Source organism: Paractinoplanes pyxinae (assembly GCF_026626335.1).
Taxonomy (GTDB): Bacteria; Actinomycetota; Actinomycetes; order Mycobacteriales; family Micromonosporaceae; genus Actinoplanes; species Actinoplanes pyxinae.
The window spans coordinates 341,373-396,881 of the sequence record NZ_JAPNTZ010000007.1; the positions used below are offsets into that span (position 1 = coordinate 341,373).

The following is a 55,509-nucleotide window of genomic DNA, read 5'->3' on the forward strand; positions in this document are numbered from 1 at the left end:
CGCCGCGGTGCAGTGGCCCAAGGCCTTCCTGACCGTCACGGACGGCGGCCACGTCGCCTCCGGCCGCTCCCTCGACGTGATCGCCCGGACCAGTGCCGACTTCTGGCGCTGGACCCTCTACGGCGACGAGACCGCCCGCGACCGCCTCGAGCCGGACGCCGCCCGGGGCGGCCTGGCCACCCTGCAGGACCGGTTGGGCTGACCGCCGGGTCAGTGCAGGAAGTCGATGGCCACCTTGCCGAAGATCTCCCCCGATTCCAGGCGCGCGAAGGCGTCGGCGATCGCGCTGAAGCCGTAGGTCGAGTCGATCACCGGACGCACGTCCCGCTCGACCAGGAAGTCGAGCAGCGCGGCCAGTTCGGGACCGGTGCCCATCGTGCTGCCGAGCAGTTCGAGCCGCATCGCGAACAGGCGGCGCAGATCCACAGTGGCCAGGTGGCCACCGGTCGCGCCGCACACCACGATGCGGGCGCCCGGGGCGCTGCACTTCATCGAATGGTCGAAGGTGGGCGCCCCGACCGACTCGATGACCACGTCGACCCGTTCCGGCAGGCGGGCGCCCGGCTCGACGGCCGTCGCCCCCAGCTCGGCGATGCGCTCCCGCTTACCCGGGTCGCGACTGGTGACGTACACCCGCTTGCCCATCGCGACCGCGAGCACCACCGCGGCCGTGGACACCCCGCCGCCGGCACCCTGCACCAGCACGGCCGACGCGTACTCGACCCGGCCGCGCGTGGTCAGCATGTGGAAGGCGGTCAGCCAGGCCGTCGGCAGGCAGGCCGCGTCGAGGAACGACACCCCGGCCGGCTTGGGGATCAGATTCTCCGGCGGCACCGACACGCGCTCGGCCAGCGTGCCGGGGAACCGCTCGGAAAGCAGCGACAGGCCCCGCGGATCGGACTCGTCGGCCACCACCGGATAGACGACGACCTCGTTGCCGTCCTGGTCGACGCCGGCCGCGTCGCAGCCGAGGATCATCGGCAGCCGGTCGGCGCGCAGACCCACGCCGCGCAGCGACCAGATGTCGTGCTGATTGAGCGACCCGGCCCGCACGTCGACCGTCACCCAGCCCTCGGGCGGGGTGCTCTCGGGCAGGTCGGCCACCCGCAGGGCGGAGCGGGGACTGGTCGGGTCTGAGGCTATGGCGTAGGCGGCGCGCATAGCCACAGACCATAGTGGCCACTGCCGATCACTCGCCGGTTTTCCACAACGGCGCGTTATCCACAGGCCCACCACACGATCAAGCGCTTCCCCACGATAATGACCGGCGGGGGCTCCCCCAGGGAGGGTGGGCTCTGCGGGGTGGGCTCTGCGGGGTGGGCTCTGCGGGGTGGGCTCTGCGGGGTGGGCTCTGCGGGGTGGGCTCTAGCTGGGCAGCGTGGCCGACCGTTGAGCCGGCGGAACCGGAGCCGACCGCCTGGCCACTCCATCAGCTTCTGCGGCAGCGGCCACGGCGGCGGCAACAGCGGGCGCCACGCGCGGGTCGAGCGGCGACGGCACGATCGCATCGGCGCTGAGCTCGTCGGTGACCACCTCGGCGATCGCGTCGGCCGCGGCCACCTTCATGCGCTCGGTGATCGTGGTCGCTCGCACGTCCAGCGCACCCCGGAAGATGCCCGGGAACGCCAGCACGTTGTTGATCTGGTTGGGGAAGTCGCTGCGGCCGGTGGCCACGATCGCCGCGTACTTGTGAGCAATCGTGGGGTGCACCTCGGGGGTCGGGTTGGCCATCGCGAAGATGATGCCGCCGGGGGCCATGCCGGCCACCGCGCTCTCCTCGATCTGGCCGCCGGAGACGCCCACCAGCACGTCAGCCCCGATCAGGGCTTCGGTGATGCCACCCGTACGGCCGGAGAAGTTGGTCGTCGCCGCGAGTTCAGCCTTGATCGGCGTCAGGTCGCCCCGGTCGGCGTGGATGATGCCGCGCGAGTCGCAGATGATGACGTTGGCCCCCTGGACGCCGGCCGCGATGAGCATCTGAGTGATCGCGACCCCGGCCGCGCCCGCCCCGCTGATCACCACGCGCAGGTCGCCCAGCTGCCGGCCGAGTAGCTTGGCCGCGTTGCGCAGCGCGGCCAGCGTGACCACCGCGGTGCCGTGCTGGTCGTCGTGGAAGACCGGGATGTCGAGTTCGGCGTCGAGCCGGCGTTCGATCTCGAAGCAGCGCGGGGCGCTGATGTCCTCGAGGTTGATGCCGCCGAACGACGGCGCCATGGCCTTGACCGCGGCGATGATTCCTTCGACGTCCTGGGTGGCCAGGCAGATGGGGATGGAGTCGACGCCGCCGAACTGCTTGAACAGGATCGACTTGCCCTCCATGACCGGCATCGCGGCCTGCGGGCCGATGTTGCCCAGGCCGAGCACGGCCGAGCCGTCGGTGACCACGGCGACCGTGTTGGCCGTCCACGTGTAGTCGGAGTAGAGCGACGGGTCGTCGGCGATGGCCTCGCAGACCCGGGCCACGCCGGGGGTGTACGCCAGCGACAGGTGGTCGCGGCTGGCCAGCGGGACGGTCAGGCTGATCTCCATCTTGCCGCGTTTGTGCAGCTCGAAGACGGGATCGGCGGCCAGGGCAGGGTCGAGCTCAAAGCTGAAGAAAGACACGGGGGCTCCAACGGCATCGGGGCGCGGATCGTCGGGGCGAGGCGGTCACGACGGCGAGTAGGGCGTGCGGACCGGAACGCGATGCGGGGATCACCCGTGAAACAGCAACCGCGAGGCGCGAGTGTGCGCCGCGGTGCTGCGACCCTAACCTAGCCGACCGAGGCGCGGGTAGTAGCGGAATAACACCGGGCCGATGACATCCGCCACCCCGTACGCCCGGCTGTCGTCCTCGATCAGCTGGTTGTCCCCCTGTATCCACCACCCGCCGTCCTGAGGCCTTACCGTGCGCTTCACGACCAGCAGGTCGGGCCGGGTGCGGAACCGGGCGACCACCACTGACCCCGCGCGTACCCGTCCGCCCCGGCGCACCACCAGGGCGTCGCCGTCGCGCAGGGTCGGCACCATGGACGGGCCTCGGACGAGCACCGCGAACAGTGGCAGTTGCCATCTCACGGCATCAGTCCTCCGTCGCGTTACCGGGGCGGTGTAAGGGGTAGTGTCAACCACGGATCATCGCAAACTCTTATGGAGGAGTCCTGATGCGACTTCCGCGTTTCCTCACGCCGCAGACCGTGGTCAGCGCTCACTGCGACCTGCCCTGTGGTGTCTACGACCCGGCCCAGGCCCGGATCGAGGCCGAGTCGGTCAAGGCCATTCAGGAGAAGTACCAGGCGAACACCGACCCCGAGTTCCGCACTCGCGCCATCATCATCAAGGAGCAGCGGGCCGAGCTGGTCAAGCACCACCTGTGGGTGCTCTGGACCGACTACTTCAAGCCCCCGCACTTCGAGAAGTACCCGAACCTGCACCAGCTGTTCAACGAGGCCACCAAGCTGGCCGGCGCCGCGGGCGCCAAGGGCTCGCTCGACCCGGCCGTGGGTGACCAGCTGCTCGGCAAGATCGAGGAGATCTCGAAGATCTTCTGGGAGACCAAGCAGGCCTGAGCGTCGCGAAATACGGCCGGTACGCCCACCCGGGCGTACCGGCCGTGTTCGTTCAGCGACTAAAGTCTGTCTGCGGCAGGAGGAGGAACGGTGACTCAGGTGACGGACAGACATCCGGACCCGGCTATCGGCGACGACGTCGTGCTGCTGACCGTGCCCGCCGACGGCGGCTACCTGGGGGTTCTCCGCACGGCGACGGCCGGCCTGGCCGCGCGGCTGCACTTCGCGCTGGACGAGATCGAAGACCTGCGCATCGCGGTCGACGAGGCGTGCGCGATGCTGCTGGCCATCGCCACCCGCGGGGCCGAGCTCGACTGCCGGTTCGCCGTGACCGAGGACGCGCTGACCGTCGAGGTCACCGTGACGACCGTACGCGGGGCGAAGCTGCCGGCCGAGTCGTCGTTCGCGTGGAAGGTGCTCACCGCGCTCACCACGTCGGCCGCGGCCGAGGCCACCGGTCAGCGGGCCACGATCCGGCTGGTGACCCGGCGCACCGGGGCCTGACCGGGCTCAGTGCAGCACGGCCGCGATGTAGTCCAGATGCTGGGCGGCGGCCCGGGTGGCCGATTCCGCGTCCCGCATGAGCAGGCAGTCCAGGATCAGCCGGTGGTCGGCGTCGATCTGCCGCCAGTAGCCGGGCGGCAGGTTCTCGGTGACGTCCTCACCGAAGCTGGCGTGATAGATCGGGCGGGCCACCAGCTCGAACAGCGGGTTCATCGTCGCCTTGGCGACGGCCGTGTGGAAGGCCGCGTGCGCCGCCAGCATCGTCTCCAGATCGTCGACGGCCGGGTCGAAGAAGGCGCCGCGGATCTCGGCCAGGTGCTCGTCGTCGCGGCGGACCGCGGCCAGGCCGGACGCCGGCACCTCGAGGGCCCGGCGCAGCTCGACCATGTCGGTCAGCCCCACGCCGGCCGAGTTCGAGAGCAGCGTGAAGCCGGTGGTGAGGGCATCCGCGAGCTGTTCGGCGTCGGGGTGGGCGACGAAGCTGCCGCCGGTGACGCCGCGGGTCGTGACGATCAGATGCTGGCTGGCCAGCAGGCGCAAAGCCTCGCGCACGGTGCTGCGACTGACGCCGGTTCGGACGCACAGCTCCGGTTCGGGGGGCAGCCGTTCGCCGGGCTGGAGCCGCCCCGAAGTGATGTCCGCCCGTAGCTCGTCCGCCAGCAGCTGGTACGCGGGTGGGCGCACCGTAGATCCGGTCACACCCTCAGGGTAGGCCCTGGCCCGGCGAATGAGGGCAATTAATCGATGCCGAGCGCTCTCGTGCTCGGCGGCAGCACGATCAACAGGCCCACGAGCAGGCCGAGCGCCATCAGCACCAGGCCCAGCCAGGACGGGCCGACCTGCAGCAGGAATCCACCGGCGGCGATGGTGAACAGCTGCACCACGATGGCCGGGCCGCGGGCGCCGCGCTGCCGCCGGCCGAGGGCGCGGGCGACGAAGAAGACGGCCGCCACGCCGAGGGCAGCGAAGACGGTCAGCGCCACGGCCATCCCGACGTTGACCGACGAGCTCGTCAGATCGAGGACGATGAGGTAGATGGTGAGCCCGGCCAGCGCGGCGCACTCCAGATAGAGCAGCCGCACCGCCCACACCAGCGTCGAGGGCTTGTCAACGACTGACTTCTCACCGGTCACTCGTGCACCATACCGACAGTGTTTCGGGCGGCTCTTGGGTACAGTGCCGCGCATGCGAGCGTTACTGCTGGTCAACCCCAAGGCCACGACGACCAGCGAGCGCAGCCGGGACGTCCTGGTCAGGGCGCTGCGCAGCGCGGTCGAGCTGTCGGTGGAGTACACGACCCGCCGGGGCCACGCCGCGACGCTGGCCCGCGCCGCCGCCGAGAGCGGGGTCGACGTGGTCGTGACGCTGGGCGGCGACGGCACCGTCAACGAGGCGGTGAACGGGCTGATGACCGCCGAGGCCGTGCTCAGCGGGCTGACCGGCACGCGCGCTCAGGTGCTGCCCGCGCTCGCCGTGGTCCCGGGTGGTTCGACCAACGTCTTCGCCCGCGCGCTGGGTCTGCCGCGCGACTGGGTCGAGGGGGTCAGCGTGATTCTCGAGGGCCTGCGCGACGGGCGGCACCGCGTGATCGGCCTGGGCCGCGCGGACGACCGCTATTTCACCTTTGCCGCCGGCATGGGGCTGGACGCCGCCGTCGTACGCCGGGTCGAGCAGGCACGCCTGCGGGGTCGCACCTCCACCCCCGGCCTCTACTTCCGCTCGATCGCCGGTCAGGTGCTCACCGGTGAGGACCGCAAATCACCGCCGCTGTCCATCGAGCGTCCCGGCGAGCCGGCCGAGCTCGACCTGGGCACGGTCATCGTGCAGAACACCGCGCCCTGGACCTACGTCGGCGACCGGGCGATCAACCCGAGCCCGGGCGCCTCGTTCGACCGCGGCCTCGACGTGATGGCCCTGCGCGGGCTCGACGTCGGCAAGACCGCGCGCACGCTGGCCCAGCTGGCCATGCGCAAGGGCGACCCGCACGGCAAGCACGTGCTGCATCTGCACGATCAGGACGAGTTCACGGTCGTGGCCGCCCGGCCCCAGCCGTTCCAGCTGGACGGCGACTATCTGGGCGAGCGGCAGAAGGTGCACTTCGTGTCCGTTTCCGAAGCGCTACGTGTGATCTGCTGATCGCCGGGTAGTCAAGCTCACGATCCGTTACAGAAACACGGTCAAAAGGTCGGCAGAAGGACCGGGACCGTACTACATTGATGGGAGCGTTGGTCAACCGGCTCTGGCGCAAGCCTCAGAACCGGACATAGAGGGCGTGAGCCAGCTCACCCGCCCGGAGAAACTTCGGGCGCTACCCTTGACATCGCACGAGTTCGTGAAAGCATTCACAAGCGATAAGAAGTAACCAGTTGCTGGTTGCGCGCGTTTCCAATCCAGAAGCGCCGAGCAGCATCAGTAACTACAAAAGCTTGCTACGCACGGCGAGCAGACGGGCACTCAGACGTCAGCCGCCATCGCGACGCATAGGTAAACCAGTAACGCGATTCATTACCCCAGCCAGAAACAAGGAGTGTTGCCGCCATGGACTGGCGTCACGATGCGATCTGCCGCGACGAGGACCCGGAGCTGTTCTTCCCGATCGGGACGTCCGGCCCCGCGCTCCTGCAGGTCGAGCAGGCCAAGGCCGTGTGCCGGCGGTGTCCCGTGACTTCCGACTGCCTCACGTGGGCACTCGAGTCCGGTCAGGACGCCGGCGTCTGGGGCGGGATGAGCGAAGACGAGCGGCGCGCAGTGAAGCGTCGCGGCGGCCTGCGGGTCGGCGCTCCTACCGCCTGAACCAATCCCCTCACAGCATTTGCGCCCCGGGCCGTTCGGCACCGGGGCGTCTTGCTGTTTCCGTGCGATTACTGAGCGCGCCGGTTCCTGAGAGCTTCCCGAGAGGTTCGCCGAACGCGTTAATGCGATCACTTTCGGTTTCATCGAGAATCCGCGAAATGATCTCGAAATTGCGCGCCGCGACTTATGGTCCACATTCCCCTCACCATCGGTCAGTCCTCTGCGGAGAGCGCCGAGCGCGCAACTGGTGGTGACGGTGCGTTGCCAAGAACCCCGCATCCGCCCGCTGAGTGGCGCAAAACACGGATCGGGCAGCACCGGATCGGGTGAATCGGCCGGGAAAGAAGCGCGAAACGAGGGGATCAAGCGGCGGCGGGCAGCGATCGGCTGGTCGCGGCCCGGACGCGATCGGCCACCAGCCGTACGAGTTCCGGGGCGTCCCCTAGCGGGTCGGCCACCGCCACCGCACCGGACTCCGACGCCGTACGCGCCGCCAGGTCGTACAAGAAACCCGGCGCAAGGAAATACGAGGCCATGCCGACCCGGGAAGCACCCGCGGCCCGCAGACGGCGTACAGCGGCTCCGGGGTCGGGCGGGGAGGCCGAGGCATACGCCGCCACGCACGGGACGCTCAGACGGGCGCTGAGGGCATCGGCCGCCCACGTGATCGTTTCCCGCGCCGCGGCATCCCGCGTGCCGGCCGCAGCGAGCACGACAGCGTCCAGGTCGGCGGCCGGAAGCCGGCGCATCATGCCATCGATCAAGGCGTCCGACGGCCCCAGGACGTCGGCCAGAGTCACGTCGACCGGAAGCCCGGCTGCCTCCTCGACCACCGCCGGCACGTCGACCTTGCCGTGGTAGGCCGACGTCAGCAGCAACGGCACCAGCACGGCCCGGCGGCCGGGCAGCCCGGCCAGCACGTCGAGCGGCCGCGGCCCGGCGTGATCGAGGTACGACGCGTGGACGTCCCAGGACGGATGAGCCCGCCGGACGGCGCGAGCCAAGGACGAGGTCGCGGCGGCAGCGCGCGGATCCCGGCTGCCGTGCGCGACCAGGACGACGGCTAGACGTGCAGGCCGCATTCGGTCTTCTCGAACATCGCCCAGCGACCCGCCCGCGGGTCCTCCCCGGCCTTCGTGCGCCGGGTGCACGGCCAGCAGCCGATCGAGCCGTACCCCTTCTTGAACAGCTCGTTGACCGGCACGTTCCACCGGCTGATGTAGCGGTTCACGTCGGCCTCGGTCCAGGCCGCGATCGGGTTGACCTTGACCTTGCCCTTCTTGGCGTCGAAGGCGACCATCGGCGTGTTGGCCCGGGTCGGCGACTCGTCGCGGCGCAGGCCGGTGGCCCACGAGTCGTAGTCGCTCAGCGCGCGCTCGAGCGGCTCGACTTTGCGCAGGAAGCAGCACTCGTCGGGGCTGCGGGCGAACAGCCGCGGCCCGTACTCGCCGTCCTGCTGGCCGACCGTCTTGCGGGGACGGATCGACCGTACGTTGACGTCCATGGTGGCAGCGACGATGTCGCGCACCTTGAGCGTCTCCGGGAAGTGCAGGCCGGTGTCGAGGAACACCACGTCGACGCCGGGCGAGACCCGCGAGAACAGGTGGGCCACGACGGCGTCGGCCATCGAGCTGGTGACGCAGAACCGGTCGCCGAAGGTGTCGGTCGCCCACTTGGCGATCACCTCGGCCGGGGCGCCCTCGAGCTCGCGGCCGGCCTCACGGGCCAGCGCCTCGAGCTCGTCGCGGGAGCGCCGGGTCGGGTCCTGGGCAACCGGGGCAGCGCCGCCGAGGTTGACCAGGTTCAGCGATGTTGCGGCCACGACTGTCATCGGTTTACTCCCTTGGAAAGCAGCCCGTTGAACTTGACCGTGAAAACTCGGGCGCAGGAGTGGCACTCCCAGGCGCCGTGCGAAGCCTCGTTGGGGCGCAGGTCTTCCTCGCCGCAGTAGGGGCAGTACAGGGGTGCGGACCGGGCGTCGCTCATTTGAGAAGCTCCTCGTCCGCGCGCACGACCCAGTCGGCGAACGTCTCGTCCTTCGACGCGCGTCCGTCGAGGTAGTGGCGGGCCAGCTTTTCCACGTACGCGGGAAGCTCTTCCGCCGTGGCCTTGAGCCCGCGCAGCTTGCGCCCGAAGCCGGACGTCTGCCCCTGCGCCATGCCGAGCCCGCCGCCGAGGTGCACCTGGTAGCCCTCGACCTGCTGACCGTGCTCGTTCAGCACCAGCTGGCCCTTGAGCCCGATGTCGGCCACCTGGGTGCGCGCGCAGGCGTTGGGGCAGCCGTTGATGTGGATCGAGATGTCGGCGTCGAAGTCCTTCAGCGTCTCTTCGAGGCGGGCCACCAGCTCTTCGCCGCGGGCCTTGGTCTCGACGATGGCCAGCTTGCAGAACTCGATGCCGGTGCAGGCCATCGTGCCCCGCCGCCAGGCCGACGGCCGCGCCTCGAGCCCGATGCCGCGGAGCCCGGTGATCAGCGGTTCGACCTTGTCGTCGGCGATGTCGAGGACCAGAAGCTTCTGGTACGCGGTGAGGCGCACGCGGTCGGAGCCGTGCTCCTCGGCCAGGTCGGCCAGCTGGTTCAGCTGACGACCGGACGTGCGCCCGACCACCGGGGCCGCGCCGACGTAGTTGCGGCCGTCGTTCTGCTTGTGCACTCCGATGTGGTCGATCGGCTTGGCCGGCAGCTCCGGCGGCGGGCCGTCGATCAGCGCACGGCCCAGGTACTCCTTCTCAAGCACCTCGCGGAACTTGGCCACACCCCAGTCGGCGAGCAGGAACTTCAGGCGGGCACGGTGGCGCAGCCGCCGGTAGCCGTAGTCGCGGAAGATCCCGACCACGCCCTCCCAGACGTCCGGGATCTCGTCGAGCGGCACCCACACGCCGAGACGCTCGGCCAGTCGCGGGTTGGTCGACAGTCCACCGCCGACCCACAGGTCGAAGCCCGGGCCGTGCTGCGGGTGGACCACGCCGACGAAGGAAATGTCGTTCGTCTCGTACGGGCCGTCGGCCAGCCACGAGATCTGCGATTTGAACTTGCGCGGCAGGTTCGAGTACTGCGGGTCGCCGATGTAGCGCTTCAGGATCTCGTCGATGGCGGGCGTGCCGTCCAGCACCTCGTCGGCCGTGATGCCGGCGACGGGCGAGCCCAGCACGACGCGCGGGCAGTCGCCGCACGCCTCGGTGGTCTGCAGGCCGACCGACTCGAGCCGCCGCCAGATCTCCGGCATGTCCTCGATGCGGATCCAGTGCAGCTGGATGTTCTGCCGGTCGGTGATGTCGGCCGTGTCGCGACCGAACTCGCTCGAGATGTCGGCGATCACCCGCAGCTGGGCCAGGTTGAGCGCGCCGCCGTCGATGCGGACGCGCAGCATGAAGTACTCGTCCTCGAGCTCGTGCGGCTCGAGCACCGCCGTGCGGCCGCCGTCGATGCCCGCCTTGCGCTGGGTGTAGAGACCCCACCAGCGGAAACGGCCGCGCAGGTCTTGAGGGTCGATCGAGGCGAAGCCGCTGTGGGCGTAGATGTTCTCGATGCGGTCGCGGACGTTGAGCGGGTTGTCGTCCTTCTTGATCCGCTCGTTCGGGTTCAGCGGCTCGCGGTGTCCGAGCGCCCACTGGCCCTCGCCGCGCGCCTTACGGGGGCGGGCGGTCGGCGTAGCTGGGGTGCTGCTGGGCGCCATGTCGGCGGTCCTCCGGAAGTCGTGGGCGCGTTCAGACGCTCACGGCTGGGAAGGCTCGCGACATCAGTGTCAGGAGTGGCCGGCGCGTCTCGCGCGCCCGAAAAATAGATCGGACGGCGTCAGGAAGCCGGACACATCGCGCTGCGGACACGGCCGTAATCAACGTGGCGGCGAGCCACGAAGCGGCGGTCCAGAGCAGCGGTCATGTGCGCAAGCCTCTCACGCCGCGGCCTTCTGGGCCAGGCTGGTCCAGATTCCGGGAGTGTGGTACGTCGCACCTTCGCAATCGCGGTGTAACAAGTCAGCGCTTTCCCAACGGCACCACGAGCACCGCCTCGGTGCCGCCGCCGGCCCGGTTGCGCAGCTCGATGCTGCCCCGCAGCTCCCCCGTGGCCAGCGCCCGCACGATCTGCAGGCCCAGCCGGTGAGTGTCGTCGGCCCGGAAGTCCTCGGGCAGTCCCTGCCCGTTGTCGGCCACCGTGACGTGCAGCTGCTTGCGGAACCGGTGGGCCGAGACGACCACTTCGCCCGATTCCTCGGTAGGGGCCGGAACCAGGTCGTCGTCGTCCTCGGCGGCCGGGAAGCCGTGCTCGACCGCGTTGATCAGCAGCTCGTTCAGCACCATGACCAGCGAGGTGGCGATCTCGGCGGGCAGCACGCCGAACGTGCCCTCGCGCCGCATCTTGACCGGGATGCTGGTCGCCGCGACCTCGGTGGCCGCCGTGGCCACCCGGTCGACGATGCCGTCGAAGTCCACCGCCTCGTCGCTCGACATCGACAGCGTCTCGTGCACCAGCGCGATCGAGGCGACCCGGCGCACCGACTCCTGCAGGGCCAGCTTGGCCTCGGGCGCGTCGACCCGGCGGGCCTGCAGGCGCAGCAGGGCGGCCACGGTCTGCAGGTTGTTCTTCACCCGGTGGTGGATCTCGCGGATCGTCGCGTCCTTGGTCATCAGAGCGCGGTCGCGGCGGCGCACCTCGGTCACGTCGCGCACCAGCACCAGCGCGCCGATCGGCACCCCGGCCGGCAGCAGCGGCAGCGCCCGGATCAGCACAGTCGCGCCGCGAGCTTCCATCTCTTGCCGGGGCGGCGACTCACCGCGCAGCGCCGACAGGATGCGCTCGGAGGCGTCGTTGCCCTCCAGCGGATCGGCAGCGAGCCGGCTGGTCAGCGCGGACAGCTCCTCGCCGACCAGGTGGGCGTTGAAGCCGAGCCGGCGGTACGCGGACTGGGCGTTCGGGCTGGCGTAGGTGACCTTGCCGCCCGCGTCGAGCCGGACCAGGCCGTCGCCGACCCGCGGGGCCGAGGTGGTTTCGCCCGGGTGCCGGGGCGGCGGGAACGTGCCGTCCGAGACCATCTGGGCCAGGTCGTCGGCAGTGGTCAGGTAGTTGAGCTCGAGCTGGCTCGGCGTGCGCGCGGTCGACAGGTTGGTGTCGCGGCCGATCACCGCGATGACCTCGCTGTAGCCCTCTTCGTGGTCGTTGGGGTCGCGCAGGCGTACGGGAATGGCCTCGTGCCGGGCCGGGGTGTCGCCGTACCAGACCGGGTCGCCCTCGCGCCAGATGCGCTCCTGCGCGAAGGCGATGTCGAGGTGGGCCACCTCGGGCCCGCCCACGATCTTGCCGACCTGGTCGTCCTGGTACGCCGTGGGGGCCGTCGTCGGGCGCACCTGGGCCACGCACAGATACTCGCGCGGCTGCCCTTCCTCCCGCTTCACCGGCACCCACATCAGCAGGTCGGCGAAGGAGAGGTCGGACAGCAGCTGCCAGTCGCCGGCCAGCCGGTGCAGGTGGTCGATGTCGGCCGGCCCGAGGCCGGTGTGCTCCTCGGCCAGATCACGCAACGTTGACACGCGCCAAGCGTGCCACGCGAGTGTTACTACAGAGTGCTGGTGACCTTCTTGAGTCCACGAGGTGAGTCAGGATCTTCACCACGCGCGAGCGCCAGGGCGAGCGCGAGCTTCTGCAGCGGCAGGATGTCGAGCAGCGCGCTGTACCGCTCGTCGGTCACCGCCGGCACCGACAGCCGCCCGGCCGCGCCCGGCACGTCGGTGGCGCCGATCGTCACCACGTCGGCCCGCCGCTCGCCGAGCCGGGTCACCACGTCGCGCATCGACTGCCCGCCCGGCCCGTCGCCCACCACGGCCAGCACCGGCACGTCGGGGTCGGTCATGGCCAGCGGCCCGTGCAACAGGTCGGCGCCCGAGAACGAGAGCGCCGGCAGGTACGAGGTCTCCATCAGCTTGAGCGCGGCCTCACGGGCGGTCGGGTAGGCGTACCCGCGCCCGGTCGTCACCATCCGCGAGGCGAACCGGTAGCGCTGCGCCAGGTCGTCGGCCGTCCGGTCGGCCAGCGCGTCCTCGGCCAGCTGGGGCAGCTTGTCAAGGGCGGCCCGCTCGTCGGCCGGCAGCGTGCCGTCGCCGGAGCGGATGCCCTCGATCAGCAGCAGAAGGGCGAGCAGTTCGGCGGTGTACGTCTTGGTCGCCGCGACCGCCCGCTCATGTCCGGCCGCCACGTCGATCGACAGCTCGGCCGCCTGGGCCAGCGGCGATTCCGGGTTGTTGGTGACCGCGAGGGTCAGGCCGCCGGTCTCGCGGGCCACCTTGAGGACGCCGGTCAGGTCGGGTGAGCCGCCGCTCTGGCTGACGCCGATCACCAGCGTGTCGGTGAAGTTCGGCCGGGCGCCGAACAGGGTGATCGCGCTCGGCGAGGCGCTGGCCACGGGCAGGCCGAGCCGGATCTCGGTGAGGTAGGCCCCGTACAGCGCGGCGTGGTCGGAGGTGCCCCGGGCCACGAAGACGACGTTGCGCGGCCGCCGGCGGGCCACCTCGGCGGCCACCCCGGCGATCAGGCCGGTGTGCTCGCCGTCGAGCAGCCGGGCGAATCCACCCGGTTGTTCCGCGATGTCCGCGGCCATCCCCTGGCCTCGCTGTGTCACGGGTTCCTCCCCTGATGAGCATCTGAGCGCGCGATTCGTGCGCAGTCTTGCAAGTTTGAGCTTACAGAGTCAACGTTTCGAGCACTAATGAGCAGAAGATCGCCCTGCTGACATATACCTTTCTTTCCCCTACTGTCTTGCATCGTGGATTTACGCCGCGCCGCCGACCGCGCCCTCGAGCAGGCGAGATCGGCTCTGGCCACAGACGAGCCCGAGAAGGCCGCCGATCACATCGCCGGCGCGCTGGCCCACGCCCCCACCCTGCCCGAAGTGCATGAGGTGCTCGGTCGTCTCGCCGCCCGCCCCGGCGGTGGTCTCGACCTGCTGCGCGCCGGTCCGCACACCTCGCCCGGCAAGCTCGCCGCGCGCGCCCATCTGCTGGCCGCGGCCGGCCGCCCCGAGGACGGTCTGCCGTTGCTCGCCGCGGCCACCGGCCAGGCTCCGGCCGCCGACTGGGCCGGGGTGCCCTGGGTCCTCGAGCCCGCCCTCGGCGTACGGATCGAACCCGGCCTTCTCGCCCAGGTGCTCATGCGGCTCTGCACCCGGGTCGCCGAGCCCGCCCCGCCCACCCTGCGGCCCTACCTGACCGTGGTGCGGCATGCGCTGGCCGCCTACCCGGAGCACGCGATGCTGCTGGGCGCCGGCTCCGCGCTGGCCCGCCGCGTCGGCGAGCACGAGCTGGCCGTCGACTGGGCCTCCCGCGGCGCCCGGGTCCGCCCGTCCAAGCTCGGCGAGATCTGGCTCGGGTACGCGTACCGCAGCTCCGGCCGCCTGCCCGAGGCGCTCGCCGCCCTGCGCCGCGCGGTGGCCCACGACCCCGACGACCTCTCGGTGTACGCCGACATCGCCGGCACCCTGGCCGACAACGGCCGCCTGGAGGACGCGCTGAGCTGGGTCGACCGCGCCCTCGAACGCGACCCCGACTACGACTGCGCCGTGCACACCGGCCACCGGCTGCGCCACCGGGCCGACGGCGACCTCATGCACCTGGTGCGGCTGGCCGACTTCATCCGCGACCACCCCGACGAGTCGCACGAGCACACCGACCTGGCCGACTGCTGCCGCGAAACCGCCTGGCTGAGCGGCGCCCCGGCTGCCGCGCCCCTGCCCCGCGGCGCCGCTCCCGTGTCCGCAGAGCCCTCGGCCGACGCGATCCGGCGCCTGCGCCAGGTCGCCTCGCTCTCGTGGGCGCACCCGCCGGCCGCCTACGACGCGGCCGTTCCGCTGATCCTGGTGTCCCCGGCCGACCTGCTGGCCCTGCTCGCGCACCCACCGGCCGACGTGGCCGCCCCCGAGATCTGGGCCTGCCTCGGGCTGCTGCACCACCGCTCCGAGGAGGCCTGGCCCGACTCGGAACGCCGCCGGATGTTGCTCGACCTGGCCGGCGGTGGCCTCGACCGGGTGACCGAGGCGGCTCTGTTCGCGCTGATCGTGGCGGCCTGGGTCGACCCGTCGGCGCGGGCCGACGTGGCCGGACTGATCACGGCCAAGCTCACCGAGGTGACGGCGCGGCCCGGGGCCCGATCGTTCGCCGAGCTGGCGCTGGCCGCGCCCGGCCTCGACCAGTCGGCCCGGCAGCTGGCCACGGCGATGACCCGCACGCCCGCCGTGCCGCGCCAGCGCGGGCGCAGCCGGTTGTCGCTGCGCTGGCGCCGGGACTGAGAACCGCTCGTCAGGCCTGGATGATGGCGATCAGGTCGCCCTCCTGGACGACGTCGCCCTCGTGCACGGCCACCTCGGCCACCGTGCCGTCGGCCTCGGCCACGACCGGGATCTCCATCTTCATCGACTCGAGGATCACCAGCGTGTCCCCCTCGGCGACGGTGTCGCCGGTCGAGGCGACGACCTTCCACACGTTGGCCACCATCTCGGCCCGGATCTCGTCGGCCATCGATGAATCTCCTTCTGACTACGCTGTCGGTCCGGTCATCAAACCACGGAATCCGCTCGGGTGAGTCCGGCGCGCGCGGAAGCGCCGACTACCATCGGCGCGGGAAACAGCGCACGAACAAGGAGTCACCATGGCGAAGAAGGCCCGTAAGAAGAAGGCTCGTAAGAAGAGCAGCGCGAACCACGGCAAGCGGCCCAACAGCTGAGCTTGCGCTCGAGACACGAAAAGCCCCGCGCCGGACGGCGCGGGGCTTTCGTTTCGGGTCTTACGGGAGGAACTCCCGGGTCTCGACCTGCACCTCGAGCTGGTCGAGCTTGACGCGCAGCCGCTCCCGCAGCTCGCGCGGCGCCTTCTCGTCGCCGCAGCAGCGCGACACCAGCGCCTTCACCTCGTGCTCGATGCCGTACTCGCGCAGGCACCCGTCGCAGTCGTCCAGATGCTTCTGGATCAGCGTGCGGCGGTCCTCGCTGCACTCCAGGTCGAGGTAGAGGTAGACCTCACTGAGGACGATGCCGCAGTCGGTCTCGTCGTGATCCTCACCGTTCAGGCCGCTCATGTCGCTCACGCCTCCTGCGGTTCCGAAGCGGACCGGGTGATACCCCGGTCGGCAGCGTACTGCTCCAGCGTCTTGCGCAGGTTCCGGCGGCCGCGGTGCAGCCGCGACATGACGGTGCCGATGGGCGTGCCCATGATGTCGGCGATCTCCTTGTACGAGAAACCCTCGACATCAGCGAGGTAGACGGCCAGGCGGAAGTCCTCGGGCAGGGCCTGCAGGGCTTCCTTGATGTCGCTGTCGGGCAGCCGGTCGAGCGCCTCCGTCTCGGCCGACCGCAGGCCGGCGGACGTGTGCGACTCGGACGAGGCGAGCTGCCAGTCGGTGATCTCCTCGGTCGGAGCCTGCACCGGCTGACGCTGCTTGCGCCGATACGAGTTGATATATGTGTTCGTGAGAATGCGGTACAGCCACGCCTTGAGGTTGGTGCCCTCCTCGAACTGGTGGAAAGCGGAGAACGCCTTCAAGTACGTCTCCTGCACCAGGTCCTCGGCGTCGGCCGGGTTACGCGTCATCCGCAGGCCAGCCGCGTACAGCTGGTCCACAAAAGGCAACGCGTCCCGCTCGAAGCGCGCCCGGCGCTCCTCGGTCCGTTCTGTCTGGGCCACCCTGAGCTCTCCCCTCGACCGCCCCGCCGAGGATACGGGTAGTGCCCCGTCAGCGGCCTCGAAAACCGCCGGTGTGCTGACACTCACCGATGGCGTGACGGGCTGCTCGGCCGCGGGCCACTCGGGGGAATCCAGAAGGTTCCGCACCCGATCGACCTCCCGGCCGCCGCGCTCCAGGTACTCCGTTGCGGCTCGCACCTGTCAAACCCCTTCCGACGTTCAAGCTCCCGGGGTCTACAACCACGAAGGCGCAACTTGCATTCCTCAGCGGGCCCACCCGTGCGTACGCATCCATTCCACCGCCAGCGCGGCGGTTCCCTTGACGTCTTTGCGCAGGTCATGGGTGGCACCCGGTCGAACGACAACCTCGACCGTCCCGGAACTTTCCGGCACCCCGAACGCGTCCCGGTCCCCGTTCAGAACCAGCGCGGGCACCCCGACCGGCAGCTCACCGGCGCGGCTACGGTCCGGTTTGCCCGGCGGATGCAACGGAAAGGCCAGCGCCAAAACCCCCGACGCCCCCAACTCGGCCGCGGTCCGACAGGCCACCCGCGCGCCGCTCGACCGCCCACCGACAATCAAAGGCTTATTACGTACGCCGAGAGCCCGCACAACAGTGACCCAGGCCTCATCGAGGTGACCGGCCGGCGCCGGAGCCCGCCGCCCAGCCACCCGATAGGGCTGAGTGACCAGCACGACCTGAACACCACCGGCAACCGCCACGTCATGAACAGCGGCGAGATCAGGCGCGTCGACCCCACCGCCGGCGCCGTGCCCCAGAACCAACACGCTAGTCACCGCACCCGAAGGCAGGCTGACGCGAACCCGAGCCAGCCCGCGCGGCGTCTCGATCTCCAGCTCTTCCACACCCACATGAAAGCAGCCCAGCCACCACCACGAGCGCAACCGCCCACACAAGCTCAGCGACCAGCCCTCCACCAGCGCAACGGGCCTCGCCCAGCGCGACCACGACGAGCGGCGCCTGGCCAGCCGCGTACCCACCGACCAGCGCGACAGGCCGCACCCACCTCAACCACGACGTACAGGGCCTGGCCAGCCGCGCAACCACTCACCAGCGCAAACAGGGCGCACTCAGCTCTACCACGACGCACAGAGCCTGGGGAGCCGCGCAACCACCCCACCAGCTCAGCAGGCAGCACTCGGCTCCACCACGACGCACAGGGCCAGCCGCGCAACCACCCGCCACAGCGCAACGGGCGGCTCGCAGCTGGGCCTTTGAAGTCCCGCGACTAAACGGTCAGCGGCTGACCGGCGTGAGGTCGAGCAGGCGACGATCTTCCTCGTCGGTGTCGTCGTCGATCGTCTCGCCGCCCGGGCCGACGCGTTCGCGCCAGGCGACCAGCATCGCCCGGCGTTCGCGGGGCGTGGTGCCGCCCCAGACGCCGTGGCAGTCGCCGACCTGCAACGCCCAGGCCAGGCACGGCCCTTGCACCGTGCACGTGCCGCAGAGCGAAACAGCACCTTCGGACGGTTCGTTCGGCGCCGGGAAGAAAGTCTCCGGATCAACCGTGCGGCATGCGCCGCGAGTCCGCCAAGCCTCGTCCGTGCGGCGCTCAGTTATGGCCTCGAGCAGCCGTGGATCGCGACGCGCGATGGCTACCTCATGTGGACGCGGCATACGAGCCCGTGTCATCAGCCCACCTCCCCCGTGGGACCGGTACTGCGTGTGGCCGACCGGCTCGCACCGTGCGAACCAGCACCACTCCGGCGCAGTTTTGTATCGCAGGGTAGGAGATCAGAACAAGGGTCTTATCTATCTTGAAACAAAGTTGCCAATCAGAAATGCGGACAACTATTGACAAACCCAAATGTTGATCATGCCGCACTCAGCCAATTGACAGCAAACGCCCGCCACTCGCGGACACCCGTCCGCAAGCCCCGCCTCATCGAAGCGGCCCCGGACCGCGCCCCACGCGCACTGTCTACATTCGCCGTTCCGCTCCAAGAGGGCGCGTGGAAACTAGCAAAGCCCCAACCGCCGCGCTGCCCCGCCCAACGCCACTCGCACTCGCATGCGTCGCGCACGCAAGGCTGGACTCAGCGTGCCCCCGGCTCCACCAGTCAGAACGGCGTCGGGGGCGATGGTGGTGCCGCCGAGAGGAGGGCATGCCACAACGATGCCCTTCAGCCAGACGAGGGCGGCGCGACCGGGGCCAGGTCTGCGAGTCCGGCGCGGCCCGAACGGACGACCCGCCACAACGCCCGCCGCTCAAGAGCGGGCAGCGTTCCGAGCCGACCGGCGCTGCTCTGAGGCCGGCGCGGCACAGGGGCGGCGCGGCACAGGGGCGGCGCGGCACAGGGGCGACGCGGCACAGGGGCGACGCGGCACAGGGGCGACGCGGCACAGGGGCGACGCGGCACAGGGGCGACGCGGCACAGGGGCGACGCGGCACAGGGGCGACGCGGCACAGGGGCGGCGCGGCACAGGGGCGGCGCGGCGGTCAGAAGAGGGTGGCGCCAGAGAGTCGGCCGGCGCGGTGCCGGGGCCGGCGGTCACAAGTGGGTTGGGCCCCCGAGAGTCGGCCGGCGTGGCGCAGGGGCCAGCGGTCAGAAGAGGGTGGCGGGTGCGGGAGCCGGCTCGGCGGGCGGGGGTGGTTCCAGCAGGTGGGGGCCGTTGTTACGCACGTTGCCGACGTCGGGGCGCACCGGGCGTACCTCGATGGCCGCCAGCTCGGCCGGGGTGAGGGGACGCAGCAGCTCGTCCGGTTCGCCGCCGCTGGCCAGCCAGTCGCCCCAGCGGTCGCGCGGCAGGATCAGCGGCATGCGGTCGTGCACGCGGGTCAGGCCGCCCAGCGCCGCCGTGGTCAGCACACTGCAGGTCAGCACGCCCTCGGGGCCCCACGATGACCACAGGCCGGCGAAGGCCAGGGGCGAGCCGTCGGCCGGGGTCATGTAGTACGCCTGCTTTTGCTTGCCGTCGCGCACCCACTCGAACCAGCCGTCGGCCGGCACGAGGCAGCGACGGCGGGCGAACGAAGGCGCGAAGGCCGGCGACGTGGCCACCGTCTCGGAGCGCGCGTTGATCATGCGAGCGCCGGCGCGTAGGTCTTTGGCCCAGGGCGGCACCAGACCCCACCGGGCCGAGTCGAGCACCCGCGCGTCGTGCGACTTCGACTCGCGCACCACCGGCACGGGGTCGGTGGGCGCCACGTTCCAGCTCGGACCCATTTGCTCGAGCACGCTGACCGCCTCGAACAGGTCTTCGAGATCAGCCTCGCTCCTAGTCGTCGCGTACCGCCCGCACATGCCCCGAACGCTACACGCGTCCCGGGGCGCGAACGCCGCACGAACCTCCCAGCAAACAAGCGTCCGACGCACCAAGAAGCCGACGCGCGCGAGGACGGGCACGCGTCGCGCTGGGTGGGGCGGGACGCGGAACCGCTCGCGAGTCCCCGAACTGGCGCGCACGGACGCTCAGACCGGGCACGCGCCCCAAATGCGCCAGGTGCCCTTAAGGCGAGGCGAGACCGGCGAGCCCGGGCGGGGCACGCTCGCGGCACGTCGCCGATCCGCCGCCAGCACGGGAGGCGTCTGCAAGAAAGCAGGATCGCGAACGGGGCACGCGTCCCGGGAGGCGGGAACGGTCCGCGGAATTGTCAGTGGGGCCCGGCACAATGGCGGGCGTGACAGCTCAACCCCGCCCCTGGTCCGCCCCGCCCGCGTCCGGTCCCGTCAGCGCGAGTGTGCGGCTGCCGGGCTCCAAGTCGATGACGGCTCGCGCCCTCGTGCTGGCCGCGCTGGCGTCCGGGTCGTCGGTGATCGAGCGGCCGTTGCGGGCCCGCGACACCGAGCTCATGGCGGCCGGCCTGCGCGCGATCGGCGTCGGGGTCGACACGGGCGCCGACGAGCGGTGGGTGATCGAGCCGGGGCCGTTGCGGGGTCCGGCCCGGGTCGACGTGGGGCTGGCCGGCACGATCATGCGGTTCCTGCCGCCGGCGGCTTCGCTGGCCGAGGGCACGGTCGAGTTCGACGGTGACCCGCACGCGCGCAACCGGCCGCTGCGGCCGATCGTCGAGGCTCTGCGGGCGCTCGGCGTGTCGATCGACGCGTCGCCGACGGGCGGGCTGCCGCTCACCGTGCACGGGGCCGGCCTGGTCGAGGGGGGCGAGGCGGTCATCGACGCGTCGGCGTCCAGCCAGTTCGTGTCGGGGCTGCTGCTGTCGGCGCCGCGGTTCAGCAAGGGTCTGGTGCTGCGGCACGAGGGGCCGCCGGTGCCGTCCGCGCCGCATCTGCGCATGACCACCCACATGCTGCGGGCTGCCGGCGCCGTGGTCGACGAGTCGGTGCCTGACGTGTGGGCCGTCGAGCCGGGCGCCACCTCCGGGCGTACGTGGGTGATCGAGCCCGATCTGTCCGGCGCCGCGCCGTTCTTCGCGGCCGCCATGGTCACCGGCGGCGCGGTCACCCTCACCGGCTGGCCGGCCGAGAGCTGGCAGCCCGTCGCCCGCCTCACCGAACTGCTCACCGCGCTGGGGGCCGAGGTCACCCAGTCGGCCGACGGGCTCACCGTGCGCGGCACGGGCCGGCTCACCGGCATCACGGCCGACCTGTCCGAGGTCAGCGAGCTCACGCCAGTGGTCGCCGCCCTGGCCGCGCTGGCCGAGGGGCCGTCCGAGCTGCGCGGGGTCGAGCACATCCGCGGGCACGAGACCGACCGCATCGCCGCCCTGGCCGCCGAGCTGGGCAAGGCGGGCGCCGGGGTCACCGAGTTCCGGGACGGTCTGCGCATCGTGCCCCGGCCGCTGCACGCCGCCGAGTTCGAGACGTACGCGGATCACCGGATGGCGCACGCGGCCGCGGTTATCGGACTCGCCGTGCCGGGCATGACCCTCACCGACGTAGCGTGTACGTCGAAGACGTTGCCCGAGTTCCCCGAACTCTGGGCGGGACTCGTGGCGAGGAGCTAGATCTGCCGGCACGCAAGCGGGAGTACGACGAGGACGACGTCCGGGTGCGGCCGGGCCGTTCGTCGCGCCCGCGCACCCGTACCCGCCCCAGGCACGACGACGCCGTCGACGCGCTGGTGATCACGGTCGACCGGGGGCGGTACGGCTGTGTGCGCGAGGACGCCCCGCCGGACAGCCCGGTGATCACCGCCATGCGCGCTCGCGAGCTGGGCCGCAAATCGGTGGTGGTGGGCGACCGGGTGGCCCTGGTCGGCGACGTCACGGGAGCGCCGGGGGCGCTGGCCCGCATCGTGCGGATCGGCGAGCGTACGTCGGTGCTGCGGCGCACGGCCGACGACGACGACACGACACCTGAGGGCCGGCTCGAACGCGTCGTGGTGGCCAACGCCGACCAGCTGGTGATCGTCAGCGCGCTGGCCGACCCGCCGCCGCGTACCGGGTTCATCGACCGTTGCCTGGTCGCGGCCTACGACGCCGACATCGAGCCGCTGCTGTGCCTGACGAAGGCCGACCTGGCCGGGCCCGAGGCGGTGCTCGACTACTACGCCGAGCTCGATCTGCCGTACGTGCTGGTCCGCCCGGACAGCGACCTGGGCGACCTGCGCAAGCGGCTGGCCGGCAACATCTCGGTGCTGGTCGGGCATTCCGGCGTGGGCAAGTCGACGCTGGTCAACCGCCTGGTGCCGGACGCGTTGCGGGCGGTCGGGGCGGTCAGCGCCATCGGCAAGGGCCGGCACACGTCGACCAGCGCGGTGGCGTTGCGGCTGCCGCCGGTGGGGCGTTCGCGCAAGGATCCCGGGTGGATCATCGACACGCCGGGCATCCGCAGCTTCGGGCTGGCCCATGTGAGCGCCGAGAGCCTGCTGCACGGCTTCCCCGACCTGGTCGAGGGGACGCTGGAGGATCAGCCGAACTGCGGCCACACGGTCAACGACGTGGAGTGCCGGCTGGACGCCTGGGTGGCCGGGGGTAAGGCGGATCCGCGACGGCTGGAGTCCTACCGGCGGCTGCTGGCCTCGCGGGCCGGCGAGACGGATTCCCGCGAGGCCCCGCCGGACGACGAGTTGCCGGGCCCGGCAACCGTCTAGGTGGGGTTGATGGTGACCGTGGCGATGTGCGGGACGGATATCGGCTAGCGTGCGGGCATGGCCGGTTACGCCGATGACCTTTCGCTCGCTCACATGCTCGCCGACACCGCGGACTCGATCTCGATGGGGCGGTTCCGCGCGCTCGATCTCAAGGTCGAGTCGAAGCCCGACCTGACTCCCGTGTCGGACGCCGACACCGCTGTTGAGCAGGCCATCCGCTCGACCTTGGCGCGGGCCCGGCCCCGCGACGGCGTCCTGGGCGAAGAGTTCGGCATGACTTATGCGGCGGCCGGGCCGGGCAGCCGGCGATGGGTGATCGACCCGATCGACGGCACCAAGAACTTCGTGCGCGGGGTGCCCATCTGGGGCACCCTCATCGCGCTGCTCGAAGGGGACACGCCGGTGGCCGGGCTGGTCAGCGCGCCCGCTCTCGGGCGGCGCTGGTGGGCCGCGCGCGGCCATGGCGCGTACGCGGGAAAGCACCAGCACGCCGCCACGCGCATCCAGGTCTCGGGCGTGGGGCGGATCGCCGACGCCAGCCTGAGCTACGCCAGCCTGGACGGGTGGCAGCAGATGGGCCGGCTGCAGAAGATCGTCGACCTGAGCCTGGCCGTGTGGCGCAGCCGGGCCTACGGCGACTTCTACGGCTACATGTTGCTGGCCGAGGGGGCGCTGGACGCGATGGTCGAGCCGGAGCTGTCGCTGTGGGACGTGGCCGCGCTCATCCCGATCGTCCAGGAGGCCGGCGGCACCATCACCGACCTGGCCGGGCGACCCACGGCCGACAAGTCGTCGGTGATCGCCACCAACGGTCTGCTGCACGAGACTGTGCTGACCGCGCTGACCCGCTAACCGGACATACGGCCCGAAACCGATAGCACTGCGTAATCCCGTGCGTACCGCGCGCCGAGAGTGTCCCCCGAAGCGCTGATGCGGAGCCGAGCCTGGTCTATCGTGCGTCAGGTGGTGTCCTCGGGCTGGTGCTTCCTCGCCGCCATGATCGTGGCGTACGGGGTGGCGAACCTGCTGCAGTCAGCGGCTGCGGCGCGCACGACCGTGCACCACACTTTCGACCCGGGGCTGCTCGTGCGCCTGGCCGGGCAGCGGACCTACCTGCTCGGCCTGGGCTGCCAGGTTCTCGGTTTCGTGCTCGCCTTCCTCGCCCGTGAGGAACTGCCGCTCTTCCTGGTGCAGGCCAGCGTGGCGGCCGGCCTCGGCGTCACCGCGGTGCTCGGCGTCGTGTTCCTCAAGTGGACGCTGCCGGCGGCCGAGGTCGTGCTGCTGGTGCTGCTGATGGCCGGCATCGCGGCGCTGGTCAAGTCGGCCCAGCCGGCCCACGCCCGGCCGCTGGGAGCGGCCGCGATCATCGGTCTCACGGTGGCCCTGCTGGTGATCGGCGGCTTGGGTTTCTATGCCGTACGTCTTCAGGGCGCGCTCGGTTCGGTCGTGCTCGGGTCGCTGGCCGGCGTGGGCTTCAGCGCGGCCGCCATCGCCGCCCGCCCCCTGGCCAACGAGCACACCGCGGCCGGTTTCTTCGCCAACCCGCTGCTCTACCTGCTCGTCGCGCACTCGCTGGTCGGCCAGCTGCTGCTGGGCCTGGCCATGCAGCGCGGCTCGACCACGGCCGCGGTGGCCGCCATGGACGCGGCCGGCGCCGTCCCCGCCGCGATCGTCGGCCTGCTGCTGCTCGGTGACCGCATCGAGCCGGGCCAGGAGTGGCTGGCCGCCCTGGGCTTCGTGGTGACCCTGGCCGCGGTGATCGCCCTGACCCGCTACGCCGAGCCTCAGCACCATCACGCCCCGGCCGCGCCGCCGCCGAGCCGCCGGCCCGAACCGGCCCCGCTGCGCACCGCTCCGACCAGCCGCTGAACCGCTCCTAATACCGGAACGGCACTGTTCCCAAAACCTGGCGCGAGCATTTTCACCATCAGGCGGCATGAGTCATCCCCGGCCGGGTACATGCTGACCATGCCTGTCCGGAGGTTATGTCCCGATTGATGCGATGACGCCCCGTTGAAAGGCTCCCCGGACGCGCGGAAATGCGAATGGGTGACACGTTATGCACAATGGAGCGATCATGGCGAGCGAGGCGCGGCACCTGGTGGATCACGGGTCGGAGTACCCGCTGGTCCGGCTGACCGGGGTGTTCGACGCCGCTTCGGCCGGCCCGGCGCGGTCCGCTCTCCTGGCCGTGCTGGCCGAGCAGCCCGAGGCCGTGCTGGTCGACGTCAGCGAAGTCGCCACCCCCTCGGCCGAGGCCACGGCCATGCTGCGGGACCTGCGCCGCGACACCGCCGACTGGCCCGCTGCCCACCTGACGCTGTGCGACCCGCGCGGGGCGGCCGCCTGGCCGGGCGCCGGCTGGCCGGTCTGGCCCGACGCCGCCGCGGCCGTGGCCGAACTCGGTAAGCCCGAGCCCGACCGGCGGCACAGCCTGGACCTCGAGCCCGTCGTCGGCGCCGCCCGCCGCTCGCGGGAGCTGATCACCGAGGCCTGCGGGCGGTGGGACCGGCACGATCTGGCCGGGCCCGCGTGCATCGTGGTCACCGAGCTCGTGAACAACGTGGTCGTACACGTTCGTACGCCCATGACCGTCCTGCTGGCCCTGCACGGCAGCGGCATCAGCGTGGCGGTGCGCGACCGTTCGACGCACATCCCCACCTACACCGGCGGTCCGGTGCCGGCCACCGCGTACGGTGGTCGAGGCATGCTTTTGATCGACTCGGTGTCCGAGAAGTGGGGCAATCTGCCGCTCGACGACGGCAAGGTGGTGTGGGCGCTGCTGGCCGCCGAGGACGGTCCGCCGCCGGCCGGCCGCAGGAACGCCGCCGGGGCGAGCATGACCGACCCCGCACGCGGGTAGATTGCGGTAATGCGAGACAACGACTACCCCGTCGAGGTGTCCGACCCGGAGGCTTCCGGTCTGCCCGACACCGCGGATGACGATTCGACCGCGTACGACCAGGTGGAAACCGGCCGCTGGGCCGACGGACCCGACCCGGCGGCGCTCGCGGGTGTCGGCCCCGGCGGTTCCAACCGCTTCGGCGACACCGCCGAGGAGCAGCGCGAGGGCGAGTCCCTGGACCGTCGCCTGCGCCAGGAGGAGCCCGACTTCGGCGCCGAAGACCCGATTCCCACCCGGCGCGACCCGATCGACGAGACCGTCGACAGCTCCGAGCAGCGCAACTTCGACGCCGACGTGTGGGGTGCGAGCCCGACCTCCGACCCGAAGTCGCAGATCTCGCTCTACGACGACGGCCAGCTCGACGACGACGACCCCGAGACGGTGGGCCGCCTGGTCGCGCCGGACGAGGGCTACGGCTTCGACAACGAGGCCGACAGCGTGGCCTACGACGCCGGCGCGGCCGGCGGCGGCGCCAGCGCCGAGGAGCTCGCGATCCACGAGACCAACGCGCCCAAGTACGAATAGGGGCTCAGTCGAGTCCCTGCTCGCGGATCCCGCCCGTCGGTGTCGAGGGCGTCGAAAATTGCGAGGCGAAGCCGATGTGATTTTCGCCGTCCTCGACACCGACCTCAGGGGGCGGGATCCTCGCCGAGCGGAGCGAGGCCATTCTGCAGGGCATAGCGGGTGAGCTCTACGCGGTTGTGCAGCTGAAGCTTGCCGAGCGTGTTCTGGACGTGGTTCTGCACCGTGCGATGGCTCAGCACGAGTCGTTCGGCGATCTGCCGGTACGACAGGCCCTTCGCCACGAGGCGCAGCACCTCGGTCTCGCGCTCGGTGAGCTTCGGCGTCTCGTCGCGCGCGCCGGCCGCCGGGGCCACCGCCAGCCGGCGGAACTCGCCCAGCACCAGCCCGGCCAGCCCGGGCGTGAACACGGTGTCGCCGGCCGCCGTGCGGCTCACCGCGTCGAGAAATTCCGCCTGGCCGGCCGACTTGAGCAGGTAGCCCGTCGCGCCGGCCTTCATCGCGTCCAGCACGTCCTGCTGCTCGCCGCTGGCCGAGAGCATGAGGATCCGTACGCCGGGAAGCTCAGCCCGCAATCCGTTGATCACCTCGACACCCGAGACGTCCGGCAGCTGCAGGTCGAGCACCACCACATCGGGCCGGGCCGCGGCGGCGATGCGCACCGCCTGCCGGCCCTCGCCGCTGGTGGCGACCACGTCGTAACCGGCCGCCGTCAGGTCGCGGCTGACGCCCTCGCGCCACATCGGGTGGTCGTCGACCACCATCACCCGGATCGCGCTCATGCCGGTCACGATATCGGGGCGCGCGGCACCGTCATCTCGACCTCGGTGCCTTCGCCCGGCGCGGAGACGATCCGCACCCGGCCGCCGAGGTCGGTCACCCGTCCCCGGATCGACTGCACGACCCCCAGCCGGCCCTGCGCCTCGGCCTGGGCCAGCCGGTCGGGTTCGATGCCGCAGCCGTCGTCGCGGACGGTCACGACCACCTCGGCCGGCTCGTCCTCCACGAACAGGTAGACCTTGGTACCGGGGTCGCAGTGCCGGACCACGTTGTCGAGAGCGGCCGCCACGGCGGCGTTGAGTTCCTTCGCCGTACGCGCGGGCAGGCGCACGGCCCCGGCCGGGCCCGACACCGTGACGTCCGCCGACGCGTACGTCTGCAGCAGCGCCATCAGGTCGAGGTCGTCGCCGATCGGATCGGCCGGCTGGCGCCCGGCCACCAGCGTGCGCAGGGCCGCCTCCTGCTCGCCGGCCAGCCGGGCCAGTTCGCCCGCCTCGCCGTCCAGCCCGGCCCCGCGCCGCTTGACCAGCGCCAGCACCTGCAGCACGGAGTCGTGGATGTCGCGGGCCAGCCGTTCCCGTTCCCGGGTGGTCGCCTCGAGCTCGATGGCCCGTTCGAGCCGTTGCTGCGCGACCTCGGCGAACCGCACGAGGTTGCCCACCGCGATCGCGGCCAGCAGCATCAGCACCGCCCCGGTGAAGGCGGCCTGGTCGTAGTGGGCCCGCACGACCAGGTCGGTGGCCCCCATGGCCAGGGCGGCCGCGATGCCCCCGCGCCGCCCGCCGGCCACCGCGCAGCAGATCACCGGGGCCACGTGCCAGGCGACGGCCAGGGTGGGCAGGCCCGCCTCGAGCCCGGAGCGGCCGACGACCCAGATGCTGGCCGTGAGCGCCCCCATGGTGATGAGCTGGTCGGCCACGAGCAGCGGCATCCGGCGGCGGGCCGGATCGGCGTACGCGTAGGTGGTGAAGATCGTCCAGGCGGCCATCACGGCGAGCACCGGCCAGGCCAGCACGGGACGCACGTACTCGCTGACGTTGCTCACGACCAGGAACGCCGCGTAGGCCAGGGCGGCCAGCCGATAGATCGCGATCGCTCGCCACAGCGGGGCCTGAAGACCGCTGTTGCGTGCGTCAGCCATGGGCCGACCCTCCCACATGGCGTCCACCACGGGTGGGCCGCCCTGCGAGAAGATCAGGCGTGGCCTAACGTCGAAGGCATCGGCACCGAAATTTTGCTTTCCGAGACCTTCGACCGGGACGCCATCACGGCGTTGCGGCACTCCGTCGCGGCCTGCGCCGGCGCGGCCGGCCTGACCGGTGACCGGCTCGACGACTTCGTGGTCGCGGTCAACGAGCTGCTGACCAACGCCGTGCGGCACGGCGGCGGCATCGGCCGGGTCGCGGTGTGGGCGGCCGACGGCGATGTGGTGTGCGAGGTGAGCGATTCCGGCGGCGGGCTGGCCTCGGAGCGGCCTGAGCCCGCGGTGCGCCCGGCGGCCGACACGCCCGGCGGGTGGGGGCTGTGGCTGGCCGAGGAGCTGACCGACACGTTCGAGCTCGTCACCGGCGACGACGGCACCACGGTCCGGGTCTCCAGCCGATCTTCCTTAAGCCCGTCTTAAGTCTGTCGGCCGATCTTGCGAGAACGTCTCACCTTCGAGAAGGTCTCGTGCTGTGGCACGTCACAGTTCGGGAACCTCAGGCTGGCTGATCCGGCCGCGCGCCCTGCTCGCCCTCGCGGTGGCGAGCGCCGGGCTGGTGGGCGCCATCGCCGTCACCGGACAGGGTGACGTCGCGGTCGCGTCGGAGCACCGGCCGGTCTTCGACGACGACTTCAACGGCGGGCGCGGCTCCGCTCTCGACCCCTCGAAGTGGCTGCTGGACGGCGAAGCGCGTAACGGCCTGCAGGACGGCGAGGGCCGCCTGGTGGTGAACCGGCTGGTCAGCACCCGCAAGGCGTTCGCCGAGCCGTTCGGGCACGCGGAGGCGCGGATCAAGGTGCGGCGCGCCGGCGGTCCGTGGCGGGCCTTCGGCGTGGTCGACAAGTACGGGCGGGTGCTGCGGGGCGACGTCGATGTTCTCGACAAGAAGGCCGACCCGACGTCGGGCCGCGAGTTCCACACGTACGCGATCGACTGGTCCCCGAATTCGGTGGTGTGGTCGGTCGACGGCAAGCCCGCCCTCAAGCTGACGCCCGCCGAGCCCGGCCTGCCGATCGCGCTGGTGCTCAACCTGGCCACCGACGGACGCCGCCCGGCCCGCATGGTGGTCGACTTCGTGAAGGTGACCGCCGGCGAGAAGCCGATGCCGGCGCCCACGACGCCGGCGCCCACGTCGGCCCAGCCGTCACCGACGCCGACGACCGCGCCGCCCACGACCGTTCCGCCCACAAAAGCCCCGCCCACGAGCAAGCCGCCCGCGAGCAAGCCGCCTGCGACCAAGCCGCCCGCGACCAAGCCGGCGGCGAAAGCGTGGAAGGCGTTCACCGACTACAAGGCGGGCGACCTGGTCACCTACAAGGGCGTGACCTACAAGGTGAAAGAGGCGCACACCGCGCTGCCCGGCTGGGAGCCCTCCAACCTGCCGAACCTCTTCACGAAGGTCTAGTTCGTCAGCCGGTACGTGTCGCCGTAGACCTGCCAGGTCAGCGGCGTGGTGAGGTCGAGGTTGCTGCGGCGCAGGAATAGGCGCTGCGCGGTCTCGACCCGGCTGACGTCCTCGTGAGCCGCCTCGGTGCGCATCTCGGCCACGCGGGCGTTCAGAAAGGCGTTCAGGTACGCCAGTTCGTCGCCGCCTTGGGCCGGGGTTCTCGCCGTACGCACGGCGGCCGCCCGGATGACCCGGAGCCCCGAGACACCGTGCATCACCGCCGCGTCAAAGTAGGCGAACTGGCCCAGCGCCCGCAGCCCGTCGTCCCGGGCCAGCCGCATGGACGGGGTGAAGTAGTACGCGTCCCGCGCGGCCTCCTGCACCTTCTGGAACACCGGATCTTTGGCCGCGGCCCGCCACGCCGGCACGAAGCCCGGGTCGAGGCCGGCGTGCGAGTCCGACCCGTTGACCGCGCGCAGGGCGGGCAGGTATTTCTGCAGCACGTTGCCGGGCTTGCGCTTGGCGTACGCGTTGACGACGGCCAGCATGTCGGCCGTGCCCGAGGTGAAGCCGACGATCCCGCCCGTGTAGCCGCGGCCGTCGCCGATGTCCTCGATGTAGCCGAACTGGCCGCGCCAGCCCAGCGTCGAGTTCTCGGCACTGGAGATCAGCGCCAGCGCGCGCTCCTTCTTGCGGGAGTCCTCCAGGCCCGAGGCCAGCGAGCCGGTGGCGGGCGCGGCGGCCGGCAGCGCCTTCCCGGCCGGGCCGAACGCGCGAACGTCGCTCAGCCCGTAGCCGCCCGTCGCGCGGGCCCGCTGGGTGGCCAGCACCCGCAGGTAGCGGCCGGTGCCGTTGAGCTGCTTGAGGTCGTCGGCGCCGCCGTTGCCGGCCGTGGTCGCGTACACGCTGACCCAGTTCGAGCCGTCGGTCGAGGTCTGCACCCGGTACGTCTTGGCGAAGGTGCCCGACCACTGCAGCCGCACCCGGTCGATCCGCTTGACCGAGCCCAGGTCGATCCGCACCCACTGGGTGCCCGGCCCGGCCACGCTGACCCACCGGGTGACCGAACTGGCGTCGTTGGCCCGCGCGGCGACGTCGGCGCCGGTGACCGAGGAGGCGGCGGCCGGGCGGCCCCGGCTGATCAGCACCGTGTCGCTGCCGGCGGCGGCCACCGAGATGGCCAGCGGGACGCACAGCGTCACGCCCACGCCGGCGGCCAGCGCGACCGTCCGGACGTTGTCAGCACGGATCCGCATGCTTCAACGCTAGGTCGCGCCCGGCCATGATCGCCGGGCTTCGGTGTTATCGGGGGTATCTGGGGTCCTGCGGGTCCTTGGGCTTCCTGCGGTTACGCGCGACCAGCACGATCACGAGAACGATCGCAGCCACCACGAACAGGCAGCACAGGCCGCCGAAGAGGCCGAAGAACCCGAAGCCGCCGCGGCGGCGCCGGGACCGGGCGGCCTCGATCATGACAGTGTCGAGGCCGTTGCTCGCGGCCCAGGCGTGCGCCGGCACGACCACGGCCAGCACCGTCCCGGTCACCACGGCGGCGAGGCGGGACCACAGCTTGATTACCGAAGACATCGTTCCATCCTGACCGACTGTCGCAAGAGGTATCCCGCGACTACCCCCTCATCGGGCAGGGTATGAGCAGTGGCAGCGACGAAAGGGGACGGGATGGACGCCGATCTGGCGGCTCTGGCGACGGCACACGGGGTGGCCACCTGGTACGAGGACTGGCACCGCGAGCGCAAGGACGTCGCCGCCGAGTCGGTGGTGGGAGTCCTGAAGCTGCTGGGCGTCGACGCGAGCACGCCCGAGGCCATCGCCGGCGAGCTCGAGGCGGTCCGGGAGCGCGAGCGCCTGGGCCGGATGCCGGGCACCGTGGTCGTGCGGGCCGGTGAGTCCCGCGAGCTGCCCGCCACCGCCACGATCGTGCTGGAGGACGGCACCGAGCGCGAGGGCGACGAGATCCCGGCCGATCTGCCGCTGGGCTGGCACAAGCTGCACACGGCCGATCAAGAGATCACCCTGATCGTGGTGCCGGCCGAGCTGCCCGAGCCGCCGCAGACGTGGGGCTGGATGCTGCAGCTCTACGCGCTGCACTCGGAGCGCTCGTGGGGCATGGGCGACCTGGGCGACCTGCGCGAGTTCATCGGCGCCTCGGGCGGGCCGGGGCTGGTGCTGCTCAACCCGCTGCACGCGATCACCCCGACGCTGCCGGTGCCGGCGTCGCCCTACTCGCCCTCCAGCCGCCGCTTCGCCAACCCGCTCTACCTGCGCATCAGCGACACCGACGAGTACCGCCGGGCCGACCCGCCGCTGCGGGCCACGGTCGACGCGCTCAAGCCGCCGCCGACGGCCGACGGGCTGATCGACTACTCCGCGGTGTGGCAGGCCAAGCGGGCCGCGCTCGAGCTGCTGTGGCCGCTGGCGGGCGAGGTCGACCTCGAGAGCGACCCCGGCCTGACCGACTACGCCCGGTTCTGCGCGCTGGCCGAGCGGCACGGCGCGAACTGGCAGGAGTGGCCGGCGGAGCTGCGCCGGCCCGACTCGCCGGCGGTCCGCGAGTTCACCAGCGACCGGGTCGCCTTCCACGCCTGGCTCCAGCGCCTGATGAACGCCCAGCTGGAGGAGGCCAACGAGGCCGCCCGGGCGGGCGGGATGCCGGTCGGCGTGGTGCACGACCTGGCCGTGGGCATCGACCCGGCCGGGGCCGACGGCTGGCTGCTGCAGGACGTGCTGGCCGCGGGCGTGCACGCGGGCGCCCCACCGGACGCGTTCAACCAGCTCGGGCAGGACTGGGGGCTGGCCGCCTGGCGGCCCGACCAGCTCATCGCGACCGGCTACGCGGCCTACCGGGACATGCTGCGACGGATCTTCCGGCACGCCGGCGGGCTGCGGGTCGACCACGTGGCCGGGCTGTGGCGGCTGTGGTGGGTGCCGCCGGGCATGGGCCCGGCCGAGGGCACGTACGTGCACTACGACCCGGACGCGATGCTCGGCATCCTGGCCCTCGAGGCGCAGCGGGCGGGCGCCGTCGTGATCGGCGAAGACCTCGGCACCGTGCTGCCCGAGATGACCGAGGGCCTGGAGCAGCGCAACATGCTGGGCTCGGCGGTGCTCTACTTCACCCGCGACTGGGACGACCCGGACGACGTCTTCTATCCGCCCGCCGAGTACAAGCGGAACGCGCTGGCCTCGATCTCGACGCATGACCTGCCCACGGCCCGGGGCTTCCTCACCGGCGAACAGGTGCGCGTACGGGCCGAGCTCGGTCAGCTGGCCGGCCCGGTCGAGCAGGAGCAGCGCAACGCCGAGCGGGATCGGGAGGCCCTGCTGACCGCGCTGCGGGCGGAAGGCCTGATCACGAAGGAGAGCACGGACGACGAGATCATCGTGGCGATGCACGAGTTTCTCGCCCGTACGCCGTGCCGTTTCGTGACAGCCTCGCTGTATGACGTGCTGGGGGAGCTTGCTCAGCCCAACCTTCCCGGCACTATGAACGAGTACCCGAACTGGCGGATGCCGTTGTCCGCCAACCTCGAGGACATCGCGAAGGATCCGCGGATGCACGCGGTCGCCGCGATCCTCGGCGCACGAACTCAGCGAAAGGCACACCGATGAGCTTCTTAGACAAGGCCAAGGACTTCCTGGACAAGCACGACGACAAGGTCGACCAGGCGCTCGACAAGATCGGCGACGAGGTCGACAAGCGCACCGGTCACAAGCACACGGCGAACATCGACAAGGCGGTGGACGAGGCCCAGAAGCGTACGGGCCAGGGCGACACCACCCGGCACTGACGTTTTCTTCGGCCCCGGCCGGGAACCCCAGTCTCGTACCCCTGGCAAGCGAAGGAGCATGAGATGGGTTTCATGGACAAGGCCAAGGACTTCGCCGACAAGCACGACGAGCAGGTCGACCAGGGCATCGAGAAGGCGGGCGACCAGGTCGACAAGCGCACCGGCGACAAGTACGAGTCGCAGGTCGACAAGGCTCAGGACGCCGCCCAGCAGCGCACCGGCTCGGGCGACAGCCAGCAGCAGTAGCAGTGCCGGCAGCCGCCGCCCTCCCCGCTCAGAGCGGCGGGGGCGGCGGGTCGTCGTCGACCGCGAACAGCATGGGGTGCGGCGGCATGTAGGCGTCGCGCTGCTTGCACAGCATCGGCGGCAGCAGCGAGGAGCGGTGCTCCGGGTGCTCGGCGCAGTGCCGGGTGGCCCGGTTGATCGCGTCGGAGTGGTGCCGGCCACCGCCGTACTCGCCGCAGTTCGCACAGTCCCAGCGCCAGAAGGCCGGCCCGTCCTCGGACAGGAACCGCCGGATCTTCAGCGGCGGACCGGCCTCTTCCTGGGCCGCCGCCAGGATCGCCGGCATCTCCCCCGCGGGCGGGGGCACTGGTGGACGCTTCTGGTCGCCGATGAGGTGCGCCAATACGTTGCTCGTGGACACCCGACCAGTGTCGAGCGACAACGGCCGCTGAATGTGACGCTTTTACCGAAATAGCCCCAACGAGGACGGACGCACACCGGGGAAGACCGACCCGAGGTCGTTCACCCCGCAGCGCGTACGCAGGACCTCGCCGATGACCGCGCGGTAGTCCGTGGTGACGGCGAGATCGCCGCCCACCAGCTTGCCCGCGTCCAGCCCGGGCCAGCGCCCGTGCACCCGGCCGCCGTTGACGTGACCGCCGAGCACGAACATCGCGTTGCCGTAGCCGTGGTCGAGCCCGCCCGAGCCGTTCTCGGCCACCCGCCGCCCGAACTCGCTGATCGTTACCAGCGTGACCCGGCCCAGGCCGTCCGGCCCGAGGTCGGTGGCGAACGCGGCCAGCGCCGCCGCGAAGTCGGCCAGTTGCTGAGGCATCTTGCGGTTCAGGTTCTCGTGCATGTCCCAGTCGCCGACGTCGACAGTGGCCGTGGCCAGCCCGACGTCCGCCTTGATCAGCCGGGCCACGTCGAGCAGCGCCTGACCCAGCTCGGTGTCCGGATAGGCCGCGCCGTTGGCGGGCGTGTAGCCGGTCGCCTGCACGGTCTTGGCGGTGTCGAGCGCGCCGAGCAGCTGCGTCGCCGGGCCGCCGAGTCCGGCCGGCGCGTCCGCCCACAGGGCCGCCATCGTGGCCGCGATCGGCTTGGTGTCGGCCTCGCCGTTGAGCACGAACGAGTCGACCGAGCGCAGGCCGACGTTGGGCGCCGGGCCGTCGAGCACCCGGGCCGGGCGGGCCTGGCCGACCGAGACCGCGCCGAACGGGTCGGTGACGCCGAGCCCGCCGGTCATGCGGTCGAGCCAGCCCGTACGCGTGGACGTGCCGGGCGCGGCCCGCTCGAGCTCCTCCATGGCGGCGAAGTGCGAGCGGTTGGGCGCCGGCATGCCCACCGCGTGCACGGCGCCGAGCTTTCCCGACTTCCAGAACGGCAGCAGCGGGGCGAGGGCCGGGTGCAGCCCGAAGTGCCGGTCGCCGCCGATCAGCTTGGCCCTGGGCACGGCGATGCCGGGTCGCGCCCGGTAGTACGCGGCGTCGCCGGCCGGCACCACGGCCGAGAGCCCGTCGAAGCCGCCGCGCAGCGAGAGCAGCACGAACACGTCGCCGCCGGGCCGGTTGCCGGCGGCGAAGGCGAGCTTGGTCGAGAGCATGGCGCCGGTCAGGCCGGCCACCGCGCCGCCGAGCAGCGTCCGTCGCTTGCATTCGCAGTTCAGCATCGTGTCAGTCACCTCAGGGCGAAGGACGGCGAGTTGAGCAGCATCGCCATCAGGTACGGGAACTTCCAGCCCACGGCCGGGTCGGTGGCCTTGAGCGGCGAGGCCGCCGTCTTGTCGAAGAAGCGGGCCAGCGCCTCGACCGACGACCGCGGCAGCGTGCCGCCGATCAGCCGGGTCGAGACCGCATCGATCAGCGCGCCGTGCGTGGCCGGCAGCGGACCGGCGTACTCCCGCAGTTCCGATTCCGGCCGGACGAGCGCGGTCGGCCACCAGCCCGCGGCCAGGCTCAGGTTCAGGTTCCAGCGCACCAGCAGCCCGGACGACGAGGCCCAGGCGCTCGCCACGTCCGGGTAGCCGTTGGGCGGGGCCCAGCCCAGGGGCGCCTGCCCGGCGTTGCGGCACATCGAGTAGAGACTCGCGATCGCCTCGGTGCCGGTCGGCTCCGGTCGCAGGTTCAGGGTGCGCACCGTCGCCACCACGTCCTCGAACGGCGTACGGGTCTTGGCCCCGATCGACGCCGCGAACTCGGGCGAGGCGAACAGCGCCCGCAGCACCGGCACGACGGCCGAGCGGTTGTCCAGGTAGACCTTGACCAGGCGGGTGATCAGGCTCGCGGGCGGCTGGTCGGCCACGAACCGGACGCAGAGCTTGGTCACGATCCGGCGGGCGGTCGCGGTGTGCATCGCCAGGTAGTCGAGCAGCGCCAGCGCCGCCTTCTCGCCGCCGGCGGCGGTCGCGTTGGCGTGGCGGAAGCCGAGCACCTTGATCGCGCCGACGGCGTGCTTCTTTCCGTCGTACGCGTAGTAATTGGTCTCGTTGTTGACGGTCATCCCGGTGAACAGGCGCGCGGCGTTCTTGACGTCGGCCTCGGTGTAGGCGAGCCCGACCGTGTGCAGTTCCAGCAGCTCACGACCGTAGTTCTCGTTCGGCGCGGCCTTGGTCGACCAGCGGTTGTCCAGGTACGTCAGCATCGCCGGGTGCTTGGCCGAGGCCTTGAGCAGGTCGGCGAAGCGGCCCAGGGCGTGCCGGCGGATCACGTTGTGGTCGTAGTCGGTGCGCGTCGGCCACACGTCGCCGGTCGGGCAGGTGACGTTGAGGTGGTTCGACCAGAAGTCGGCCATCACCTCGAACAGCTGCCGCTCGCTCCAGACGGCCCGGGCCACGGCGGCGTGACTGAGCTGCCACATCGGCCGCCAGTCGTACTTCTTCAGCTGGCCGGCGGCGATCTTCTGCCGTACGCCGGAGATGGACAGCTGGGCGAAGGGGAACCGCCGCATCAGGCCGTCGCCGACCGGGTCGGGGATCGTGGACGGCTTGAGCTGACGGTCGAGCCAGGCCGACGCGCCCAGCCGCCGGATCTCGGCCACCGAGGCCGGCGTGGGCCCGAAGGTCGCCCGGCGCAGCAGGTGCAGCAGCGGGTCGGCGGGCAAAAGGTCAGACGCGTTCACACCGTACGAGGTCGGCCGGGCCGCCGGACTCCGTCGCGGATCGGCGCCGATGCTCCCCGATCGCACCCGGGGATACTGGACGGGTGGCACAGCGCAAAAGGTCGGAACGACAGGTGGAGACGGTTGCCTCGGGGGTCGCCGAGCTGCTGCCCGACCCCGACCGGGACACGGCGTACACCCTGTTGCTCGACGGCGCCCCGCAGTCCCACGTCGACCTGGCCGACCCCACGCACCTGCAGTTCGAGTACGTGCGCCGGATGGCCGCGGCGATCGACCTGCTGGCCCCGCCCGGGCAGCCCCTGCGCGCGCTGCACCTCGGCGGGGGCGCGCTGACCATTCCCCGCTACATCGCCACCACCCGGCCCGGCTCGGCCCAGCGGGTGGTCGAGATCGACGGGCCCCTGGTCGAGTTCGTGCGCCGGGCGCTGCCCCTTCCGGCCAAGGCCAACATCCGCGTACGGGTCGGCGACGCGCGGGCCGAGGTCGAGGGCATGCGCGACGCCGGGTACGACCTGATCGTGCTGGACGTCTTCGCCGGCGCCCGCACCCCGGCCCACCTCACCTCGGTCGAGTTCGCCCGCGAGCTGGCCCGCGTGCTCGGCCCCGGTGGTCACCTGGTCGTCAACATCACCGACGGGCCCCCGCTGCGGCACGCCCGGGCCCAGGTCGCCACCCTGCGGGCCGCACTGCCCGAGGCCTGTCTGATCGCCGACGCCTCGGTGCTGCGCGGCCGCCGGTTCGGCAACCTCGTGGTGATCGCCGGTCACACTCCGCCACCGGTGGCCGGGCTGGCCCGACGGGCGGCCGGCGACTGGTTCCCCGGCCGCCTCGAGACCGACCTCGAGCGTTTCGCCGGTGGGGCGGCGCCCGTCACCGACAGTGTCGCCGTAGCCTCGCCGACTCCGCCCGCGACCCTGTTCGGTAACCGCGTGTAACGCACCCTCCCCCAAAGAGGCAAGGATTTCCGGCCTGTCGTGTTGCCGTCAGGAAATCTCGTGTGATTCGCGCTTGCCGACTTGTTTGCGCTCCCATGCGCAGTTGTAATCGGTAGGCCGCGTGTGCCCTGGGGCGCGGCGCGTACTGGGGGGAAGCGCGCATGTCCGAGCATTACTACGTGGGCGACGCGGCCTTAGCCGCGCCGCAGATCGTGCTGGGCGCCGGCGAACGAGTGCTCTGGAGCGGCCACTGCGCCGTGGCCGAGTACGCCTTCGACGAACCCGCCTCGCTGCCACGCTGGACCCTGCCCGAAGAGACCGAGGTCGTCATCACCGACCAGCGCGCCCTCTATCTGGGCCCGGGCTCGGCCGACACCGGCGAGCTGCGCTGGCCGTGGCCGCAGCACCTGCGCGTGCAGCCGGGCAGCCGCGATTCCGGACGGCAGGCCACCGTCACCCAGATCCAGCTGGTCTGCGGCGGCCCGAACGGCAGCTTCCCCGCGCTCGTCTTCGCCGGGGGCGACCTGGCCACCGTGCGCGACGCCGACCGGGTGGCCAACCTGCTGCGGCAGGCGATCGCGCGCTACCGGGTCGAGAACGCAGGCGAGCTGGGCATCGCGGCGCCGCAGGTCCGCATGCTGTCCCGGCTGGTCATCGGGCCCGAGTTCAACAACTTCCAGGGTGGCGAGGGGCAGACCGTCTCGCTGATCGGCGCCGTGTCGGTCGAGACGCAGGCGGCGCCGGCCCCCGGCTACGCGCCGGTCGCGCCGGTCGTCGCCTGGGACGACTCGGCGCCGACGGCTCCTCTGGCCCGCGACGGCTCACCCATCCCCACGGCCTGGAACGGCTCGGGGCGTTCGCCGGCCTGGAGCAGTTCGTCGCCGGCCGCGCCCTCCTCGCCCTCCTCCTCCTGGGAGTCGCCGGCTGCGCCCTCTTCCTGGGATGAGCCGGCGGCTGAGACCGGTCGGTCGTACGAGCGCACGGCTCGCATCCCGGTGGTGCCACAGAGCGAGTCCGTGACACAGCGCGAGGCCTGGTCGGCGCGCCCGGCCGAGGAATCCGCTCTGCGCGGCCATCCCGACCTCGACGCCCGCGCCGCCGACCTGGCCGCCCGGGTGGCCGATCTCGTCTCCGGTGGCGAGGCGCCGCTCGGCGGCAGCCGGCGAGTCGACCCCGAGAATCAGACCAATCTCTCCGCCTACCTCGGCGTCCAGCCGTCCGGTGCTCCCCGGCCGCGCGGCGCCACCGACGACAACAGCGACGAGATCAGCGACCGGGCCGAATCGGTCCGCCGCACCGCCGCCCGGTTCGCCGGCAACGCGGCCCGCGGGCGCGGCAGCGCTCCGCGCCAGGACGGTGAGGTGGGCAGCAGCGGGCGGGGCAGCCACCGCCAGGGCTGAAGGAGACCGGGCCGTCTCGGGGCGGCCCGGTCTTCCGCTGTTCCGGCCGCCCTTACTGCTCCGCGCTCTTCAGCGGTGACTTGGTGGCCAGCGGGCCGCCGGCCGGGACGAAGCAGGTGCCGTTGGCGACCCGCTCGTCGTGCAGGACGTGAGCCCGGCCCAGCAACGCCATCAGCTCGTCCTCGGCCCGGATGCGGGCCCGGTATTTCTCGGGCAGGCTCTTGAGCCGCGCCTCTTCGACCAGCAGACGGTGGAAGATCTCGTCGCAGTAGGCCGGGTCGGTCTCGATGTCGAGGAACTCGTTGGCGTGGCGGCGGGCCGCGGCCACGTACGTCTGGGCCCGGCCCTTTGGACTGAGCAGCGACGCCACCACGGTGATGATGAGGATGCCGATGATCAGGGAGAGCGACAGCGCCGTGGAGATCTCGACCACGTGGATCGGCTCGCCGTCGTTGATGAACGGCACGTTGTTCTCGTGCATGGCGTGCAGGATCAGCTTCACGCCGATCAGGGCCAGGATCGCGGCCAGACCGTACGAGAGGTAGACCAGCCGGTCGAGCAGCCCGTCGATCAGGAAGTAGAGCTGGCGCAGGCCGAGCAGCGAGAACGCGGTCGCCGTGAAGACCAGGTAGACGTTCTGGGTGAGGCCGAAGATGGCCGGGATCGAGTCGAGCGCGAACAGGATGTCGGTGCCGCCGATGGCCACCATGACCAGCAGCATCGGCGTGAGCACGCGCTTGCCGTCCTGCACGGTGAACAGCTTGTCGCCGTCGTACTCGTCCGAGGTGCGCAGCACCCGCCGGGCGATCTTGATGACGAAGTTGTCCGGCGCCTCGTCGTCGTTGCGCTGCTCGCGCAGCAGGTTGCCGGCGGTGATCAGCAGAATGAGCCCGAACAGGTAGAACACCCAGGCGAACGAGTTGATCAGCGCCGAGCCGAGGAAGATGAAGCCCGTACGGGCCAGCAGCGACACGACGATGCCGACGAGCAGCACCTTCTGCTGATCGGCCCGCGGCACCTTGAAGCTCGAGAAGAGCAGCAGGAAGACGAAGAGGTTGTCGACCGAGAGCGCCTTCTCGGTGACGTAGCCGGCGAAGTACTCGGCCCCCATGTCGCTGCCGCCGAAGATCCACACGCCGACCCCGAACAGCACGGCGATCGACACGTAGACCACCGTCCACCGGGTGGCCTCACCCAGCGACGGGATGTGCGCCTTGCGCACGTGGAAGAAGAAGTCGTACAGCAGCAGACCGATGATGCCGAGAACGGTCAGCAGCCACACCACACCCGACACTTCCTGCATCAGGTCATCCTAGGGCCGGAGTGTTTCTGGTTGCTTGACGTGAGTGCTGCTCTTCGTTGCGAATCGGTGAGGAAGAGCACTCCGGTCAGGTCGGCGCCGCGCAGATCCGTTCCCCGCAGGTCGGCCCCCGTGAAATCGGCCCGGCGAAGATCGGCGTCCCGCAGGTCGGCTCCGATCAGCAGCGCGCCGCGGAAGCTCGCCCCGCGCAGGTCGGCCCCGCGCATCTTGCGCCCGATCAACTGAGCGCCGCGGTGGTCCTTCCGGTTCCGGATCGAGGCCCGGGCGAGCTCGCTGGCCTTCTGCAGCAGCGGGTTGACGCGGCCGCGGAGCGCGTCGAGGTCCAGTGTTTCCAGGTTCGCCGGCGAGCCGGCGGCGAGGTGGTCGGTCCGGGCGAGCGCGTCCCGCAGTTTCCCGTGTACGGGTCGAGCCTCGTCAATCTTCAGTGCTTCGGTGATCAGCCACATCAGCTCGTGCAGCTGGCGCATGATCGGCAACAGGGTCAGCATCTGCGGCTTCTCGTGCCAGTCCCGGCCGCCGAACGTCTCCTGGGTGAGGCGTTGCCCGGCGCCGAAGCAGTCGAACACGACGCACCCGTGGAAGCCGCTCGCGTCCAGGCGCTCGTGGATCGTGCAGAGGTGGCCGCCGAGGTTGCGGCAGGGCGTGCCGGCCGGCTTGTCGATGGCAAAGTCCGACGACTTGGCGAACGCGGGGGCCACGCAGCAGAGGGCGGCGCAGCGCGAGCAGTCGGCGTGGAGTTTCCGTTCAGGCATCCCCACCACTGTCTCAGACGGTTGTCGTTCTCTTTTCAGGCGCGGCCGCTATTACCTTTGTCACTCCTCAAAGCCACCATTACGGACACTTGACCAGATTGGTCGCACCAATCTTTTCATTTTGCGTAGCGGGGAAATCACTCAACGCCACAACGGCTTCCCGCAGGGACTTGAGAAGGGAAAATTCGTCAGTGCAAATCGGCCGAACGGTGCCGGAAGCCCTCACCGGAAAGCTTCTTCATCGATGCCCTGACGGTTGTCCGTAATTGTCCTGGCGGGCCATCCCACCAAGGTCACTCATCACTACACTGCTGCGAATGATCTCCAGGCTCGTGACTAAGGGCGTCGTCATCGGGGTCGCGGCGACCTTTGCCATCGCCGCCCCCGCTTCGGCTGCCGCCAAACCCACCCTCAAAGGTCCGGAAGAGGTTGTGGGCTACAGCCAGTTCGAAATGACCGGCACCGCCGACCCGAACACGACGGTCGAACTGTGGGAAACCGCCATCAGCATCAACGAGATGAAGCCGGCGGACGACTGGGAGGGTGGTAGCGGCACCGTCAAGGCGACCGCCGACGCTTCCGGCAAGTTCACCATCAAGCGCTGGCTCGACACCGGCTTCTTCTTCGAGGTTCACCAGGGCGACCAGGTCTCGACGAAGATCACCGTCTACAGCCGGCTCAAGGTGAACTTCTGGGTCACCAACGCGAGCACGACCACGCCCGGCAGCCTGACCTTCAACGGTGACGCCCTCCCGGCGCAGCCCGGCCTGGATGTGACCATCCAGCGCAAGAGCGGCAGCTCCTGGGTGACCGTGACGACGGCCAAGACCGCGGGCGACACCGCCGACTTCAGCAAGGCCGTGACCGGCCAGCCCGGCGGCAACCAGACCTACCGGGCCGTCTTCGACGGCGACTCGAGCAACGGCGTGCGGGGCACCACCTCGGGCGAGGTGACCGTCTGGACGCCGGGTGGCACCACGACCACCCCGCCCACGACGACCCCGCCGACCACCAAGCCGCCGACGACTCCGCCGACGACGAAGCCGCCGACAACCCCGACCAAGCCGCCGACGACCACGCCGCCGCCGGCGACCGGCCCGGCCATCGCGTTCACGCACATCCAGTACGACCCGCCGGGCACGGACTCGGGCAGCAACGGCAGCCTGCTCAACGAGTACTTCAAGATCACGAACATGACGAAGAAGGCCATCAACATCAACGGCTGGACCGTCCGTGACGGCAAGGGCATCGTCTACCGGTTCCCGAACATCAACATGAACGTCGGCCAGTCGTACCTGGTGCGCACCGGCAAGGGCGTCGACAACGGCTCGTTCCGGCACTGGGGCCGCGCCGGCAAGGCGGGCTACGTCTGGGACAACCTGGGCGACATCGCCTACCTGCGCAACCCGGCCGGCGGCAACGTCGACATCTGCAAGTGGACCAAGCTGGGCCCCGGCTACACCAAGTGCTGACCGGCTCACATTCGCACTGAAGCCCGGCCTTCCCGTCACGGGGAGGCCGGGCTTTCCTATGTCCCGGTGACGCCGGCGGCATCCAGCAGCACCTCGGCCATACGTACGGCCTGGCCGTTCACCCCGTCGCCGTGCATCACGCCCCAGGCGCTCGCACCGTCGAATGTCATCGTCAACTGCTGCGCCAGCTGGGCCGGATCGGCCGCGCCGCCCGCGGCGGCCTCGCGACGGAAGAACTCGGTCAGCTCGTCCTTGAAGTGGCGGGCCACCGCCCGCGCCGGGTGCTCGGCCGACTTGATCTCGACCGAGGTGGCCATGAACGGGCAGCCGTAGAAGTCCGGCTCGACGGCGACCTCTTCGACCACCCGGAAGACGTGCAGGATCCGCTCGCGCGGCGTCCCTTCATCGTTGCCGGGAAGCAGCGTGGCGCTGTAGCCGGGCGCGATGCGTTCGAGGCTCGCGGCGAGCACTTCTTCTTTGCTGCCGAAGAGCTGGTACATCGAGCGCTTCGAAACGCCCGCCGCCTTGGTCAGCGCCTCGACGCCGACGTTGACGCCCTCGCGGTAGAAGAGGTCGGCCGCCGCGTCCAGCAGCCGGTCACGCGTGTCAGTCACGCTCACCAGACTACTCCGTCTGAAAACTGATCGGTTTCTCGCGTCACATTGCTTGCCGCCCGGAAACCGATCGGTTTAGCGTCGTTGGAAACCGATCGGTTTCAAGGAGCGCAGCATGACAGCCATCAAAGACTCGGTCGTTCTGGTCACCGGCGGCAGCCGCGGCATCGGGAAGGCGCTGGTCGACGAACTCTTCCGGCGCGGGGCGGCCAAGGTGTACGCCACCGCCCGTGATCCCCGGACGGTCACGCACCCGGACGCCGTACCGCTGAAGCTCGAGGTCACCGACGAGGCCTCCGTAGCCGAGGTGGCCGCGCGAGCGTCCGACGTCACCATCCTGATCAACAACGCCGGCGCCTCGGCCGGTGCCTCGTACCTGGAATCGCCCCTCGACGACGTGCGGCGGGACCTCGACACGAACTTCTACGGCCCGCTGCTGGTGACCCGCGCCTTCGTGCCGGTGATCGAGCGCAACGGCGGCGGCCACCTGCTCAACGTGCACTCCGCCCTGTCCTGGCTGGCCGACGGCGGCCCGTACAGCGCCTCGAAGGCCGCCCTCTGGTCGCAGACTAACTCTCTGCGACTGCAACTTGCCCCGCGCGGCATCGTCGTCACCGGCCTGCACGTCGCGTACGTCGACACCGACATGACGGCCAAGATCGATGCCCCCAAGTCGGACGCGACCGACGTGGCCGCGGCCGCCCTCGAAGGCATCGAGACCAATGCCTTCGAGGTGCTGGCCGACGACGTCACGCGCGGGGTGAAGTCGGCCCTGTCGGGCGACATCACCCTGCTGTATCCGCAGCTAGCGGCCTGAAGGCACCGACGAGCCGGCGTACGCGTGCAGGATCGTCTGATCGATGCCGCTGCCGCCGTCGCCCGTGGCGGTCACGCGCAACGACAGGAAACCGTCCGCCGGCGGCTTCGGCAGCACGGCCCGGAAGCCGTCGTCCGACCGGCGCACCGTGGCCTGCTGCCAGCTCGCCCCGTCGTCCACCGAGGTCCGTACGGTGAAAGCAGTGACCCGCTGTGGCCGGAGCTCACGCGACTGACGCACCGTGAAATAGGCCGCCCCACCGGTCGCGTGATTGAACCGGTCGAGTGCCAGGTCGTAGTCGACCGCCAGCAACGGCAACGGCACACTGCCCACCCCGGCCGGACCGGCCGACCGGAACGTCCACGACGTGCTCGTCCTCGTCGAGATCGTCTGGATGCGGCTCATGTCCACATCGAACTGCAGCCGGTAGCCGGCGGCTTCGCGCGGCACGGTGAAGTCGGCCCGCGAAGCCGCCTTCGTCCCCACCAGTTGGCCGTTGCGATAGAGCGACAGCTGCCGCGTGAACAGCACCGATCCACCGGCCAGGCAGTCGGTGCGGTCGTGCGACTCGGTCTGGGTGGTCAGGTCGAAGTGCAGGTTGCCCGACGTCCGCGTGGGTGGGGTCGCACAGGCGTAGGCAGCGCCGGCCGGGTTGTCGTACCAGTCGGCGTGCACCGGCTGGCGGCCCCACTGCTTCACGGTGCGGCTTCCCGGCGCGTACGACCGAAGCCCTTCCTGCCCCATCTGGCTGAACTGGCCCTCGTCCTGCCACAGGAAACCGGGTGACACATAGTCGGTGCGCACGGCCGGCAGTTGCGCGGAGTAACTGTGGGACAGCCACTCCCCCTGCGGTGTGTAGCCGTAGCGCCGCATCGCCGGGATCACCTCGTACGGGAAGGTCATGACGTTGCTGTGCTGTTCGATCTTCCCGAGCTTGGCGTGTTCGGCCCGCGTGACCCGATAGTTCTCGCCGGCCGCCATGCCGTCGGGGTGAGCCCGGATCAGGTCGTAGTGGTACGGGCTCGGCTGCTCGGCCGGCGACACCAGGCTGTACGCGGTGTAGACGCGCATGGTTCCGGCCGACGGCCTGGTGATCGGCGCGACCGAGAGGCGTACGGGATCGACGCCGTAGACCGAGAGCTGCTGACTCCAGGCCAGCCCGGTCGCCGCGGTGCGGTAGGTCGAGAGCCACATCTCGTCGGCGCGTGTCGCTACACCATCCACAGTGGCGTTCAAGGGCTTGGCCCGGGCCGGGTCGCCGTTGATTTGCAGGTCCTTCCGCACGGTGATCTCGTCGTTGATGACGGTGACGCGCTGGCTCTCGTAGTCGGCCGGGTTGCTGAAGTAGAGCGTCTGCAGCGCGTACCGGCCGGCCGGCAGATCGGCGAAGGTCAGGTCGTCGCCGGGGTCGCCGCTGGTCGCACGGGCGGCGATGGCCGGGTCGTCCTCGTTGATCAGGTTGGCCGCCACGAACGACGACCCGCCCTCGTACGCGTCGGGCATCGGCTTCGTCGCGATCGTCAGCGTGTGGCGCGGCGCCGGGATCTCGAAGGTGACCGGTGTGCGGCTGACCAATTCCCCTTTTTCTGTACGAGCGGTGACGACGGCCGCGAAGTAGCCGGTGCGCCCGCGCAGGGCCGACCGGTCGATCCGTACGGTCGTCCCCGCCGTCCCGTTCCGGGGAACACGGACCGTGGCTGCATTCAACACAGCACCGCGATCCGCCACGTCGAGCCGCAGCGTGGTGGCGTCGGCGGCCGACCACTGCAGGGTCGCGGTGGTCCCGGTCGTGCCGAGAGCGACGACAGGCTGGCGACTGACGACATTCCCCAAGGCCCGTACGGCGTTGATCCGTCCCGCTCCAGCGGTGTAGACGCCGGCGCCCGGCACCGGATCGGTCGCGCCGATCACGGCCGCCTTGAGCCGCGCCGCCGGCCAGTCCGGGTGACGCTGCTTGACCAGCGCCACCTCACCGGCGACGTGCGGGGTCGCCATCGAGGTGCCCGAGAGGCTGACGTAGTTCGCGTCGATCGGGGCGCCCAGCGTGGTGCCCTCGGCCCGCCCGGCCACGATGTCGACGCCCGGCGCGGTCACCTCGGGCTTGGCCGTGTGCGCGCCGGTCAGCGGGCCCCGGCTGGAGAACTCGGCGATGCGATCCTTCGAGTCGACGGCGCCGACCGTGAGCGCGGACGCGGCGTTGCCGGGCGAGGCCACCGTGGCCGGCCCGGGGCCGTCGTTGCCCGCCGCCACCACGAAGAGCGCGCCGGTCGACGCGCTCAACTCGTTCAGGGCTTGGGTGAGCGGGCCGTCCTCGCCCGCGGTCGAGTCGCCCAGGCTCATGCTGACCACGTCGGCCCGGGCCGCGGCCCACTCCATGCCCGCGATGACCTGCGAGTCGGAGCCGCCGCCGAAGTCGTCCAGCACCTTGCCGACCAGCAGTTCCGCGTCCGGGGCGACGCCGCGCCGGGTGCCGCCGGAGGCCGCGCCGGAGCCGGCCACGGTGGTCGCCACATGCGTGCCGTGTCCGTTGTGGTCGGTCGCGTCGCCGCCGTCGGTGATGAAGTCGGCCTTCTCGGCGACCCGGCCGGCCAGGTCGGGGTGGGTGAAGTCGGCCCCGGTGTCGAGCACCGCGACCCGGACGCCCCGGCCGGTGAAGCCCGACTCCCAGGCCTCCGGCGCGGAGATCTGGGTGAGATTGGTGTCGAGCCGGCCGCTGCCACGAAGAGGCGTGGCCCGTACGCGGTGATCGAGCCAGATCTTCTCGGCCGCCCCGGTCGTCTTGCGGGCGGCGGTGTCCTGCTTCTTGGGCAGGCGGACGGCCACCGCGCCGAGGCTGGGCAGCGCCTTACCGGCGATCCTGGCGCCGCCCGACGGCCGCATGATCACCGGCAGGTCGGGCGAGCGGGCGTCGTCGTACCCGTTGGCGATCAACGTCGTGACGTCGAACAGGTCCTCGTCGTAGAGCGTGCCGATCTGCCCCGCGACCGAGGACGGGATGACGTGGACGTGGCCGTCGGGGTCGCAGCGGCGCAGGATCGCGCCGCTGGTGGCGGCGGGCCGCACCCGGACGCCGCCGCAATTCGGCACGCCCGGGTTGACGGTGACGACATCGCCGGTGAGCAGGGTGACGGTGTAGGAGGTGGTGCCGATGGCGGCCGTCGGCGCGGCGTGGCCCGGGGTGGCGGGAACGGCGGTCAGGGCGGCTACGAGCAGGCCTGCGGCTAGCAGGCGGTGGGTCCTCACGGGCAAGGGAGGCTCCTCGATGGATCTCCGCGCGGGTTGCGCGTCGGTGCGCAAGATCGTGCAACGCCGTTGCCCGAAGATCCATCGTCACCTTGTATTAATTAATGGAAAAGTAACGATCTCGGGTTTCCGGCCTTCGCCGGAAACTGTCGGAGGGCGTTGTTAGGGTCTCGCCCGTGACGATCAACTCGAAGCTGAGCACGTTCGCGGGCCTGCCGATCGTGGCCTGGGACGCCGACGAGACCCCCGCCGACCCCACCGCCGTGGCCTGGCGCCTCGAGGTGGAAGAGTTCGACGCCGACGAGTCCGAGATCGGGCTCGCCTTCGAGGCCCTGCTGAAACGCACCGGCGAGGGCGGCCCGGTGGCGCTGGTCGTCGGCGAGTGGGGCGAGGCGTACGAGCGAACGTTCCCGATCGACCTGCTCGTGCGCAACGCCACCCGGCTGGGCCGGCTGCGCGCGCTGTTCGCTGCCGAGCTCACCTTCGAGCAGTGCGAGATCTCCTGGATCAAGCAGGACGACATCACTCCCCTGCTCGAGGCGTTCCCCGCGCTCGAGACGCTGTGGGTGCGCGGCGCCGACGGCCTGGCGTTGCGCCCGCTGCGCCACGAGGGCCTGCGCGAGCTGGTCCTCCAGTCCGGCGGCCTCCCGGCCGAGGTCGTCCGGGCCGTAGGGGCGAGCGACTTCCCCAACCTGCAGCGGCTCGAGCTGTGGCTGGGCGTCGACAACTACGGCGGCGACGCCCGCGCCGACGACCTGGCGCCCATCCTGGCCGGGCGTGCCCTGCCCGCGCTCACCTCGCTCGGCTTCCGCAACGCCGAGATCGCCGACGAGGTGGCCGCCGCCCTGGCCGCCGCGCCCATCGTGGCCCGGCTGGCCGAGCTCGACCTGTCGATGGGCGCCCTGTCCGAGGCAGGCGGCGAGGCGCTGCTGGCCGGTCAGCCGCTCACCCACCTGAAATCGCTCAACCTGAGCCACCACTTCCTTTCCGAAGAGCTGGCCCAGCGCGTGGTCGACGAGCTGCCCGGCGTCCTGGTCGACGTGTCCGACCGGCAGCAGGAAGAAGAGTGGGGCCGCTACACAGCGGTCTCGGAATGATGCGGCTGGCGGTCGTCGGCAACCCGGGCAACCGCCGGGTCGCGCTGTTCGCGGCGGCGGTCGCGCGGGCCGGGTGGCCGGCCCCGGCGGTCTATCCGTGGCTCGACGTGCTGACCGGCGGCCCGGTCCCCGGCCCGGGTGAAACCGTGCGCATCGACTCGCCGGGCGAGGATGCCGAGGTCGACCGCCTGCTGCGCGGCGCGGCCATGGCGGCCGCGCCGGGCGAGATCGTCGGAGGCGCGGCGGCGTACGCGGGCCTGGGCGCCGCCCTCGACCGGGTCGCAGCGGGCGGTGGGTGGCTGCTCAACGCGCCGGGCGACATCCTGGCCATGAGCGACAAGCGCCGCTGTCATGCGCTGCTCCGCGCGGCCGGGGTTCCGGTGCCGCCCGCGCTGCCGGCCGTCGACGGCTACGCCTCGTTGCGGGCGGCCATGCGCACGGCCGGGTGGGCTCGGGTCTTCGTCAAACCGGCCCACGGCTCGTCGGCCTCCGGCGTACTGGCCCTGGCCGTCGCGGGCGCCCGTATCCAGGCCACGACTTCGGTCGAGGTCGGCGATGACGGGCGGCTCTACAACAACCTCCGCGTGCGCCGCTACGAGGACGAGGCCACGATCGCCCGCATCGTCGACCGGCTTGCCCCCGACGGCCTGCATGTCGAGCGCTGGTATCCCAAGGCCGGCCTGGGCGACCGCGTGCTCGACCTGCGAGTGCTCGTGGTCGCCGGGTCGCCGACGCATGTGGTGGCGCGGGCCAGCCGTACGCCGCTGACCAACCTGCACCTCGGCAACTCGCGGGGTGATGTGGCCGCGGTGCGGGCGGCGGCCGGATCGGAAGCCTGGGCGGCGGCCATGGAAACGTGCGCTGCGGTGGCCCGGTGCTTCCCGGGCAGCCTGCACGTGGGCGTCGACCTGATGTTCCGCTCGGGCTGGCGCGAGCACGCGGTGGCCGAGGTCAACGCGTTCGGCGATCTGCTGGTCGGGCTCGACACGTACGACGCCGAGGTGGCGGCCCTGCCGGCCTGGGTGGGCTCATGCGTGCGCTGATCGGCAGTCACGACCTGCTCTTCGTCACGCTCGACACGCTGCGCTACGACGTCGCGGTGGCCGCGCTCGAGTCGGGCCGCACACCCACCCTGGCCCGGGTGCTGCCGGGCGGGCGGTGGGAGCGGCGGCACACCCCGGCCAGCTTCACCTACGCGGCCCATCACGCGTTCTTCGCCGGCTTCCTGCCCACACCCGTGACGCCCGGGCCGCACGAGCGGCTGTTCGCCGCGCGGTTCGCCGGCAGCGAGACCAGCGGCCCTTCGACGTACGTGTTCGACGCGGCCGACCTGCCCTCGGCGCTCACGAAAGAGGGCTACCACACGGTCTGCCTGGGCGGCGTCGGCTTCTTCAACCCGGGGGCGCCTCTCGGTCGCGTATTGCCCGGGTTGTTCGCGGAATCGCACTGGGAGCCGGCCTTCGGGGTCACCGCGCCCGGCTGCTTCGGCGCCCAGATCGACCGTCTGCAGACCATCGTCGCGGAGTTGCCGGCCGACCGGCCGCTGTTCTCCTTCATCAACGCGGCCGCGCTGCATCAGCCGAACAAGCACTATCTGCCCGGCGCCACGGCCGACAGCTGGGAAAGTCAGGCCGCGGCTCTGGCCTATGTGGATGGTGAGCTGCCCCGGCTCCTCGAGCTGGTGACCGACCGGGGACGCCCCTGCCAAGTGATCATCTGTTCCGACCACGGCACGCTCTACGGCGAGGACGGCCACGTCGGCCATCGCGTCGCGCACGAGGCGGTGTGGACCGTGCCGTACGCCGAATTCGTTCTGAGGCCCCGATGACCCTCGACCAGTCGCCCTACCAGGGCTACCTCTACGCCTATCCGCACAAGACGGCCTATCGGCCGCTGACGCCGCGGCGCCCGCTGAGCGAGGTGTGGGCCGCGGAACGGCGGGACGCGCTCTTCGGGTACGTGCATCTGCCGTTCTGCGAGATGCGGTGCGGCTTCTGCAATCTCTTCACCCGCGCGAACCCGCCCGCCGATCAGGTGACGGCTTATCTGGCGCAGCTGCGGCGGCAGGCCGTGGCCGTCCGCGAATCTGTGCCCGGCTCGTTCGCGCAGCTGGCGATCGGCGGCGGCACACCCACCTATCTCACCGCGCTCGAACTCGAGTCCTTGTTCGAGATCGTCCGGCTCGCGTTCGGCAGCGATCGCCTGCCCCTGTCGGTCGAGACGTCACCGGCCACCGCCACTCCCGATCGGCTGGCCGTGCTGGCCGAACACGGTACGACTCGGGTCAGCATGGGGGTGCAGAGCTTCCTGGATTCCGAGGCGCACGCTGCCGGCCGCCCGCAGCGGCTCGCCGACGTGCTCACCGCGCTGGAAGTCATTCGTACAGCCGAAATTCCGGTCTTGAATGTCGACCTTATCTACGGCATCGACGGGCAGACCGCGCAGACATGGCAGCACTCGCTCGACGAGGCGTTGCGCTGGCAGCCGGAAGAGCTCTACCTCTATCCCCTGTACGTGCGTCCGCTGACCGGACTGGGCCGGCGCGCCGGCGGCCGGGAGGGCTGGGACAGGCAGCGGCAAGAGCTGTACAACCAAGCAGTTTCGGTGCTGACCGACGCCGGTTACGAACAACAGTCGATGCGGCAGTTCCGCCGGATCGGGGCGCCGGCGGTCGACGGGCCGGACTACTGCTGCCAGGACGACGGCATGGTCGGCCTCGGCTGCGGCGCCCGGTCGTACACGACGTCGCTGCACTACTCGTTCGACTACGCGGTCGGCGTCTCCGAGGTGCGGGCGGTGCTCGACGACTACCTGTCCCGGCCGGCCGGCGACTTCCGCTACGCCGAGATCGGCTTCGACCTCGACCAGGCCGAACAGCGCCGCCGATGGCTGTTGAAATCCCTGCTCCGGCTTACGGGTGTCGACCCCGACGCGTATCGGGAGCGCTTCGGCACCCCGCACACCGACGATTTCCCGCAGCTCACCGAGCTGGTCGAGCGCGGCTGGCTCGACGACGACCGGTGCCGGCTGACCGCGGCCGGGCTGGCCCGGTCCGACGCGATCGGGCCGTGGCTGGTCTCCGGCCCGGTGCGCGAGGCGATGGGGGCGTACGTTGCCCGATGACCTCTACGTGCTCTATCGGGGGCCGCTCGCGAGCTGCAACTACGACTGCCCGTACTGCCCGTTCGCCAAGCGGGTCGACCCGCCCGATCTGTTGCGCGCCGACCGGGCCGACCTCGCCCGGTTCGCGGACTGGGTCGAGGCGACCACCGACCGGCGGCTGTCAGTGCTCTTCACCCCGTGGGGCGAGGGCCTGACGCGCAGCTGGTACCGCGAGACGATCGTCCGCCTGTCACATCTGCCCCACGTCGCGCGAGTGGCCATCCAGACCAACCTGGCTGCCCGGCTGTCGTTCCTGTCCACAGCAGACACTGACACGGCCGCGCTGTGGGCCACTTACCATCCCGGCCAGGTGACCCGGGCCCGCTTCCTCGCCCGCTGCCGGCAACTCGATGAGATGGGCGTCCGCTACTCGGTCGGCGTGGTCGGTCTGCCCGCGCATTACGAGGAAGCGGTCGCGCTGCGGGCTTCGCTACCTCCAACGGTGTACGTGTGGATCAACGCAGCCGAGGGCCACGTCTACACCCCGTCGGAAGAGGCGCGCTGGACGGCGCTGGACCCCCACTTCGGCGACAGCGTCCGCCCCCACGCGTCGCTGGGCCTGCCCTGCCACGCCGGCGAAACCGCCATCTCAGTCCTGGGCGACGGCACAGTCCGCCGCTGCCACTTCATCCCCACCCCGCTGGGCAACCTCTACGACGACAGCTGGCGCGCCGCCCTGCAACCACGCCCGTGCACCAACAACCTGTGCGACTGCCACATCGGCTACGTCCACCTGAAGCCGCTGGCCCTGCGAGACGTCTACACAGACGGCCTGCTGGAACGAATCCCCGCCGCCTGGCCCGCCTGAAAATGTCGTAGGGCCCCGCTACGGTTCGCTCATGTATCGCCAGGGAGACGTTCTGATCGTGTCCATTACGCAGGCCGAGGTGCCGCAGTGCTCGGCCGTGCCCCGCGACCGCCGCGGCCGCATGGTGCTGGCCCGCGGCGAGGCCACCGGCCACGCCCACGTGATCGGCGGCCCCGGCCTGCAGCTGCTGGCCGACCTCGACGACCCCGATCGCATGTTCGTCGAGGTGCCGCAGTACGGCCGCGTGACCCACGAGGAACACGGCCCGATCTCGCTACCAGCCGGCCACTACCGCGTGGTCCGCCAACGCGAATACGTGCCCGGTTCCTTCCGCCCCGTCGCCGACTGAGGCCCGCCATGCGACTGACCCCCGACCAGGAAGCAGCAGCCGCCGCCCTCGAAGACCAGTGGCTGGCCGCCGCCCTGGAAAGCGCCCCGCCAACCGCCCCGCAGCCGAGGGCGGCGTCCGAGAGGCCTACCGCCAGGCCGGCCTCCCCGAGCCCGAGCAGATCTTCTGGCTCCCGTCCCCCCGGGCTGGCGCCGTGGCCGCCGCCCTGCTCTCCGGCCACCCCGCCGAGGGCCCCGCCTGGGTGACCGAGGTGCACCAAGCCCTCGCTCATCAGGGCTGGCCCTCCACCGACTCGAACTCCCCTTCCTCATCCCCGTCCCAGCCCAAGAGCGCGGCCGCCTCCCCGCCCTCAAATTCGGCCCACGGCGACAAGGGAGCCGAGCTTGAGATCCTGGCGTCAACCGCAGGCGCGGCACCGTCAAGACCGTTGGCGGGCGCGTCCGTGCGCCGGCAGATTCGCACCGAGCCGTGGGCTGCCGCGCGGGAGCGGGCGTCGCAGGCGCTCGGCGCCGAAGGCTGGTCCCAGCTGACGGCCGCCGCGGGCCGCCGTTCGTGGGCGCTGGTGATGGACAGGGTCGGCACCCGCCTGCGCCAACGCCTCGGCGACGACCTGACCGCCGACCTCCCGCCCAGCTTGGCCCGAGCCGCACGCTCCCGCCTGCTGGACGCCATCTACGGCCAGCACGACGGCGTCTGGCTGGCCACGTTCGAGGCCGCCGATCGTCTGCACCCCCGCGCTGCCCTGTTCGACAACCTGACCGGCCTGGCCGCCGTAGCCCGAAACAGCGGCTGGTGGTGGGCCACCGCCCGCTACGCCATCCTGACCGAACGCCCCACCCGAGTCACCCGCGACAACGTCGGCCGCCTGCACCGCGGCGAGGGCCCGGCCATGGAATACCCCGACGGCTACGCCCTCTGGGCCTGGCGCGGCATGCCCATCCCCACCGACCTGGCCGCCCAACTGCCAACCCTCACCGCCGACCGCATAGGCGCCGAATCCAACGCCGAACTACGCCGAGTCATGCTCGAACACTTCGGCTACGACCGCTACCTCCGCGAGGCCGGCGCCCAGGCCCTGCACAAAGACGAAACAGGCACCCTCTGGCACCTACCCCTACCCGGCGACGAGCCTTTGGTCATGGTCGAGGTGGTGAATGCCACCCCCGAGCCCGACGGCACCAGCCGCATCTACTGGCTCCGAGTCCCACCCACCACCCGAACCGCCCGAGAGGGCGTCGCCTGGACCTTCGGCCTGGAAGCCGCCCAGTACCACCCCCAGATCCAGACGTAACCTCACCACTCCGTTGCCGCCCCCGTCCCCGCCGTTCCCGCCCCCGCCGTTCCCGCCTCCGCCGTTCCCGCCTCCGCCGTTCCCGCGCCCGCCGTTGCCTCACTGACTGCACTTCGCCCCCTCCGCCACGTGCGGGGCGTCGACCCCGGCCGACTCCGCCTTCATGCGGACGGCGCCCTCCGACCAGCCCTCCAAGGCCCTTTCGACCCCCTCTGTGGTTGCCGCGAAGAGGACGGGGTAGGCTTTACCTACCGACGCGGGGTGGAGCAGCTCGGTAGCTCGCTGGGCTCATAACCCAGAGGTCGCAGGTTCAAATCCTGTCCCCGCTACAAAAGAAGTGCAGGTCAGAAGGCCCTAACCCATCCGGGTGAGGGCCTTCTGCATGTTCCGACCCCGCCACCTCCCCACTGTCGCCAGTGGATCGCCACGGCGTAGCCGTAGGAGCAAGCCCAGCGACGCACCCGCCATGCAGGAACGCGTCCAGTCTGCGCAGCCAAGCCCGAAAGCGTGACGTCCTGCCACCTACGACCCCGGCCCTTCGGACCTCTCGTGTGCCGGCCTAGGTCACGCTCCATCGGCACCACACGCCGTGGAAGGCCGGCCATCTGACTTGCGCCGCATCCGTTCGCGGCGCTGAGGCTGCGCGGCACGTAGCGGTGGGAGGCCGGTGCTGAGAGCGGTCCCAAGGCAAAGGGCGGTCCTGGGCGGAGTACAGCCCGAAGGCGAAGGGCGGTCCTGGGCGAAGGGCAGCCCGAAGGCGAAGGGCGGTCCTGGGCGAAGGGCAGCCCGAAGGCGAAGGGCGATCCTGGGCGAAGGGCAGCCCGAAGGCGAAGGGCGATCCTGGGCGGAGTGCAGCCCGAAGGCGAAGGGTGGCCCCGGGGGCGGAAGGCGGCCCCGGGGGCGGAGGGCAGTCCTTGAGGCGGAGGGCGGATGGCCGTCCTGAATCAAAGGGCCCTCCTGGATCGAAGGGCGGTCCCGTGCTTCGCGCGGGGCGCTGAGGTTGAGAGCAGTCTCGGGCGGAGGGCGTTCTGAGGGTGAGGGCGGCCCTAGGACTGAGGCGGCCCTGGTGCTGAGCACACCGCCGACCGCACGACCATCGGCGGCCGATTCCCCGCCAGAGCCGATCACCAGCGGTTGCTGAACGTCCTGGTTCTCGACTTCATCGCTGTCCTTATGCGGGCGTTCGCGATGGAGGCTTTCCGCGGAGTGATCGACCCGTGTCGCGACCGTGCACAGGCGGTCCGTTTCAGGCGGAGCCGACGGCTGATGGCCAATCACTGCCTATGGACGACCCACACACCGAATCTCGCCGAGCGCGAAGCGCGCAGGCCAAGCCCGAAGCGCACATCTCTCGCCGAGCGCGAAGCGCGCAGGCCCCACACACGCTCGCCGAGCGCGAAGCGCGCAGGCCCAAGCGCGAAGCGCGCAGGCCCAAGCGCGAAGCGCGCAGGCCCCGCCACATCTCTCGCCGAGCGCGAAGCGCGCAGGCCCCCCACCCAGGCCCGAAGGGCCTTCCAGCCCAGCCACCCACGACCGCAACCACCGTAACGTGGGGTCTGGGGGCTCGGCCCCCAGGAAAAAGCGAAGAGGCCCCGGTCCGCGCGTTCCGCGGACAAGGGCCTCCCGACTCGTAGCGGGGACAGGATTTGAACCTGCGACCTCTGGGTTATGAGCCCAGCGAGCTACCGAGCTGCTCCACCCCGCGTCGGCTCGTTAACACTAGCGCAACCCTGTCGTTGGCTGCAAAACGGGTCCCGGTGACCCTCCACACG

The 55,509-nt window shown here is 71.0% G+C and carries 56 protein-coding genes, 2 tRNA genes and 1 pseudogene (1 of these 59 cut by a window edge); 30 read left to right on the top strand and 29 right to left on the bottom strand.

What is annotated here, in order from left to right:
• Positions 1-202 carry the 3' end of an alpha/beta hydrolase family protein gene (locus OWR29_RS21565; protein ID WP_438872633.1) on the top strand. The gene continues 719 nt to the left of window position 1, outside the view, so 202 of the gene's 921 nt are visible here — the last part of the coding sequence; its start codon lies off the left edge, out of view; it ends in the stop codon at positions 200-202.
• An 8-nt stretch (positions 203-210) separates the two neighbouring features.
• Here OWR29_RS21565 and OWR29_RS21570 read toward each other — a convergent pair whose 3' ends face one another.
• The 3 genes from OWR29_RS21570 to OWR29_RS21580 all read right to left on the bottom strand — a co-directional run bounded on the left by OWR29_RS21570 (position 211) and on the right by OWR29_RS21580 (position 3,057).
• Positions 211-1,161: a zinc-binding dehydrogenase gene (locus OWR29_RS21570; protein WP_267564861.1), complete on the bottom strand. Its 951-nt coding sequence runs from the start codon at positions 1,159-1,161 to the stop codon at positions 211-213.
• 204 nt (positions 1,162-1,365) lie between these two features.
• Entirely contained in the window at positions 1,366-2,529 is a 1,164-nt protein-coding gene (locus OWR29_RS21575) for an NAD(P)-dependent malic enzyme (protein ID WP_267565115.1), read from the bottom strand.
• Between the two features lie 219 nt (positions 2,530-2,748).
• A complete protein-coding gene (locus tag OWR29_RS21580) occupies positions 2,749-3,057 on the bottom strand; it encodes a S26 family signal peptidase (RefSeq protein WP_267564863.1) in 309 nt (102 codons plus the stop codon).
• Between the two features lie 86 nt (positions 3,058-3,143).
• Here OWR29_RS21580 and sodN point away from each other — a divergent pair, with 86 nt between their 5' ends.
• Positions 3,144-3,548 (top strand): superoxide dismutase, Ni, encoded by a 405-nt coding sequence (sodN, locus tag OWR29_RS21585; protein ID WP_267564864.1) that lies wholly within the window; start codon positions 3,144-3,146, stop codon positions 3,546-3,548.
• Between the two features lie 99 nt (positions 3,549-3,647).
• Positions 3,648-4,052 (top strand): trypco2 family protein, encoded by a 405-nt coding sequence (locus OWR29_RS21590; protein ID WP_438872634.1) that lies wholly within the window; start codon positions 3,648-3,650, stop codon positions 4,050-4,052.
• A 6-nt stretch (positions 4,053-4,058) separates the two neighbouring features.
• Here OWR29_RS21590 and OWR29_RS21595 read toward each other — a convergent pair whose 3' ends face one another.
• Complete coding sequence (locus tag OWR29_RS21595; RefSeq protein ID WP_267564866.1) at positions 4,059-4,751, bottom strand: FadR/GntR family transcriptional regulator; 693 nt, start codon at positions 4,749-4,751, stop codon at positions 4,059-4,061.
• A gap of 38 nt (positions 4,752-4,789) precedes the next feature.
• Positions 4,790-5,185 (bottom strand): hypothetical protein, encoded by a 396-nt coding sequence (locus OWR29_RS21600; RefSeq protein ID WP_267564867.1) that lies wholly within the window; start codon positions 5,183-5,185, stop codon positions 4,790-4,792.
• 52 nt (positions 5,186-5,237) lie between these two features.
• On the opposite strand from OWR29_RS21600, the gene OWR29_RS21605 reads away from it, so the two are divergent.
• The gene (locus OWR29_RS21605) at positions 5,238-6,188 is read left to right on the top strand and encodes a diacylglycerol/lipid kinase family protein (protein ID WP_267564868.1); all 951 of its coding nucleotides are present in this window, start codon (positions 5,238-5,240) and stop codon (positions 6,186-6,188) included.
• A 402-nt stretch (positions 6,189-6,590) separates the two neighbouring features.
• A complete protein-coding gene (locus OWR29_RS21610) occupies positions 6,591-6,845 on the top strand; it encodes a WhiB family transcriptional regulator (RefSeq protein ID WP_221375748.1) in 255 nt (84 codons plus the stop codon).
• A 362-nt stretch (positions 6,846-7,207) separates the two neighbouring features.
• Here OWR29_RS21610 and OWR29_RS21615 read toward each other — a convergent pair whose 3' ends face one another.
• The 6 genes from OWR29_RS21615 to OWR29_RS21640 form a co-directional block, all read right to left on the bottom strand.
• On the bottom strand, positions 7,208-7,927 hold the full coding sequence (locus OWR29_RS21615; RefSeq protein ID WP_267564869.1) for a sirohydrochlorin chelatase: 720 nt from the start codon (positions 7,925-7,927) through the stop codon (positions 7,208-7,210).
• Positions 7,909-8,676, bottom strand: a complete 768-nt coding sequence (locus OWR29_RS21620) for a phosphoadenylyl-sulfate reductase (RefSeq protein ID WP_267564871.1) — start codon at positions 8,674-8,676, stop codon at positions 7,909-7,911. Before OWR29_RS21620 ends, OWR29_RS21615 begins: the two co-directional genes overlap by 19 nt.
• Complete coding sequence (locus OWR29_RS21625; protein WP_203724670.1) at positions 8,673-8,831, bottom strand: IS1 family transposase; 159 nt, start codon at positions 8,829-8,831, stop codon at positions 8,673-8,675. The genes OWR29_RS21620 and OWR29_RS21625 overlap by 4 nt, the downstream gene beginning before the upstream one ends.
• Complete coding sequence (locus OWR29_RS21630) at positions 8,828-10,522, bottom strand: nitrite/sulfite reductase (protein ID WP_267564872.1); 1,695 nt, start codon at positions 10,520-10,522, stop codon at positions 8,828-8,830. The genes OWR29_RS21625 and OWR29_RS21630 overlap by 4 nt, the downstream gene beginning before the upstream one ends.
• Before the next feature lie 301 nt (positions 10,523-10,823).
• On the bottom strand, positions 10,824-12,374 hold the full coding sequence (locus OWR29_RS21635; RefSeq protein ID WP_267564873.1) for a sensor histidine kinase: 1,551 nt from the start codon (positions 12,372-12,374) through the stop codon (positions 10,824-10,826).
• 26 nt (positions 12,375-12,400) lie between these two features.
• Positions 12,401-13,438 (bottom strand): SIS domain-containing protein, encoded by a 1,038-nt coding sequence (locus tag OWR29_RS21640; RefSeq protein WP_267565116.1) that lies wholly within the window; start codon positions 13,436-13,438, stop codon positions 12,401-12,403.
• 165 nt (positions 13,439-13,603) lie between these two features.
• On the opposite strand from OWR29_RS21640, the gene OWR29_RS21645 reads away from it, so the two are divergent.
• Positions 13,604-15,121, top strand: coding sequence for a tetratricopeptide repeat protein (locus OWR29_RS21645; RefSeq protein ID WP_438872635.1), 1,518 nt, complete (start codon positions 13,604-13,606; stop codon positions 15,119-15,121).
• 10 nt (positions 15,122-15,131) lie between these two features.
• On the opposite strand, the gene OWR29_RS21650 is transcribed toward OWR29_RS21645, so the two are convergent.
• Complete coding sequence (locus OWR29_RS21650) at positions 15,132-15,350, bottom strand: biotin/lipoyl-binding carrier protein (protein WP_267564875.1); 219 nt, start codon at positions 15,348-15,350, stop codon at positions 15,132-15,134.
• 130 nt (positions 15,351-15,480) lie between these two features.
• Between OWR29_RS21650 and OWR29_RS48295 the strand changes: the two genes are divergently transcribed.
• Complete coding sequence (locus OWR29_RS48295) at positions 15,481-15,555, top strand: 50S ribosomal protein bL37 (RefSeq protein WP_369752275.1); 75 nt, start codon at positions 15,481-15,483, stop codon at positions 15,553-15,555.
• A gap of 60 nt (positions 15,556-15,615) precedes the next feature.
• Here OWR29_RS48295 and rsrA read toward each other — a convergent pair whose 3' ends face one another.
• From rsrA to OWR29_RS21675, 5 genes are all read right to left on the bottom strand, one after another.
• On the bottom strand, positions 15,616-15,906 hold the full coding sequence (rsrA, locus tag OWR29_RS21655; RefSeq protein ID WP_267564876.1) for a mycothiol system anti-sigma-R factor: 291 nt from the start codon (positions 15,904-15,906) through the stop codon (positions 15,616-15,618).
• 5 nt (positions 15,907-15,911) lie between these two features.
• Positions 15,912-16,709, bottom strand: coding sequence for a sigma-70 family RNA polymerase sigma factor (locus tag OWR29_RS21660; RefSeq protein WP_324291260.1), 798 nt, complete (start codon positions 16,707-16,709; stop codon positions 15,912-15,914).
• A 66-nt stretch (positions 16,710-16,775) separates the two neighbouring features.
• On the bottom strand, positions 16,776-17,378 hold the full coding sequence (locus OWR29_RS21665) for an alpha/beta hydrolase family protein (protein ID WP_438872636.1): 603 nt from the start codon (positions 17,376-17,378) through the stop codon (positions 16,776-16,778).
• Positions 17,379-17,769: 391 nt separating this feature from the next.
• Positions 17,770-18,165, bottom strand: coding sequence for a WhiB family transcriptional regulator (locus OWR29_RS21670; RefSeq protein ID WP_267564878.1), 396 nt, complete (start codon positions 18,163-18,165; stop codon positions 17,770-17,772).
• Positions 18,166-19,079: 914 nt separating this feature from the next.
• Entirely contained in the window at positions 19,080-19,778 is a 699-nt protein-coding gene (locus tag OWR29_RS21675) for an SOS response-associated peptidase (RefSeq protein WP_267564879.1), read from the bottom strand.
• A gap of 368 nt (positions 19,779-20,146) precedes the next feature.
• Here OWR29_RS21675 and aroA point away from each other — a divergent pair, with 368 nt between their 5' ends.
• From aroA to OWR29_RS21705, 6 genes are all read left to right on the top strand, one after another.
• Positions 20,147-21,439: a 3-phosphoshikimate 1-carboxyvinyltransferase gene (gene aroA / locus OWR29_RS21680; protein ID WP_267564880.1), complete on the top strand. Its 1,293-nt coding sequence runs from the start codon at positions 20,147-20,149 to the stop codon at positions 21,437-21,439.
• A 2-nt stretch (positions 21,440-21,441) separates the two neighbouring features.
• Positions 21,442-22,527, top strand: coding sequence for a ribosome small subunit-dependent GTPase A (gene rsgA / locus OWR29_RS21685; protein ID WP_267565121.1), 1,086 nt, complete (start codon positions 21,442-21,444; stop codon positions 22,525-22,527).
• Between the two features lie 57 nt (positions 22,528-22,584).
• Entirely contained in the window at positions 22,585-23,379 is a 795-nt protein-coding gene (gene hisN, locus OWR29_RS21690) for a histidinol-phosphatase (protein WP_267564881.1), read from the top strand.
• Positions 23,380-23,523: 144 nt separating this feature from the next.
• On the top strand, positions 23,524-24,396 hold the full coding sequence (locus OWR29_RS21695) for a hypothetical protein (protein ID WP_267565123.1): 873 nt from the start codon (positions 23,524-23,526) through the stop codon (positions 24,394-24,396).
• A 208-nt stretch (positions 24,397-24,604) separates the two neighbouring features.
• Positions 24,605-25,390 (top strand): anti-anti-sigma factor, encoded by a 786-nt coding sequence (locus OWR29_RS21700; RefSeq protein WP_267564882.1) that lies wholly within the window; start codon positions 24,605-24,607, stop codon positions 25,388-25,390.
• Positions 25,391-25,399: 9 nt separating this feature from the next.
• The gene (locus tag OWR29_RS21705; RefSeq protein ID WP_267564883.1) at positions 25,400-25,957 is read left to right on the top strand and encodes a DUF5709 domain-containing protein; all 558 of its coding nucleotides are present in this window, start codon (positions 25,400-25,402) and stop codon (positions 25,955-25,957) included.
• Between the two features lie 104 nt (positions 25,958-26,061).
• Here the strand turns inward: OWR29_RS21705 and OWR29_RS21710 are convergent, their stop codons facing one another.
• Both OWR29_RS21710 and macS read right to left on the bottom strand, forming a co-directional pair.
• On the bottom strand, positions 26,062-26,736 hold the full coding sequence (locus OWR29_RS21710; protein WP_267564885.1) for a response regulator: 675 nt from the start codon (positions 26,734-26,736) through the stop codon (positions 26,062-26,064).
• 5 nt (positions 26,737-26,741) lie between these two features.
• Complete coding sequence (gene macS / locus OWR29_RS21715; RefSeq protein ID WP_267564886.1) at positions 26,742-27,875, bottom strand: MacS family sensor histidine kinase; 1,134 nt, start codon at positions 27,873-27,875, stop codon at positions 26,742-26,744.
• Positions 27,876-27,965: 90 nt separating this feature from the next.
• On the opposite strand from macS, the gene OWR29_RS21720 reads away from it, so the two are divergent.
• On the top strand, positions 27,966-28,358 hold the full coding sequence (locus OWR29_RS21720; protein ID WP_267565125.1) for an ATP-binding protein: 393 nt from the start codon (positions 27,966-27,968) through the stop codon (positions 28,356-28,358).
• A gap of 52 nt (positions 28,359-28,410) precedes the next feature.
• Positions 28,411-29,343, top strand: coding sequence for a carbohydrate-binding protein (locus OWR29_RS21725; protein ID WP_267564887.1), 933 nt, complete (start codon positions 28,411-28,413; stop codon positions 29,341-29,343).
• Here the strand turns inward: OWR29_RS21725 and OWR29_RS48045 are convergent.
• Complete coding sequence (locus tag OWR29_RS48045; RefSeq protein ID WP_324291261.1) at positions 29,340-30,581, bottom strand: chitosanase; 1,242 nt, start codon at positions 30,579-30,581, stop codon at positions 29,340-29,342. The genes OWR29_RS21725 and OWR29_RS48045 overlap by 4 nt on opposite strands.
• A gap of 46 nt (positions 30,582-30,627) precedes the next feature.
• A complete protein-coding gene (locus tag OWR29_RS21740; protein ID WP_267564888.1) occupies positions 30,628-30,912 on the bottom strand; it encodes a hypothetical protein in 285 nt (94 codons plus the stop codon).
• 93 nt (positions 30,913-31,005) lie between these two features.
• Here OWR29_RS21740 and malQ point away from each other — a divergent pair, with 93 nt between their 5' ends.
• From malQ to OWR29_RS21755, 3 genes are all read left to right on the top strand, one after another.
• Positions 31,006-32,955: a 4-alpha-glucanotransferase gene (gene malQ, locus OWR29_RS21745; RefSeq protein ID WP_267564890.1), complete on the top strand. Its 1,950-nt coding sequence runs from the start codon at positions 31,006-31,008 to the stop codon at positions 32,953-32,955.
• Positions 32,952-33,134 (top strand): antitoxin, encoded by a 183-nt coding sequence (locus OWR29_RS21750; protein WP_267564891.1) that lies wholly within the window; start codon positions 32,952-32,954, stop codon positions 33,132-33,134. The genes malQ and OWR29_RS21750 overlap by 4 nt, the downstream gene beginning before the upstream one ends.
• A 63-nt stretch (positions 33,135-33,197) precedes the next feature.
• Positions 33,198-33,380: an antitoxin gene (locus OWR29_RS21755; protein WP_267564892.1), complete on the top strand. Its 183-nt coding sequence runs from the start codon at positions 33,198-33,200 to the stop codon at positions 33,378-33,380.
• 28 nt (positions 33,381-33,408) lie between these two features.
• Here OWR29_RS21755 and OWR29_RS21760 read toward each other — a convergent pair whose 3' ends face one another.
• Genes OWR29_RS21760 through OWR29_RS21770 form a run of 3 tightly spaced genes read right to left on the bottom strand, consistent with a single transcriptional unit; the run spans position 33,409 to position 36,542 of the window.
• Positions 33,409-33,780, bottom strand: coding sequence for a hypothetical protein (locus tag OWR29_RS21760; protein ID WP_267564893.1), 372 nt, complete (start codon positions 33,778-33,780; stop codon positions 33,409-33,411).
• Positions 33,781-33,822: 42 nt separating this feature from the next.
• Positions 33,823-35,040: a DUF1501 domain-containing protein gene (locus OWR29_RS21765; protein ID WP_267564894.1), complete on the bottom strand. Its 1,218-nt coding sequence runs from the start codon at positions 35,038-35,040 to the stop codon at positions 33,823-33,825.
• Complete coding sequence (locus tag OWR29_RS21770) at positions 35,037-36,542, bottom strand: DUF1800 domain-containing protein (protein WP_267564895.1); 1,506 nt, start codon at positions 36,540-36,542, stop codon at positions 35,037-35,039. The genes OWR29_RS21765 and OWR29_RS21770 overlap by 4 nt, the downstream gene beginning before the upstream one ends.
• 17 nt (positions 36,543-36,559) lie before the next feature.
• Here OWR29_RS21770 and OWR29_RS21775 point away from each other — a divergent pair, with 17 nt between their 5' ends.
• Together OWR29_RS21775 and OWR29_RS21780 are read left to right on the top strand one after the other, a co-directional pair.
• A complete protein-coding gene (locus tag OWR29_RS21775; protein ID WP_267564897.1) occupies positions 36,560-37,411 on the top strand; it encodes a spermidine synthase in 852 nt (283 codons plus the stop codon).
• Positions 37,412-37,572: 161 nt separating this feature from the next.
• The gene (locus tag OWR29_RS21780) at positions 37,573-38,811 is read left to right on the top strand and encodes a translation initiation factor 2 (RefSeq protein WP_267564898.1); all 1,239 of its coding nucleotides are present in this window, start codon (positions 37,573-37,575) and stop codon (positions 38,809-38,811) included.
• A 319-nt stretch (positions 38,812-39,130) separates the two neighbouring features.
• On the opposite strand, the pseudogene OWR29_RS21785 reads toward OWR29_RS21780, so the two are convergent.
• Both OWR29_RS21785 and OWR29_RS21790 read right to left on the bottom strand, forming a co-directional pair.
• Positions 39,131-40,114 (bottom strand): annotated as a pseudogene (locus tag OWR29_RS21785) (TerC family protein); the annotation flags it as partial.
• A complete protein-coding gene (locus tag OWR29_RS21790; RefSeq protein WP_267564900.1) occupies positions 40,114-40,884 on the bottom strand; it encodes a pentapeptide repeat-containing protein in 771 nt (256 codons plus the stop codon). The gene OWR29_RS21790 and the pseudogene OWR29_RS21785, both read right to left, overlap by 1 nt.
• Before the next feature lie 317 nt (positions 40,885-41,201).
• Here OWR29_RS21790 and OWR29_RS21795 point away from each other — a divergent pair, with 317 nt between their 5' ends.
• The gene (locus tag OWR29_RS21795) at positions 41,202-42,356 is read left to right on the top strand and encodes a lamin tail domain-containing protein (RefSeq protein ID WP_267564901.1); all 1,155 of its coding nucleotides are present in this window, start codon (positions 41,202-41,204) and stop codon (positions 42,354-42,356) included.
• A gap of 56 nt (positions 42,357-42,412) precedes the next feature.
• On the opposite strand, the gene OWR29_RS21800 is transcribed toward OWR29_RS21795, so the two are convergent.
• A complete protein-coding gene (locus OWR29_RS21800) occupies positions 42,413-42,970 on the bottom strand; it encodes a TetR/AcrR family transcriptional regulator (protein WP_267564902.1) in 558 nt (185 codons plus the stop codon).
• Between the two features lie 115 nt (positions 42,971-43,085).
• Between OWR29_RS21800 and OWR29_RS21805 the strand changes: the two genes are divergently transcribed.
• A complete protein-coding gene (locus OWR29_RS21805) occupies positions 43,086-43,787 on the top strand; it encodes an SDR family oxidoreductase (protein WP_267564903.1) in 702 nt (233 codons plus the stop codon).
• Here the strand turns inward: OWR29_RS21805 and OWR29_RS21810 are convergent.
• Positions 43,776-47,030 carry a S8 family peptidase gene (locus tag OWR29_RS21810; protein WP_267565127.1) on the bottom strand — a complete coding sequence of 1,085 codons (3,255 nt, stop codon included), beginning with the start codon at positions 47,028-47,030 and terminating at the stop codon, positions 43,776-43,778. The two genes, OWR29_RS21805 and OWR29_RS21810, sit on opposite strands and share 12 nt — an antisense overlap.
• A gap of 176 nt (positions 47,031-47,206) precedes the next feature.
• Here OWR29_RS21810 and OWR29_RS21815 point away from each other — a divergent pair, with 176 nt between their 5' ends.
• The 8 genes from OWR29_RS21815 (at position 47,207) to OWR29_RS21850 (ending at position 54,066) form a co-directional block, all read left to right on the top strand.
• Positions 47,207-48,127 carry an STM4015 family protein gene (locus tag OWR29_RS21815; RefSeq protein ID WP_267564904.1) on the top strand — a complete coding sequence of 307 codons (921 nt, stop codon included), beginning with the start codon at positions 47,207-47,209 and terminating at the stop codon, positions 48,125-48,127.
• Positions 48,124-49,170 carry an STM4014 family protein gene (locus tag OWR29_RS21820; protein ID WP_267564905.1) on the top strand — a complete coding sequence of 349 codons (1,047 nt, stop codon included), beginning with the start codon at positions 48,124-48,126 and terminating at the stop codon, positions 49,168-49,170. The genes OWR29_RS21815 and OWR29_RS21820 overlap by 4 nt, the downstream gene beginning before the upstream one ends.
• Entirely contained in the window at positions 49,158-49,955 is a 798-nt protein-coding gene (locus OWR29_RS21825) for an STM4013/SEN3800 family hydrolase (RefSeq protein ID WP_267564906.1), read from the top strand. The genes OWR29_RS21820 and OWR29_RS21825 overlap by 13 nt, the downstream gene beginning before the upstream one ends.
• Positions 49,952-51,250, top strand: coding sequence for an STM4012 family radical SAM protein (locus tag OWR29_RS21830; protein ID WP_267564907.1), 1,299 nt, complete (start codon positions 49,952-49,954; stop codon positions 51,248-51,250). The genes OWR29_RS21825 and OWR29_RS21830 overlap by 4 nt, the downstream gene beginning before the upstream one ends.
• Positions 51,240-52,097, top strand: a complete 858-nt coding sequence (locus tag OWR29_RS21835) for an STM4011 family radical SAM protein (protein ID WP_267564908.1) — start codon at positions 51,240-51,242, stop codon at positions 52,095-52,097. The genes OWR29_RS21830 and OWR29_RS21835 overlap by 11 nt, the downstream gene beginning before the upstream one ends.
• A 31-nt stretch (positions 52,098-52,128) precedes the next feature.
• Positions 52,129-52,446: a DUF8820 family protein gene (locus OWR29_RS21840; RefSeq protein WP_267564909.1), complete on the top strand. Its 318-nt coding sequence runs from the start codon at positions 52,129-52,131 to the stop codon at positions 52,444-52,446.
• A 193-nt stretch (positions 52,447-52,639) separates the two neighbouring features.
• Positions 52,640-53,737 (top strand): DUF6745 domain-containing protein, encoded by a 1,098-nt coding sequence (locus OWR29_RS21845; RefSeq protein ID WP_267564910.1) that lies wholly within the window; start codon positions 52,640-52,642, stop codon positions 53,735-53,737.
• A 255-nt stretch (positions 53,738-53,992) separates the two neighbouring features.
• Positions 53,993-54,066, top strand: a tRNA-Met gene (locus OWR29_RS21850).
• Between the two features lie 1,302 nt (positions 54,067-55,368).
• Here OWR29_RS21850 and OWR29_RS21855 read toward each other — a convergent pair.
• Positions 55,369-55,442, bottom strand: a tRNA-Met gene (locus tag OWR29_RS21855).
• Positions 55,443-55,509: the final 67 nt, after the last annotated feature.

Coding starts and splice junctions, on each gene's coding strand:
- aroA (WP_267564880.1), top strand. CDS start 20,147: ATGGCGGGCGTGACAGCTCAACCCCGCCCCTGGTCCGCCCCGCCCGCG.
- OWR29_RS21575 (WP_267565115.1), bottom strand. CDS start 2,529: ATGGAGATCAGCCTGACCGTCCCGCTGGCCAGCCGCGACCACCTGTCG.
- OWR29_RS21840 (WP_267564909.1), top strand. CDS start 52,129: ATGTATCGCCAGGGAGACGTTCTGATCGTGTCCATTACGCAGGCCGAG.
- OWR29_RS21740 (WP_267564888.1), bottom strand. CDS start 30,912: ATGTCTTCGGTAATCAAGCTGTGGTCCCGCCTCGCCGCCGTGGTGACC.
- OWR29_RS21695 (WP_267565123.1), top strand. CDS start 23,524: ATGATCGTGGCGTACGGGGTGGCGAACCTGCTGCAGTCAGCGGCTGCG.
- OWR29_RS21780 (WP_267564898.1), top strand. CDS start 37,573: ATGTCCGAGCATTACTACGTGGGCGACGCGGCCTTAGCCGCGCCGCAG.
- OWR29_RS21615 (WP_267564869.1), bottom strand. CDS start 7,927: ATGCGGCCTGCACGTCTAGCCGTCGTCCTGGTCGCGCACGGCAGCCGG.
- OWR29_RS21675 (WP_267564879.1), bottom strand. CDS start 19,778: ATGTGCGGGCGGTACGCGACGACTAGGAGCGAGGCTGATCTCGAAGAC.
- OWR29_RS21790 (WP_267564900.1), bottom strand. CDS start 40,884: ATGCCTGAACGGAAACTCCACGCCGACTGCTCGCGCTGCGCCGCCCTC.
- sodN (WP_267564864.1), top strand. CDS start 3,144: ATGCGACTTCCGCGTTTCCTCACGCCGCAGACCGTGGTCAGCGCTCAC.
- OWR29_RS21755 (WP_267564892.1), top strand. CDS start 33,198: ATGGGTTTCATGGACAAGGCCAAGGACTTCGCCGACAAGCACGACGAG.
- OWR29_RS21605 (WP_267564868.1), top strand. CDS start 5,238: ATGCGAGCGTTACTGCTGGTCAACCCCAAGGCCACGACGACCAGCGAG.
- macS (WP_267564886.1), bottom strand. CDS start 27,875: ATGGCTGACGCACGCAACAGCGGTCTTCAGGCCCCGCTGTGGCGAGCG.
- OWR29_RS21570 (WP_267564861.1), bottom strand. CDS start 1,161: ATGCGCGCCGCCTACGCCATAGCCTCAGACCCGACCAGTCCCCGCTCC.
- OWR29_RS21700 (WP_267564882.1), top strand. CDS start 24,605: ATGGCGAGCGAGGCGCGGCACCTGGTGGATCACGGGTCGGAGTACCCG.
- OWR29_RS21620 (WP_267564871.1), bottom strand. CDS start 8,676: ATGACAGTCGTGGCCGCAACATCGCTGAACCTGGTCAACCTCGGCGGC.
- OWR29_RS21820 (WP_267564905.1), top strand. CDS start 48,124: ATGATGCGGCTGGCGGTCGTCGGCAACCCGGGCAACCGCCGGGTCGCG.
- OWR29_RS21825 (WP_267564906.1), top strand. CDS start 49,158: ATGCGTGCGCTGATCGGCAGTCACGACCTGCTCTTCGTCACGCTCGAC.
- OWR29_RS21795 (WP_267564901.1), top strand. CDS start 41,202: ATGATCTCCAGGCTCGTGACTAAGGGCGTCGTCATCGGGGTCGCGGCG.
- OWR29_RS21625 (WP_203724670.1), bottom strand. CDS start 8,831: ATGAGCGACGCCCGGTCCGCACCCCTGTACTGCCCCTACTGCGGCGAG.
- OWR29_RS21610 (WP_221375748.1), top strand. CDS start 6,591: ATGGACTGGCGTCACGATGCGATCTGCCGCGACGAGGACCCGGAGCTG.
- OWR29_RS21705 (WP_267564883.1), top strand. CDS start 25,400: ATGCGAGACAACGACTACCCCGTCGAGGTGTCCGACCCGGAGGCTTCC.
- OWR29_RS21640 (WP_267565116.1), bottom strand. CDS start 13,438: ATGGCCGCGGACATCGCGGAACAACCGGGTGGATTCGCCCGGCTGCTC.
- rsrA (WP_267564876.1), bottom strand. CDS start 15,906: ATGAGCGGCCTGAACGGTGAGGATCACGACGAGACCGACTGCGGCATC.
- OWR29_RS48045 (WP_324291261.1), bottom strand. CDS start 30,581: ATGCGGATCCGTGCTGACAACGTCCGGACGGTCGCGCTGGCCGCCGGC.
- OWR29_RS21805 (WP_267564903.1), top strand. CDS start 43,086: ATGACAGCCATCAAAGACTCGGTCGTTCTGGTCACCGGCGGCAGCCGC.
- OWR29_RS21630 (WP_267564872.1), bottom strand. CDS start 10,522: ATGGCGCCCAGCAGCACCCCAGCTACGCCGACCGCCCGCCCCCGTAAG.
- OWR29_RS21830 (WP_267564907.1), top strand. CDS start 49,952: ATGACCCTCGACCAGTCGCCCTACCAGGGCTACCTCTACGCCTATCCG.
- OWR29_RS21670 (WP_267564878.1), bottom strand. CDS start 18,165: ATGACACGGGCTCGTATGCCGCGTCCACATGAGGTAGCCATCGCGCGT.
- malQ (WP_267564890.1), top strand. CDS start 31,006: ATGGACGCCGATCTGGCGGCTCTGGCGACGGCACACGGGGTGGCCACC.
- OWR29_RS21710 (WP_267564885.1), bottom strand. CDS start 26,736: ATGAGCGCGATCCGGGTGATGGTGGTCGACGACCACCCGATGTGGCGC.
- OWR29_RS21750 (WP_267564891.1), top strand. CDS start 32,952: ATGAGCTTCTTAGACAAGGCCAAGGACTTCCTGGACAAGCACGACGAC.
- hisN (WP_267564881.1), top strand. CDS start 22,585: ATGGCCGGTTACGCCGATGACCTTTCGCTCGCTCACATGCTCGCCGAC.
- OWR29_RS21650 (WP_267564875.1), bottom strand. CDS start 15,350: ATGGCCGACGAGATCCGGGCCGAGATGGTGGCCAACGTGTGGAAGGTC.